The organism is Pseudomonas costantinii, assembly GCF_001870435.1.
In the GTDB taxonomy this organism is placed as follows: domain Bacteria; phylum Pseudomonadota; class Gammaproteobacteria; order Pseudomonadales; family Pseudomonadaceae; genus Aquipseudomonas; species Aquipseudomonas costantinii.
This window is the reverse complement of the sequence record NZ_MDDR01000065.1, coordinates 1-56,350: the sequence shown is the minus strand read 5'-3', so window position 1 is coordinate 56,350 and position 56,350 is coordinate 1. Positions and strand designations below refer to the sequence as shown.

The 56,350-nt window shown below is 59.6% G+C and carries 52 protein-coding genes (1 of these 52 cut by a window edge); 19 read left to right on the top strand and 33 right to left on the bottom strand.

What is annotated here, in order from left to right; genetic code table 11:
* The 7 genes from BFL40_RS30450 to BFL40_RS30420 all read right to left on the bottom strand — a co-directional run.
* Positions 1-492, bottom strand: the 5' portion of a protein-coding gene (locus BFL40_RS30450) for a transporter substrate-binding domain-containing protein (RefSeq protein ID WP_071487424.1). 288 nt of this gene lie to the left of the window's left edge; the window shows 492 of its 780 coding nt (coding positions 1-492); it begins with the start codon at positions 490-492; the stop codon falls past the left edge of the window.
* Between the two features lie 291 nt (positions 493-783).
* Positions 784-3,225, bottom strand: a complete 2,442-nt coding sequence (locus BFL40_RS30445) for a penicillin acylase family protein (RefSeq protein WP_071487423.1) — start codon at positions 3,223-3,225, stop codon at positions 784-786.
* 167 nt (positions 3,226-3,392) lie between these two features.
* Positions 3,393-4,037 carry a glutathione binding-like protein gene (locus tag BFL40_RS30440; protein WP_071487422.1) on the bottom strand — a complete coding sequence of 215 codons (645 nt, stop codon included), beginning with the start codon at positions 4,035-4,037 and terminating at the stop codon, positions 3,393-3,395.
* Positions 4,038-4,226: 189 nt separating this feature from the next.
* Positions 4,227-5,024, bottom strand: coding sequence for an ABC transporter ATP-binding protein (locus tag BFL40_RS30435; protein WP_071487421.1), 798 nt, complete (start codon positions 5,022-5,024; stop codon positions 4,227-4,229).
* Complete coding sequence (locus BFL40_RS30430) at positions 5,021-6,079, bottom strand: FecCD family ABC transporter permease (protein ID WP_071487420.1); 1,059 nt, start codon at positions 6,077-6,079, stop codon at positions 5,021-5,023. Before BFL40_RS30430 ends, BFL40_RS30435 begins: the two co-directional genes overlap by 4 nt.
* The gene (locus BFL40_RS30425; protein ID WP_071487419.1) at positions 6,076-7,188 is read right to left on the bottom strand and encodes an ABC transporter substrate-binding protein; all 1,113 of its coding nucleotides are present in this window, start codon (positions 7,186-7,188) and stop codon (positions 6,076-6,078) included. The genes BFL40_RS30430 and BFL40_RS30425 overlap by 4 nt, the downstream gene beginning before the upstream one ends.
* A 25-nt stretch (positions 7,189-7,213) precedes the next feature.
* Positions 7,214-9,595 carry a TonB-dependent receptor gene (locus BFL40_RS30420; protein ID WP_071487418.1) on the bottom strand — a complete coding sequence of 794 codons (2,382 nt, stop codon included), beginning with the start codon at positions 9,593-9,595 and terminating at the stop codon, positions 7,214-7,216.
* A gap of 197 nt (positions 9,596-9,792) precedes the next feature.
* Here BFL40_RS30420 and BFL40_RS30415 point away from each other — a divergent pair, with 197 nt between their 5' ends.
* Positions 9,793-10,503, top strand: a complete 711-nt coding sequence (locus BFL40_RS30415; RefSeq protein WP_071487601.1) for a response regulator — start codon at positions 9,793-9,795, stop codon at positions 10,501-10,503.
* Positions 10,500-11,885: an ATP-binding protein gene (locus BFL40_RS30410; RefSeq protein ID WP_071487417.1), complete on the top strand. Its 1,386-nt coding sequence runs from the start codon at positions 10,500-10,502 to the stop codon at positions 11,883-11,885. The genes BFL40_RS30415 and BFL40_RS30410 overlap by 4 nt, the downstream gene beginning before the upstream one ends.
* Before the next feature lie 64 nt (positions 11,886-11,949).
* On the opposite strand, the gene BFL40_RS33470 is transcribed toward BFL40_RS30410, so the two are convergent.
* From BFL40_RS33470 to BFL40_RS30395, 4 genes are read right to left on the bottom strand one after another with little or no spacing between them, the layout of a single operon-like run.
* Complete coding sequence (locus BFL40_RS33470) at positions 11,950-12,150, bottom strand: SEC-C metal-binding domain-containing protein (RefSeq protein WP_003189235.1); 201 nt, start codon at positions 12,148-12,150, stop codon at positions 11,950-11,952.
* Complete coding sequence (locus tag BFL40_RS30405; RefSeq protein ID WP_071487416.1) at positions 12,147-12,629, bottom strand: LEA/WHy family protein; 483 nt, start codon at positions 12,627-12,629, stop codon at positions 12,147-12,149. Before BFL40_RS30405 ends, BFL40_RS33470 begins: the two co-directional genes overlap by 4 nt.
* Before the next feature lie 24 nt (positions 12,630-12,653).
* A complete protein-coding gene (locus tag BFL40_RS30400; protein ID WP_071487415.1) occupies positions 12,654-13,124 on the bottom strand; it encodes a YchJ family protein in 471 nt (156 codons plus the stop codon).
* Positions 13,125-13,128: 4 nt separating this feature from the next.
* On the bottom strand, positions 13,129-13,626 hold the full coding sequence (locus BFL40_RS30395; protein ID WP_071487414.1) for a DUF6231 family protein: 498 nt from the start codon (positions 13,624-13,626) through the stop codon (positions 13,129-13,131).
* 190 nt (positions 13,627-13,816) lie between these two features.
* Between BFL40_RS30395 and BFL40_RS30390 the strand changes: the two genes are divergently transcribed.
* The 3 genes from BFL40_RS30390 to BFL40_RS30380 all read left to right on the top strand — a co-directional run bounded on the left by BFL40_RS30390 (position 13,817) and on the right by BFL40_RS30380 (position 15,718).
* The gene (locus tag BFL40_RS30390; RefSeq protein WP_071487413.1) at positions 13,817-14,512 is read left to right on the top strand and encodes a PA1041 family peptidoglycan-binding anchor lipoprotein; all 696 of its coding nucleotides are present in this window, start codon (positions 13,817-13,819) and stop codon (positions 14,510-14,512) included.
* Positions 14,513-14,673: 161 nt separating this feature from the next.
* The gene (locus BFL40_RS30385; protein ID WP_071487412.1) at positions 14,674-14,967 is read left to right on the top strand and encodes a DUF1145 domain-containing protein; all 294 of its coding nucleotides are present in this window, start codon (positions 14,674-14,676) and stop codon (positions 14,965-14,967) included.
* Positions 14,960-15,718, top strand: coding sequence for a collagen-like triple helix repeat-containing protein (locus BFL40_RS30380; RefSeq protein WP_071487411.1), 759 nt, complete (start codon positions 14,960-14,962; stop codon positions 15,716-15,718). The genes BFL40_RS30385 and BFL40_RS30380 overlap by 8 nt, the downstream gene beginning before the upstream one ends.
* A 61-nt stretch (positions 15,719-15,779) precedes the next feature.
* On the opposite strand, the gene BFL40_RS30375 is transcribed toward BFL40_RS30380, so the two are convergent.
* Positions 15,780-16,244 carry a CopD family protein gene (locus tag BFL40_RS30375; RefSeq protein WP_071487410.1) on the bottom strand — a complete coding sequence of 155 codons (465 nt, stop codon included), beginning with the start codon at positions 16,242-16,244 and terminating at the stop codon, positions 15,780-15,782.
* 99 nt (positions 16,245-16,343) lie between these two features.
* Here BFL40_RS30375 and dinG point away from each other — a divergent pair, with 99 nt between their 5' ends.
* The 6 genes from dinG to BFL40_RS30345 all read left to right on the top strand — a co-directional run bounded on the left by dinG (position 16,344) and on the right by BFL40_RS30345 (position 24,842).
* Positions 16,344-18,488, top strand: a complete 2,145-nt coding sequence (dinG, locus tag BFL40_RS30370; RefSeq protein ID WP_071487409.1) for an ATP-dependent DNA helicase DinG — start codon at positions 16,344-16,346, stop codon at positions 18,486-18,488.
* A 98-nt stretch (positions 18,489-18,586) separates the two neighbouring features.
* Positions 18,587-20,896, top strand: a complete 2,310-nt coding sequence (locus tag BFL40_RS30365) for a beta-galactosidase (protein WP_071487408.1) — start codon at positions 18,587-18,589, stop codon at positions 20,894-20,896.
* An 83-nt stretch (positions 20,897-20,979) separates the two neighbouring features.
* Complete coding sequence (locus BFL40_RS30360; RefSeq protein ID WP_071487407.1) at positions 20,980-22,125, top strand: serine hydrolase domain-containing protein; 1,146 nt, start codon at positions 20,980-20,982, stop codon at positions 22,123-22,125.
* A 142-nt stretch (positions 22,126-22,267) separates the two neighbouring features.
* A complete protein-coding gene (locus BFL40_RS30355; RefSeq protein WP_071487406.1) occupies positions 22,268-23,437 on the top strand; it encodes an OmpA family protein in 1,170 nt (389 codons plus the stop codon).
* A gap of 27 nt (positions 23,438-23,464) precedes the next feature.
* Complete coding sequence (gene pdxH, locus BFL40_RS30350) at positions 23,465-24,112, top strand: pyridoxamine 5'-phosphate oxidase (protein WP_071487405.1); 648 nt, start codon at positions 23,465-23,467, stop codon at positions 24,110-24,112.
* Between the two features lie 265 nt (positions 24,113-24,377).
* On the top strand, positions 24,378-24,842 hold the full coding sequence (locus BFL40_RS30345; protein ID WP_071487404.1) for an outer membrane lipoprotein: 465 nt from the start codon (positions 24,378-24,380) through the stop codon (positions 24,840-24,842).
* 72 nt (positions 24,843-24,914) lie between these two features.
* Here the strand turns inward: BFL40_RS30345 and BFL40_RS30340 are convergent, their stop codons facing one another.
* Both BFL40_RS30340 and nhaA read right to left on the bottom strand, forming a co-directional pair.
* A complete protein-coding gene (locus tag BFL40_RS30340) occupies positions 24,915-26,537 on the bottom strand; it encodes a methyl-accepting chemotaxis protein (RefSeq protein WP_071487403.1) in 1,623 nt (540 codons plus the stop codon).
* Positions 26,538-26,741: 204 nt separating this feature from the next.
* The gene (nhaA, locus tag BFL40_RS30335) at positions 26,742-27,917 is read right to left on the bottom strand and encodes a Na+/H+ antiporter NhaA (RefSeq protein WP_071487402.1); all 1,176 of its coding nucleotides are present in this window, start codon (positions 27,915-27,917) and stop codon (positions 26,742-26,744) included.
* Between the two features lie 216 nt (positions 27,918-28,133).
* Between nhaA and BFL40_RS30330 the strand changes: the two genes are divergently transcribed.
* A complete protein-coding gene (locus tag BFL40_RS30330; protein ID WP_071487401.1) occupies positions 28,134-29,228 on the top strand; it encodes a PLP-dependent cysteine synthase family protein in 1,095 nt (364 codons plus the stop codon).
* A gap of 74 nt (positions 29,229-29,302) precedes the next feature.
* Here the strand turns inward: BFL40_RS30330 and BFL40_RS30325 are convergent, their stop codons facing one another.
* From BFL40_RS30325 to BFL40_RS30315, 3 genes are all read right to left on the bottom strand, one after another.
* The gene (locus BFL40_RS30325) at positions 29,303-30,916 is read right to left on the bottom strand and encodes an NAD(P)/FAD-dependent oxidoreductase (RefSeq protein ID WP_071487400.1); all 1,614 of its coding nucleotides are present in this window, start codon (positions 30,914-30,916) and stop codon (positions 29,303-29,305) included.
* Between the two features lie 106 nt (positions 30,917-31,022).
* The gene (locus BFL40_RS30320) at positions 31,023-31,694 is read right to left on the bottom strand and encodes a COG3650 family protein (protein ID WP_071487600.1); all 672 of its coding nucleotides are present in this window, start codon (positions 31,692-31,694) and stop codon (positions 31,023-31,025) included.
* 96 nt (positions 31,695-31,790) lie between these two features.
* Entirely contained in the window at positions 31,791-32,390 is a 600-nt protein-coding gene (locus BFL40_RS30315) for a short chain dehydrogenase (RefSeq protein WP_071487399.1), read from the bottom strand.
* A 104-nt stretch (positions 32,391-32,494) separates the two neighbouring features.
* Here BFL40_RS30315 and BFL40_RS30310 point away from each other — a divergent pair, with 104 nt between their 5' ends.
* Positions 32,495-33,403, top strand: coding sequence for a LysR family transcriptional regulator (locus BFL40_RS30310; protein ID WP_071487398.1), 909 nt, complete (start codon positions 32,495-32,497; stop codon positions 33,401-33,403).
* Here BFL40_RS30310 and BFL40_RS30305 read toward each other — a convergent pair.
* The 9 genes from BFL40_RS30305 to BFL40_RS30265 form a co-directional block, all read right to left on the bottom strand.
* Positions 33,400-33,885 carry a DoxX family protein gene (locus BFL40_RS30305; RefSeq protein ID WP_071487397.1) on the bottom strand — a complete coding sequence of 162 codons (486 nt, stop codon included), beginning with the start codon at positions 33,883-33,885 and terminating at the stop codon, positions 33,400-33,402. The genes BFL40_RS30310 and BFL40_RS30305 overlap by 4 nt on opposite strands.
* Positions 33,882-34,658: an HvfC/BufC N-terminal domain-containing protein gene (locus tag BFL40_RS30300; RefSeq protein ID WP_071487396.1), complete on the bottom strand. Its 777-nt coding sequence runs from the start codon at positions 34,656-34,658 to the stop codon at positions 33,882-33,884. The genes BFL40_RS30305 and BFL40_RS30300 overlap by 4 nt, the downstream gene beginning before the upstream one ends.
* Positions 34,655-35,533, bottom strand: a complete 879-nt coding sequence (gene bufB / locus BFL40_RS30295; RefSeq protein ID WP_071487395.1) for an MNIO family bufferin maturase — start codon at positions 35,531-35,533, stop codon at positions 34,655-34,657. Before bufB ends, BFL40_RS30300 begins: the two co-directional genes overlap by 4 nt.
* A gap of 23 nt (positions 35,534-35,556) precedes the next feature.
* Positions 35,557-35,853 (bottom strand): BufA1 family periplasmic bufferin-type metallophore, encoded by a 297-nt coding sequence (locus tag BFL40_RS30290; protein ID WP_071487394.1) that lies wholly within the window; start codon positions 35,851-35,853, stop codon positions 35,557-35,559.
* Between the two features lie 287 nt (positions 35,854-36,140).
* Positions 36,141-36,842 (bottom strand): ABC transporter ATP-binding protein, encoded by a 702-nt coding sequence (locus BFL40_RS30285; RefSeq protein ID WP_017844798.1) that lies wholly within the window; start codon positions 36,840-36,842, stop codon positions 36,141-36,143.
* A 1-nt stretch (position 36,843) separates the two neighbouring features.
* Positions 36,844-37,611, bottom strand: coding sequence for a high-affinity branched-chain amino acid ABC transporter ATP-binding protein LivG (livG, locus tag BFL40_RS30280; protein ID WP_071487393.1), 768 nt, complete (start codon positions 37,609-37,611; stop codon positions 36,844-36,846).
* Positions 37,608-38,861 carry a high-affinity branched-chain amino acid ABC transporter permease LivM gene (locus tag BFL40_RS30275; RefSeq protein ID WP_071487392.1) on the bottom strand — a complete coding sequence of 418 codons (1,254 nt, stop codon included), beginning with the start codon at positions 38,859-38,861 and terminating at the stop codon, positions 37,608-37,610. The genes livG and BFL40_RS30275 overlap by 4 nt, the downstream gene beginning before the upstream one ends.
* Positions 38,858-39,781, bottom strand: a complete 924-nt coding sequence (gene livH / locus BFL40_RS30270; RefSeq protein ID WP_071487391.1) for a high-affinity branched-chain amino acid ABC transporter permease LivH — start codon at positions 39,779-39,781, stop codon at positions 38,858-38,860. Before livH ends, BFL40_RS30275 begins: the two co-directional genes overlap by 4 nt.
* Before the next feature lie 227 nt (positions 39,782-40,008).
* Positions 40,009-41,136: a branched-chain amino acid ABC transporter substrate-binding protein gene (locus BFL40_RS30265; RefSeq protein WP_071487390.1), complete on the bottom strand. Its 1,128-nt coding sequence runs from the start codon at positions 41,134-41,136 to the stop codon at positions 40,009-40,011.
* 340 nt (positions 41,137-41,476) lie between these two features.
* On the opposite strand from BFL40_RS30265, the gene BFL40_RS30260 reads away from it, so the two are divergent.
* Positions 41,477-41,779, top strand: coding sequence for a DUF2288 domain-containing protein (locus BFL40_RS30260; protein ID WP_017479356.1), 303 nt, complete (start codon positions 41,477-41,479; stop codon positions 41,777-41,779).
* Positions 41,780-42,071: 292 nt separating this feature from the next.
* On the opposite strand, the gene BFL40_RS30255 is transcribed toward BFL40_RS30260, so the two are convergent.
* The 3 genes from BFL40_RS30255 to BFL40_RS30245 all read right to left on the bottom strand — a co-directional run bounded on the left by BFL40_RS30255 (position 42,072) and on the right by BFL40_RS30245 (position 47,223).
* The gene (locus tag BFL40_RS30255; protein WP_071487389.1) at positions 42,072-44,249 is read right to left on the bottom strand and encodes a hypothetical protein; all 2,178 of its coding nucleotides are present in this window, start codon (positions 44,247-44,249) and stop codon (positions 42,072-42,074) included.
* 204 nt (positions 44,250-44,453) lie between these two features.
* The gene (locus BFL40_RS30250; RefSeq protein ID WP_071487388.1) at positions 44,454-46,718 is read right to left on the bottom strand and encodes a putative bifunctional diguanylate cyclase/phosphodiesterase; all 2,265 of its coding nucleotides are present in this window, start codon (positions 46,716-46,718) and stop codon (positions 44,454-44,456) included.
* A 139-nt stretch (positions 46,719-46,857) separates the two neighbouring features.
* Positions 46,858-47,223 (bottom strand): YkgJ family cysteine cluster protein, encoded by a 366-nt coding sequence (locus BFL40_RS30245; protein WP_071487387.1) that lies wholly within the window; start codon positions 47,221-47,223, stop codon positions 46,858-46,860.
* Positions 47,224-47,476: 253 nt separating this feature from the next.
* Between BFL40_RS30245 and BFL40_RS30240 the strand changes: the two genes are divergently transcribed.
* Entirely contained in the window at positions 47,477-48,823 is a 1,347-nt protein-coding gene (locus BFL40_RS30240) for a spinster family MFS transporter (RefSeq protein WP_071487386.1), read from the top strand.
* 101 nt (positions 48,824-48,924) lie between these two features.
* On the opposite strand, the gene rapA is transcribed toward BFL40_RS30240, so the two are convergent.
* Positions 48,925-51,771, bottom strand: a complete 2,847-nt coding sequence (gene rapA / locus BFL40_RS30235) for an RNA polymerase-associated protein RapA (protein WP_071487385.1) — start codon at positions 51,769-51,771, stop codon at positions 48,925-48,927.
* 219 nt (positions 51,772-51,990) lie between these two features.
* On the opposite strand from rapA, the gene BFL40_RS30230 reads away from it, so the two are divergent.
* Positions 51,991-52,332: an aspartate-semialdehyde dehydrogenase gene (locus BFL40_RS30230; RefSeq protein ID WP_071487384.1), complete on the top strand. Its 342-nt coding sequence runs from the start codon at positions 51,991-51,993 to the stop codon at positions 52,330-52,332.
* Here BFL40_RS30230 and BFL40_RS30225 read toward each other — a convergent pair.
* The 3 genes from BFL40_RS30225 to BFL40_RS30215 all read right to left on the bottom strand — a co-directional run bounded on the left by BFL40_RS30225 (position 52,329) and on the right by BFL40_RS30215 (position 54,941).
* Complete coding sequence (locus BFL40_RS30225; protein WP_071487383.1) at positions 52,329-53,510, bottom strand: aminotransferase class V-fold PLP-dependent enzyme; 1,182 nt, start codon at positions 53,508-53,510, stop codon at positions 52,329-52,331. The two genes, BFL40_RS30230 and BFL40_RS30225, sit on opposite strands and share 4 nt — an antisense overlap.
* Positions 53,507-53,977, bottom strand: coding sequence for a RidA family protein (locus BFL40_RS30220; RefSeq protein WP_071487382.1), 471 nt, complete (start codon positions 53,975-53,977; stop codon positions 53,507-53,509). Before BFL40_RS30220 ends, BFL40_RS30225 begins: the two co-directional genes overlap by 4 nt.
* Positions 53,978-54,068: 91 nt before the next feature.
* Complete coding sequence (locus BFL40_RS30215; RefSeq protein WP_071487381.1) at positions 54,069-54,941, bottom strand: LysR substrate-binding domain-containing protein; 873 nt, start codon at positions 54,939-54,941, stop codon at positions 54,069-54,071.
* A 166-nt stretch (positions 54,942-55,107) separates the two neighbouring features.
* Here BFL40_RS30215 and BFL40_RS30210 point away from each other — a divergent pair, with 166 nt between their 5' ends.
* From BFL40_RS30210 to ccoM, 3 genes are all read left to right on the top strand, one after another.
* Positions 55,108-55,593, top strand: coding sequence for a lipocalin-like domain-containing protein (locus BFL40_RS30210; protein WP_083374590.1), 486 nt, complete (start codon positions 55,108-55,110; stop codon positions 55,591-55,593).
* 100 nt (positions 55,594-55,693) lie between these two features.
* Positions 55,694-55,855, top strand: a complete 162-nt coding sequence (locus BFL40_RS34170; protein WP_162843038.1) for a hypothetical protein — start codon at positions 55,694-55,696, stop codon at positions 55,853-55,855.
* Between the two features lie 143 nt (positions 55,856-55,998).
* Entirely contained in the window at positions 55,999-56,115 is a 117-nt protein-coding gene (gene ccoM / locus BFL40_RS34440; RefSeq protein WP_017137226.1) for a cytochrome c oxidase subunit CcoM, read from the top strand.
* Positions 56,116-56,350: the final 235 nt, after the last annotated feature.

Here is a 56,350-nt window from a genome sequence, read left to right as displayed (position 1 = left end):
CTGGTTGGCGTAGGCCTTGGTGGTCACACCGGCTTTGTCCAGCACAGCCTTGGCGTAGGCTTCCTGGATGGTGCCTTGCTCGTAGCCCACGGATTTGCCCTTGAGGGACTCAGGCGTGGAGTAGTTCGCGCCTTTTTTGAACACCAGGGATGTAGGGCCGGAGAACAGCTCGCTGGAGAAGTCGATCGCCTTTTCACGGGCTTCGGTCACGGTCATCGAGGAAATTACGCCATCAAATTTGTTGGCGTTGAGGCCTGGAATCATGCCGTCAAAGTCACTTTCAACCCACTTGCACTTGACCTTAAGCTCGGCGCAGATCGCATTGCCCAGGTCGATGTCGAAGCCTACCAGGCTGCCGTCGGCGGCCTTGGATTCGAACGGCGCGTAGGAAGGATCAACACCAAAACGCAACTCCTTGTATTCCTTGGCTGTAGCAACACCAGCAGCCATGCACAGAGCCAGTGCAGAAAGGGTCAGCAATGCTTTTTTCATTATGTAATCCCTGGAAACCAAGATAAGCGCTTGTGGCGCGTTTAGGACTGTTACTGAACGGTGTCAGACGGATCACAAGTAGCAATTTCTGCACCATAGTTCCGAATGATTGTTTTAAAAGGTAGGGAGAGGGAGTTCTGAGTGTAGGAGATGCCCGAAAATGGGCGTCGAAATTTCCGAGCACTATTTTGGGTCAAATGGAGATCAACCGTGGGAGAGGCGTTGCGACGATTCGACTTGCTCGCACCGCCCCTCCCACATTTTGATCCGGTTTCTTCAGGGGAAACCGGGTTACTTGCCAGGCGTCAGGGTCAGCCTGGTTTTCCCATACGCCTTGTCAAAGTTCTGCGGTTGCATCGGGAAGCTCAGGTATTGCGCCTTGAGCGACGGGTCGATGCCATTCGCATAGTTCGGGCTGGCCGGGTTGCCGGACTGGCCGATGCCTCCCTGGCCCATCATCGGTTCTGCCTGGCCGAAGTCGACGATCATGCGCAGCGCCGGCATTTGGGTGGTGTTGAAGCTCTGGCCCCAGCTATACGGCGCCGGGTTCAGGGTGTTGTGGTCGCCGCCACTCGCAAACGGACCACGAATCACCTGGCCATTGGTGTTCTTCCACGTGGTTGTGTGCAGTTTGCCCCACTGCCAGGCCTTGTGATCGCCACCCAACTGACTGTCGCCCGCGGTGATCGCGGCGGCGAGGCTGCGGGCAAGGATCGCTGGTTTGTCTTCTTTCTGCGGCGTGCGGGTGTCATCCCAGAACGGGCTGTCTTCGCGGCCCAGCAAGTGGTCAGCGGTGGCCGAGTAGGACAGGCCTGCGTTGCTGACAAAGGCTTTCCAACTGGCGCTGTTTTCCGGGCCCAGTTTGTCGAGAAAGATCTGCTTGGCGCTTTCCTGCAGGAACAGCTCGTAGATCGCCGCGTCGGCGGAGGTGGGTGCCAGGCGGCCGTCAAAGGCCATCAGGCGATCCAGCGCTTCGCGTGCCTTGGCCCGATCAGCCGTTGGCAGCGCGTCAATCGCCTGTTTCAGCGGCTGAGCCATGCCCGGTGCCTGGAACATGGTCTTGAGCTTGGCGGCAAACGTGGTGGTCTGGTCGTACTGCATGGCGATCATGCTACGGCTGTCATGCTTGCCGGCATTGGCCAGTTGCGCCAGGCGCTCACTGCGCTCCGGCGCATCCCAGGAGTTGGATAACTGCATGCCATAGCCACGCGGCGCGGTGCGCTGGTTGGCAGTGCCGATCCAGCCTTGGACCGGGTCCTGATCGTATGGATGCAGCATCGCGTCGGCGTAGCCGTCCCAGTCAAAGCGCGCATCCCAGCCCGGCGAGGGCAGCAAGCCTTCACCTTCGCGGCGGTTGGGGAAACGGCCGGTGACTTGCCAGCCGATGTTGCTGGCGTCGGCGAAGATCATGTTCAGTGCAATGGCACGGATTTCCCGGGTTGCGTCTGAGGCCTTGCCGGCGTTTTGCGCTCGCGACAGGTCGAAGAACGCATCCAGGCTCTTGTCGTCTTTGAAGTCGGCGGTTTGCAACGCCAAGCCGAAGCCGGTAGTCAGGGCCTGGCTGCTGTTGAGCAGGGCTCCATGGCGAGTTTCGTACACCACTTCGCGAAGTGGCCGCTGACCTTTGGCAAAGTAGGTTTCGTTACGCACAGTGGCCGGTAGCCATTTGCCGTTGTTCTCGTAGTACAACGCACTGCCCTGGCGTTTGACCTTTTCGAGGAACAGGTCCTGGGTATCGCCCTTGACCGAACTCATGCTCCACGCCACTTTGCCGTTGAAACCGGACAACAGCGTCGGCAGGCCGGCAATCGAGGCACCGACGGCCTGATATTTCGGCGCGCGGATTTGCACGTAGTTCCAAGGCGACGGCGCTTGCGGCTGGGCGGAGATGTCATTGGCCAGCAGGCTTTTGCCGCTGCGGCTGCGTTGTGGGCCGATGGCCCAGTTGCTGGAGGTGGTCACCGCCAGTGCGTTAAGGCTGCTCAGTTGCTGGCTGACCGTGTCCAGCCCGGCGAGGCCGGTGATCTGGCTCAGGTTCACGCCTTTGAGCTTTTCGGCTTCGGCCACGGGAATTGGCTCGTCAGGCGCGCTCGGAGTGAGCCAGGCGAGTTTGTCGACACCGACCTTTTGCGCCAGCACCAGAGACGACAGCTCCTCCTGCAGGTTGCTCGACTCGCTGAAATTCAGCAGGCAGAACAGCAGTGCCGAGTCTTCCGGCTTCCAGTACTCGGGTTTGTAGCCGGTCTGGGCCAAGTCCGGCGGCAGCTTGTCGCGGTAGCGGTACAAGTAGGCGTTGACGCCACGGGCATACACTTCAAAGAAGCGCTTGAGGCGCGGCGACGAAGCGTTATACAGCTCGCCGGCGCTTTTCTTAAGGTTGACCGCACGCATGAAGCGGTCGACGTCCAGCACCTCAGCCCCGGACATTTCGGCCAGACGGCCCTGGGCCAGCAGGCGCAAGGTGACCATCTGAGTGATGCGGTCGCTGGCGTGTACATAACCCAGGCTGAACAGCGCGTCATGGAAGGTGTTGCTTTCGATCAGCGGCATGCCTTGGGCATTGCGGCGTACCGAAACATTCTGTGCCAGGCCTTTGATCGGCTGTACGCCGGAAACGGGAGGCAGGGTGTCCTGGGTGCTCTGGAGCTGACAACCGGCCAGGCTTAATGCACTGGCCACTGCCGCGGCAACGCCGAACCGGGGAAGAAAATGTGAGAGGGCTGGCGAGGCCATGGCAAAGCTCCTGCGGGGGTAGCGTCAGTAAAGGCGCTACGTTAGTGAGCGCGGTGAAACGACGCAAGCAGGAGTTTTAGCAATTGCTTGAGATCTTTAAGTCAGGTGGAGATCAATGTGGGGGCGAGCAAGCCCGCTCCCATATTTTGACCGCGTACGACTTCAGATCAGGATTTTGGCGGATTCACTTTTTGTACCCATTCATAAGCCCGAACCGTCGCCGGCCGCTGCTTGATGCTGTTGAACCAGCGATGAACGTGTGGGAAATCTTCCAGCCGTTGGCTCTGCTTTTCGTGGGAAGCAATCCACGGGTAGATGGCCATGTCGGCAATGCTGTATGCCTCGCCGGCCACGAACGGACGATCCACCAGGCGGCGGTCCAGCACACCGTATAGACGGGCGGTTTCGTCGACGTAACGCTTGATCGCGTAGGGGATTTTCTCTTGGGCAAACTGACTGAAGTGATGATTCTGACCCGCCATCGGCCCCAGCCCGCCCATTTGCCAAAACAACCATTGCAGCGTTTCCTGACGCTCGCGTAGGTCTTGTGGAATGAACTTGCCAGTTTTTTCTGCGAGGTACAGCAGGATTGCGCCCGATTCAAACAGCGAAATCGGCGCGCCGCCGTCGGTCGGGTTCTGATCGACGATGGCCGGAATGCGGTTGTTGGGAGCGATCTTCAGGAAGTCCGGCTTGAACTGGTCGCCCTGGCCGATGTTGATCGGGTGCACCTCGTAGGGTAGACCGGCTTCTTCCAGGAACAGCGATACTTTGTGACCGTTAGGGGTAGTCCAGTAGTACAGGTCGATCATGAAGCTCTCCAAAAGTGGTGATGCTTGAGCGAATGCCTGTAGGTATAGGTGATGTTCCAATGACGAAAATTCAATGAAATATTTGCGTCTATCGATATGCCCGTAGCAGTTGTCGAGCCCCGGCGAGGCTGCGTTGGATTCACCGCCGCTTTCAAGATCCAAAACCGCGGCGCCCCCGACGCAGTCTCGCTAGGGCTCGACAGCTGCTACGCCGTCTACCAGCACTTGCAGGCTGTGTTTAGAGCAGCGCTCGATCCGCACCTGCACGCCATACACCTTGGCAAACAGCGCCGGGTCGAGCACATCATCTGCGGCACCGCTGGCGTATAACCGGCCCTGGCGCAGTACGGCGATGTGGTCGGCGAAGCGCGCGGCGAGGTTGATGTCGTGCAGCACCACCACGGCGATCAGATTGTGTTCACGTACAAGCCCACGCACACAGTCCATGACTTTCAACTGGTAATTGAGGTCGAGGGCGCTGGTGGGTTCGTCCAGCAACATCACTTGGGGGCGGCGCGCGATCAGTTGGGCGAGGCTGACCAATTGACGTTGCCCACCTGACAGCGTGCTTAACAATTGATCGGCCAAGTGAGCAATGCCGATGCGTTGCAATGCTTGGAACGCTTCACGCAGGCAAGCGTCGCTGGATAAGGGAATGCCATCGACATTCGCCACGCGCAAGGCGGCGATCACGCTTTCCATCACGCTGAGGCTCAGGCCCGGCGGCAGATTTTGCGGCATATAGGTGACGCGGCGCGCACGCTCGGCGACGGACATGGCCGACAGGTCCAGGTCACCCAATCGCACAACACCTTGCATCTTTTCCAGCCCGGCCACGGCGCGCAGCAAGGTCGACTTGCCCGCACCGTTGGGGCCGATCAAGGCGGTCAGGCTGCCGTGGGGCAGGGTGGGTAAGGTCAGGTCATGCACAATTTGCCGACGGCCATAACTCACCTGAGCGTTCTGTACGGTTAAACCTTCACTCATAACTGCCTCCCACGTTTGAACACCAGCACCACGAAAATCGGCACGCCCACCAGCGCAGTGACGATGCCCACCGGAACTATCACGCCGGGCATGATCAGCTTGCTGGCGATCGACGACAGCGAGAGCAGCAACGCGCCGGTCAAGGCGCTGGCGGGTAGCAGGAAGCGTTGGTCTTCGCCCACCAGAATCCGTGCGATATGCGGACCGACCAGACCGATAAATCCGATCGTGCCTACAAACGCCACGGCGGTGGCCGACAGCAGGCTGATGCGCAGCAACGAGAAAAATCGCAGGCGCTTCACGTCCACGCCAAAGCTTTGTGCGCGGTCTTCACCCATGCGCAACAGGGTCAGGCGCGGTGCAGCGGTGAAGGAAAACGGCATCACCACCGCGACCACCAATGCCAGGATGCCGAGCTTGTCCCAATTGGCCCGGGTCACGCTGCCCAGGGTCCAGAACACCAGTTGTTGCAACACATCTTCGGTAGCGACCAGTTGCAATAAGGCCACCACTGCGTTGCAACTGAACACCAACGCGATGCCGAACAAGACCAGACTTTCCACCCCTGCGCCTCGTAGACGCGACATGGCTTGCAGCAAAAATACCGAGGCCGCCGCGAAGATGAAGGCCGAGATCGAAATCGCGGTGTTGGCCGATACCCACAGCGTTGTTACCGGAAACACGATCACCAAGGACGCGCCCAGCGCCGCCGCTGACGACACGCCCAAGGTAAACGGGCTGGCCAATGGGTTATTCAGGATCGCCTGCATCTCGGCCCCGGCCAGTGACAGTGCACAGCCCACCAGCACCGCCATCAACGTGTAGGGCAGGCGCACGTTCCAGATGATCACCTGATCGGTGGCGCTCAGGTGGGACGGGTGCAATATCCCGTCGAGCAAGGCCAGCAAGCCCATGCCTGACGGGCCGCTGGCCAGGTCTACCAAAATGGCGCAGACCAGTGCCGTGCCGAGTAAGGCGAGCAGCCAGGCACGCCGCGCCAGCAGGCGACGGTAGCCTTGAGTGGCGCTGGCGAGGTCGAGGGTTTGAGTGGTCATTTCTTGCTATCGATCCAATAAGCACCCTGCAACGGCATCCCCAGGAACTGCTGGTTGATCTGCTCCATGGTCGCCTTTGGGTCAAGCTTGGCAAACAGCTCCGGATGTACCCACTTGGCCAGCGCTTCAATCGCCAGCAGGTTGTACGGCGAGTTGTAGAAGTCATGCCACAGGCCGTGGGCATTGCCTTCGCGGATTGCACGAAGGTTGGCGAATTCCGGGCGCGCCAACACCCGATCAAACGCTTCGCGGGCTTCATCGGTGCTGACGCCAGCGCCCAGGATCAGGCCTGGTTTGTGGTTACCGGTGGCCACGTACACATCCGGATCAGCCTTCAGTGCGTATTCGACACTGATATCCCCCAGCGCCCCCGGCACCACATCGGCGGCGATATTGCGCCCGCCGACCAGCTTGATCACTTCACCCAGGCCGCTTTTACCGGTGGTGTGGCCCGGCGCCTGCCAGGCCCCGGCCAGTAGCTCAAGGAACACGCTCGGGCGTGGGCCCGCGGGCAACGTGGCAACGGCGTCGGTGATGACCTTGATGTGCTGGTCATAGAAATCCAGGAACGCCTTGGCCTGGGTTTCACGACCCAATGCCTCACCCAGCGCCTGCATGCTGGTGTGGGTGCCGTGCACGGGGTTGATGCGCAAGTCGACGAACAACACCGGGATGCCGGCCTTGGCCAGCACGTCAGCGACCGGGCTGTGTTCGGTCGGGCCATGGCCGGAAATACTGAACACAGCCAGGTCAGGTTTCAGTGAGAGAATCTCCTCGGCGCTGACGCTTTGTTCCGACGCTTGCCCGATCAAGGGGATGTCTTTCACCGTCGGAAATTTCGCCACATAGGCGTTGTAGGTGTGCTGATCCAGCAGCTTTAAATCGTTCTGCCAGCCAACGATGCGCTGGAATGGCGCGTCTTTGTCGAGCAAGGCAAACGCCGAAATCAACCGGCCTTCGCCGAGCACCACACGCTTGACGTGGTCGGTGATCTCGACCTTGCGGCCCAGCACGTCGGTGACTTCGTGGGCGGCGGCGGTTTCCGCGTGGCCGAGTACCAGCGCGGCGAACAGCACGCCGAGCTTGAGCAGGTGACGGGATTTGCGCATGGCAAAGGCTCCTAATGAGGGGGATTCAGAATTCGTAATCGACACTGGCCGTCAGGGTGCGCCCGGCGCCAGGGATGCCGTAAAGCTGGAAGCCGTCGAGGGACGCGCCGACCTGGCTGTAATAGAACGTGTTGAACACATTGTTGAGGTTGAGGTTGACCGTGGTGTCCTTGTTCACCTTGTATTGCGCCGCGACGTTGCTCAGCCAGTAACCTGGGGCCTTTTCGTTGTCGCGCACGTAAATCGCGTTCACCCCGGACGGGCCGTTGGCGTAGCTGCTGTTGTTGTTCAAGCCACCGACGTATTTGTTGTCGCTGTAGCGGCGGCGGCCGACGTATTGCTCGCCGTAGCTCAGGCTCAGGGCGTCGGTAACGGCGTAAGTGGTCCACAGGTTGGCGGTCAGGTCGGGGACGTTCTTGGCTTCGGCGCCTTTATTGATGCCCTTGGTCTGGGTGCTTTTGAGTGCCGAGAAACCGGCGTAGGCGGTCCAGCGCGGAGTGATGTTGCCTTGCAGGCCGAGTTCGATGCCGTCCACACGCTTGGCGGGCAGGGCGCGCACCGGTGCCGATTCGCCGTCCTGGTATTCCCAGGCGTTGTCCAGTTCGGTGCGGAAGATCGCCGCCGTGACGTTGAGCATGTCGTGGGCAATGTCCCACTTGGTGCCTATTTCATAGGTTTTCGATTTGGCCGGGCTGTAGTTGCTGGTGCTCGCTGCGCCGTAGATTTGGTTGTTGGTGGACGCGCCGAGGGCTGACGGTTGCGCCGCTTCGCTGTAGGACACGTAGATACTGCCGTTCGGCAACGGCTTGAACACCGCGCCGACCCGACCGCTGACCGCGCCGTCGGTGCTGCTGATGGTGGATTGGCCACGCTGGCTGGTCTGGGCACGCCAGTGGTCGTAACGCAGCGAGCCCAGGACTTGCCATTGTTCGTTGAGGGTGACGGTGTCGCCCGCATAGACGCCTGCGTTGTCGATCACCGAGCGCGGGTCGCCTTCGCCTTTGGTGACGTAGGTGCTGGCGAAGCTGTGGCTTGGGTCGCTCATGTCGAAGAACATGTCACCGGCCGGCACTTCGGCATTGCGTTTCAGGCCGCCGTAGGTCTCGTGGTAGAACTCAAGGCCCGAGACGACGGCATGTTGCAGGCTGCCGGTGTTGAACTGAAAACTGAAGTCGGTTTGGTTATCCAGAATGGTGTAGCGCTTGGACAAGCCGAAGTCGCTGCCACGCAAGATGCCGTAACCGGTGTTGCTGTTGTTCACGTAATCGGCGTAGGCATTTACCGTGCTGCCCGGCACTTTGCTGATCGGGCCTGCACCGGTGTAGCCAAGGGTCGCACAGCGGGTGCCGGTGCAGGTTTTCTGGCCATTGGCGTTGGCGGCGAAGAAGCGCGCGGGGGAGAGCACGGCAAAGTTGTCGCTGCGTTCCCAGCGGGTCTGGTTGCGCAGAGTGGCTTGGTTCCAATCGAAGTCATGTTCGACGCGCGCAGTCAGCGAGGTGGTTTCGTTCTGTTGGGTGTAGAGGCTGGAGTCGCCGTACCAGTTCGAACGCTTTACGCCGGGCATGCGGTCGCCGTGGGTGCCGCGCTGAATCGGCACGCCGCCGTCCGGGGTGTTGGTGTCTTTCTGGTAGAAGGTGTCGACGAAAAACCGTGTGTCGGTGCCCAGGCCGAACCCGAAAGAGGTGGCAATGCCCCAGCGGTCGTAGTCCACGTCGTCGCGGTCGGCCACCTGGTTGTAGTGCTTCATCAGGTTGATGCGTACGGCGGTGGTGTCGTTGATTTGTTTGTTCAGGTCGGCGGTGAGGCGGCGGTAGCTGTCGGTGCCGATCCCGGCGGAGACTTTGTTGGCATCACCCAGGTGTGCTTCCTTGCTGACCAGGTTGACGCTGCCGCCCACGGCGGAAACCCCTGACTCGATGGAGCCGGTGCCCTTGAACACTTCGGCCTGTTGCAGGTTGAAGGTGTCGGTGCGGGTGGACATGCCGGCATCGCGCACGCCGTCGACGGTCAGGCTTTGTTCGGAAGAAAACCCGCGGATCGAAAACAGATCGCCCCAGCCCAAATTGCCTTCACCGGACATAAACGTGATGCCCGGCACGTTGCGCAACACTTCCTGCAGGGTTTGCGCGTTTTGCTCCTTGAGCACCTGTTGCGGCACGATGGTCACACTTTGCGGCGCATCCAGCAGCGGCTGGCTGATTTTGGCGGAGGTCACCCGGTCGACCTTGAAGGTTGAAGTAGCTTCGCCGTCGACCTTGATTTCCGGCAGGCTCAGCACCGAATCATTGGACGTGGCCGCAGGCGTATCGGCCCAGGCATTCGGCGCAACGCTGCCGGCGGCCAGCAAACCGAACATCGGCGCCAGGGTACTGTTCAGCGTGTGGCGGTGAGGTGTGGGCAATGACATGGGCAGTGATCCGAGTCTAAATTACAATTACTCTCATTTAGGTTCGGTAGTCTAAAGAGCGATTTCCCAGGCCATACCTCGGCTTTGTATCGCTGATGCGTGATTATCGTTTCCTACAACATTCCATTACATTTGCGCGCACTGCTGGCTGAACTTTCGGCTATCTCCTGCGTTTTGAGTTTTAGGTTCGAATGCCCATGGCCAAGCAAGACCACCTGCTGATCGTCGATGACGACCCGCAAATTCGCCAACTGCTCTGTGACTACCTTAGCGACGCCGGCTTTCAGGTATCCACCGCCGCCGATGGCAAGGAAATGCGTCGCCGCCTGGCGCTGAATGTCATCGATTTGATCGTCCTCGACCTGATGCTGCCCGGCGAAGACGGCCTGAGCCTTTGCCGCGAACTGCGCGTGAGTTCCAACACGCCGGTGGTGATGCTCACTGCCAAAGGCTCGTTGATCGACCGCATCGTCGGCCTGGAAATCGGCGCGGATGATTACCTGCCCAAGCCCTTCGACCCGCGGGAGTTGTTGGTACGGATCAAGGTGGTGTTGCGTCGGGTACAGAGCTTCCCCGACCGCGCGAGGTTGGACGAGGCGCCGAGTATTCGCTTCGCCGGTTGGCAACTCGACACGCGGGCGCGGCAATTACTGACCCCGGAAGGCGTTGTGGTCAGCCTGGGCAACTCGGATTACCGCGTGTTGCGCCTGTTGTTGCAGCACCCCAATCGCCCTCTGAGCCGCGATTTTCTGCTCAACCATGTCTTCGACAAGGACAGCACGCCATTCGACCGCTCCATCGATGTGTGCGTCAGTCGCCTGCGTTCGCAATTGCCACCGGGGTTGATCAAGACCGTGCGCAACGAGGGCTACATGCTCACCGCCGATGACGTGGTGCTGGGGTCGTGAGACTGCTGCCGCGTTCGTTGTTCGGGCGGCTGGTGCTGATTTTGGTCAGCGGCATGCTTGCGGCCCAGGCCCTGACTAGCAGCATCTGGTACGACCGGCGCCATGGCCAGGTGCTGGAAATCCCCGCGCGGTTGATCGCCACACGGCTGGCGGACGTGGTGCGTCTGGTGCACAGCGACCCGCAGCAGGCTGACCAGTTGATCAAACTGCTCAATACGCCGCACTTTCAGCTGACCTTGAGCGACCAGGCCAGCAGCACGCCCAGCACCCTCACCGACAGCGACCGGCCCACCGAAGGACTGATCAAGAAGGTGTTGTCGGAGAAAACCGGCTACGCGCAAACCTTGATCCTGCTGCGCCTGTCGCTGGTGGATGGCGAAGGGCAAACCGCCGGGCTGTCGACCTTGCTCGGTTCCAAGCCGGTGGTGGGGCAGTTCCTGATCGACCTGCGCTTGCCCGATGGGCGTTGGTTGCAGGTGGATGCGAGTGAAGAGCAGGGCTGGACCAGCACCTCGCCGCTGGATTTGCTGTTCGACTACGTGATGCGCATTTATTTACTACGGGTGTTGGTGCTGGTGGTGATCGCCCTGGTGGCGGTACGCCTGGCAATTCGCCCGCTGAATGCCCTGGCCAAGGCCGCCGAAGCCCTGGGGCGCGACATCCAGCGCCCGCCGTTATCGGAAGATGGTCCCACGGAAGTGCGCCGCGCCGCCCAGGCGTTCAACGCGATGCAGCAACGGCTGATCGCCAACATTGCCGAGCGCACACGCTTTCTCGCAGCCATTTCCCACGACCTGCGCTCTCCAATCACACGGCTGCGCCTGCGTACCGAGATGCTTGAAGACAACCGCACCAAAGAGCGGTTTCGCAGTGATCTTGAAGAAATGGAACACATGGTGTCCAGCACCCTGGATTTTGTGAGCAGTGGCGAAATCAACGAGACGCGGCAGAACATTGACATCAATGCCTTGCTGCAAAGCTTGCAGGCGGATCTGGAGGATGTGGGTCAAACCGTGACCATCGTTGGCCGGGCCAGGCAGCCGTTGCCGGGGTACGCCCGCAGCCTCAAGCGCTGTGTGCAGAACCTGCTGGAAAACGCGGTGCGTTATGGCTGTGAGGTGGTAGTGCGGGTCGAGGATCAGGCGGATTTTTTGAAAATCGTCATCAGCGACCGTGGCCCGGGGATTCCCCAGGAACAACTGGAGCAGGTGATGGAGCCGTTCTACCGGGTAGAAGGTTCACGCAATACGCAGACGGGCGGGTATGGGTTGGGGTTGAGCATTGCGCATACCATCGCCAGGGCGCATGAAGGGCGGTTGAGTTTGAGTAATCGGGAGGGCGGGGGCCTGGAAGTGGAGTTGTTATTTCAACGCAAGCTCTGATTTGAAATGCGATCCAATGTGGGAGCGGGCTTGCTCGCTCCCACATTTAGATATTCAGCGTGGCTTACGCCCCGTGGCACTTCTTGAATTTCTTCTCACTGCCGCACGGGCATGGATCGTTGCGACCAACGTCCTTCAGGGCATTGCGCACTGGCTCCTGGTGAGCGTGGCCGCAGTTCGGGCCGTGGACATGGCCGTGGTCGTGATCATGGTGATCGTGATCGTGGTTGCAGTCAGGACCATGGACATGGGGTTGCTGAGTCATCGATGTCGCTCCGGAATAAAATCGCCGGGGATTATCTCGCCATTGTGGTTCACCTGCACGTCATTACCGATGAATAATCCGGTTTTCAACTCGCCTTCAAGGCGGTACGGCACGGGCTTGTCGGGTTTTTTCAGCATCTGCACCACATCGCGTATCTGCGGCCAGAGGTTGGTGCGCACCGTTACCCTGAAAAAAGCATGGCTGCGCGGTGGTACGGTGAGCCATTCGTTGGACTCGCCCTCAGTCAGTACAAAATTGCCCAGGGTGACTTTGTAGATCAGGCCGCGCACGGTCAGGTCGGCGGCGTCGCGGTTGTCCACGCGAAAGTACAGTTTGAATTTTTGCTCCAGCAACTTGGCCCGTACTACTTCGACTTTCACCAGGGAGACGTGGGGCGGGGGAGAATCGTCCTCGAACCAGGAGGCGCAACCGGTCAGCCCCAGAGTCAACGCCAGCATCAAGCTGTAAATCCGAAGCATGGCGTTATCCCTGTCAGGTGATTACTAGAGGTAGCTGGAGCAGCACTTCTTGAACTTCTGCCCGCTGCCGCACAAACATACATCATTGCGCCCGGCCTTCACCTCCACGGTCGGGTCGATGAAGTACCAGCGTCCCTCGTTTTGTACGAAAGAAGACTGCTCACGGTGGCTGTGTTCTCCGGTGCTGTCGTGCCAGCGCGCGGTAAACGTCACGAACGCATGTTCCGGTTGGCCGCCGAACACCTCAGAGCTTTCCACCTCAAGGCCGAGCCAAGTGCTCTGGGCGCTCCAGGCGCCGATGGCGTCGCGGTCCAGGCCCGCTTGCTGCGCCGGCAACGTGGTAGCCACCAGATAGTCCACCAGGCCCAACACGTAGGCGCTGTAGCGCGAACGCATCAGCGCGCTGGCACAGGGCGCGGGGTGACCGGCGTGATAATGACCGCAGCAGGCATCCAGCAGGTTGCCACTGCCGCAGGGGCAAATGGATGTACTCATTGGGTTACCACCAATACTTTCCGAAGTTTTCCGGGTTGGCCCAGAAGCGGGCGTTGAGCCAGTCCGGCACCTGTTTATAGTCAAGCAGATCATAGGTAAACAGCGTCAGAACCTGCTCATCGCGCTGGAAGCGCTCGCCGGCTTGCAGGGCCAGGGAGAAGAAATCGGTGTCCTTCCAGCCGCACGCGCTCAGGTCCACCAATACCGCAATGCGGCTGGCGTTGAGGTTGCGGATGCCGCCGAGCAGGGTCAGGCCTTGCGGTTTTGACAGGTGCTCCAGGCAATCGACCACCAGCGCCAGATCAAAGCGCTGTGCCGCCAACTCCGCCGACAACGGCCCGGGCGGGGCAATGGCGACCTGGGTGTCAGGGTGTTCGGCTTGAAAGGCTTCCAGCGCCGGAAACTGACTGGCACCCAACAGCAGCAGGCGTTTTGGCTGGTGCAGATCAAGCAAGGCGGCCAGGGCTTGCTGCGGTGTACGGGAAGAAATACCGGCGGTCATCAGAGATCCTCACATCAAGACCGTAGAGACTAGCGCGGCTGAGCGTGCGGGCCTAGAGCGGGCAACTGCGAAATGTCCGACTCGTACGGCCATCCTCAATGAATACGGGGGTGTGGCGTAGTGGCGCAGATGAAAGGAGCCGTCTTTACTCCACCCATCGGCCCCCGCCGATACCCTCAGGAGAAATCAGATGAGCATTATGCGGACAGCTCTACCCTTGGTTCTGCTAACCGGAGTATTGACAGGTTGCGCAGGCTTGCAAAAAACCGATTGGCCCACCTGTGCTGCGGTTGGCGGTGTGACCGGTGCGGCAATTGGCGCGACCAAAAGCTCGGCCTACGCGGGCTATGGCGCGCTATTGGTTGGCGGTATGGCGGGTGCCTATTGCTGGGTGCACGGCGATGGCGACGAAGACGGCGACGGCGTGCCGGACAGCCGCGACAAGTGCCCGGGCACACCTAAAGGCGTGCAGGTCGATGCTAATGGTTGCCCACCTGCACCACCAGCGGTTGTTGTTGAAGAGGTCGTTGTGGTCAAGGAAGAAACCATCGTGATTCGTGATGTGCACTTCCAGTTCGATTCGGCCAAGCTCACGGCGGCGGACAAAACCAAACTCGACACCATCGCCACTCGCCTGAAAAAAGAAGCCCCGAATGCGCAACTGCGAGTCAGTGGGCATACCGACAGCGTCGGTAAAGAAGCCTACAACCAGAAGCTCTCGGAAAAACGCGCCCACTCGGTCACTGACTACTTGATCAGTTCCGGTGTGCCCCGCAGCAATTTTGTGTCGGTGACTGGCGCGGGTCAAAGCCATCCGGTAGCAGACAATAAAACCGCTGAAGGGCGTGCGTTGAACCGCCGCGTGGAGATACAGATCAACCGCTGACAGCCCTTGCCCCTGTGGGAACCACAGGGGCATTGCTGGCGATCCTCGCCGAAACCGCAGGCAAACCATCCCTTCATCAAGTTTTTTCATCCTTCACTGGCAAATCGCCTGTAGAAGTCGTTACTGTGCGCCCAAAGAATAATAGGTAAGGGGCATGCGGGATGAAGGTGTTTTGGGGGCTGGGGAAGTTGCTGACGTTGTTGTTCTGGGGCGTGGTGGTGCTCAATCTGTTCCGGCCGCTCACCAATCCATTCCACCTGTTGGTGAGTCTGGCTGGCAGCCTGTTGTTCCTTACCCACTTGTTGGTGTTGCTGTTGTTCAACAGTAGCGTGAAGCACCGTGTCCATCCTTGGCGTGACCGCTTGCAGATCCTGCTGGTGGGAATGTTCCATGTGCAGGGCCTTTCGGCGCCTGCTGCTATTGATGAAGCAAACAAGGAGGCCAATCATGCGTAAGGTTTTTCTGTTGGCCCTGTTGGTCAGCCCCGTTGCTCTGGCCCAGAGCGTCAGCGTTGAAAGCAACTCATTGATGCGTCTGCCCAGCAGCACCAGCGTTTTGCAATTGGAGCGCCTGGATGTAGCGGACTACGGCACCCTGTTGATTCCGGCGACCATTAGCCAAGTTACGGTGGACCAGTTGCACCTGGGGCGTGAGGCGCGTATCGCCATCGCCCCCGGCAGTACCGGGCTGCAATTGCAGGTGCGCACTGCGCAATTGGAGCATGGCAGCCAGATCACTTCACGCGGCGCCCCTGGCACCCATGAACGGCCGGCTAAGGCCGGGCGTGACCTCACGTTGCGCATTAATGCGCTGACGGCCGAAGAGTTGTCGGTGGATGCCCGTGGTGGCGCCGGTGCCCAAGGTTATGCCGGGTTGGATGGTGCCAACGGTGTGGACCCAGGTTGCACCTGGGGTTCGGCCGGACGCGGCGCCAATGGCGATAACGGCGGCGATGGCCTGCCAGGCGCGGCGGGTGCGCAGGTGCGCGTCGAGCTGCCGCAGAGTTTCCCGGCGCAGCAGATCAAGGTCTGGGTGGATGGCGGGGCAGGTGGTTTGGCCGGCACGGCAGGCAAACCGGGCAAAGGTGGGCAATCCAAAGGCTGCCTGGTGTACCGCGCCGATGGTGGTGAGAAAGGCCGGGCTGGGTTGGAAGGGCAGCCGGGACCGGCTGGGCCAGCAGGCGCCGTGACCGTCCAACGGCTGTAACCCCCCTCTTGTGGCGAGCGGGCTTGCCACAACAGTCGGTTCGCCATAAAAATCGACAGTCTTAGAACATCGGCCGAGCCGAAGCAATTGCCACCACCACCAGCCCTACAATCAAGTTAATTCCTACCAGCTTACGAATCTGCCCCAACGCAGCCGCCCCGGCCGGCCAATCCTCAGCCGCCACCGCTGCGCGCAAATCCGGGAACTTCAACGCCTGGATGCGGATAAACAGCGCTGTCATCACCACATACAACCCCATCATCACCTGCACATAACGCGGCGCAGTTTCAAAACCGTTGAAGCGCAGTTGCAGCAGGCCGACGCCACTGATCGGCAAAATCAGCACCGCCACCCAGACCCACACGAAAAAACGTTGAAACACATTCGCCCACAATTTGAGCCGGGCAGGGCCTTCAAGTGCCGCCATAGCGGCGGGGCGCAGGATCATCCAGGCGAAAAACATGCCGCCGACCCAGATCAGGGCGGCCAGTACATGCAGGGTATAAGCAATGCTAAACACGGTCATTGAGGTACTCCGTTCTGCGCGGGATTCATTAGCGGGGTATGATAGCCGCCGATCCGAACCACTGAAAATTTATCCAGCGTTTTTTGCGCGCGACTATCCATGATTAGCACTGAACTCAAAACCACGATCCAGGGCGCCTATTCGCGTTTTCTCGAAGCCAAGAGCTTGAAACCGCGCTACGGCCAACGCCTGATGATCGCCGAAGTGGCCAAGGTCCTCGGGGATATCGACACCGACGACGAGGGTCGGCGCAGTGGCGAGCCCGCGATTGTGGCCGTCGAAGCCGGCACCGGTACCGGTAAGACCGTGGCCTACAGCCTGGCCGCGATCCCGACCGCCAAGGCCGCCGGCAAGCGCTTGGTGATCGCTACCGCCACCGTCGCGCTGCAAGAGCAGATTGTCTACAAAGACTTGCCCGACCTGATGCGCAACAGTGGGCTGCACTTCACCTTCGCCCTGGCCAAGGGCCGTGGCCGCTACATGTGTCTGTCCAAGCTCGATGTGTTGCTGCAGGAAGGTCACGCGCAAACGGCTACTGCTTCGCTGTTCGAAGAAGAAGGCTTCAAGATCGAAGTCGATGAAGTCAGTCAGAAGCTATTTACCAGCATGATCGAGAAACTGGCCGGGAATAAATGGGACGGTGACCGCGACAGCTGGCCCACCGCCCTGGAAGATTCCGATTGGGCGCGCCTGACCACCGATCATAGCCAGTGCACCAACCGCCATTGCCCTAACTTCGGCCAGTGCGCCTTCTACAAGGCCCGCGAAGGCATGGGCAAGGTCGACGTCATCGTCACCAACCATGACATGGTCCTGGCCGACCTGGCTCTGGGCGGCGGCGCCGTACTGCCGGACCCGCGCGACACCCTCTACGTATTCGACGAAGGCCATCACCTGCCGGATAAAGCCATCGGCCACTTCGCCCATTACACCCGCTTGCGCTCCACCGCCGATTGGCTGGAAACCACCGCCAAGAACCTCACCAAGTTGCTGGCCCAGCACCCGCTGCCCGGCGACCTGGGCAAGCTGATCGAACAGGTTCCGGAGCTGGCGCGGGAGATCAAGACCCAGCAGCAGTTCATGTTCAGCGCCTGCGAGCAGGTGGCCGACTTCAAGCCTGGCGAAGACGTGGAAGGCCGTGAACGGCCACGCCATCGTTTCGTGGGTGGGTTGATCCCCGAACATATGCGTGAAATGGGCATCGAGTTGAAGAAGGGCTTCTCGCGCCTGACCGACTTGTTCACCCGCCTGACCGACCTGCTCAAGGAAGGCATGGATGGCGAGGTCAACATCGGCATCGCCAGCAACCAGGCTGAAGAATGGTACCCACTGTTCGGCAGCCTGTTGTCGCGTTCCCAAGGCAACTGGGAGCTTTGGACTGCCTTCACTGTTGAAGACCCGGAAGACAACCCGCCCATGGCCCGTTGGCTGACCCTGTCGGAAAGTGGCGCGCTGTTTGATATCGAGGTCAATGCCAGCCCGATCCTCGCGGCGGAAATGTTGCGCCGCAACCTGTGGAACGTGGCCTATGGCTGCCTGCTGACCTCGGCCACGCTGACTGCCCTAGGTACTTTCGACCGCTTTCGTATGCGTGCCGGCCTGCCGAAAACAGCCGTCACTGCCGTGGTGCCGAGCCCGTTCCATCACGCCGACGCAGGCGTGCTGCGGGTGCCGGATCTCAAGGCTGACCCACGGGACGCAGCGGCGCACACAGCGGCGATCATCCGTGACCTGCCGGAGTTGGTGGAAGGCTCGCGCGGCACGTTGGTGCTGTTCTCCTCACGCAAACAAATGCAGGACGTGTTCGACGGCCTCGACCGTGACTGGCGCAAACAGGTGTTTATCCAGGGCAACCTGTCCAAACAGGAAACCTTGAACAAGCACAAGGCGCGGGTCGATGGTGGGGACTCCAGCGTGTTGTTCGGCCTGGCCAGTTTCGCAGAGGGTGTGGACTTGCCCGGTGCCTACTGTGAACACGTGGTGATCGCCAAGATCCCGTTCTCGGTGCCGGATGATCCGGTCGAGGCCGCCCTGGCCGAATGGATCGAAGCGCGGGGCGGTAACCCATTCATGGAAATCTCGGTGCCGGACGCTTCCTTGAAGCTGGTCCAGGCCTGCGGTCGCTTGCTGCGTACCGAAGAAGACCGGGGCACCATCACCTTGCTCGACCGCCGTTTGGTCACCCAGCGCTATGGCAAAGCTATCCTGAATGCCTTGCCGCCGTTCAGGCGCGAAATTTCTTAAGCCACCGTGGGCGAATTCGCCCACTTCGTGGTCTATCTCACTGCTATCGATTTATGTCATCAGGCCAGTCATCGGCCGTTTGGGAGAACCTTGTTCGTATGATTCGCACGCTGCCCGCCCTTTTTGCCTTGCTGTTTGCTGCGCCCTTGATGGCCGCACCCGCCGGGCAACAAACGTTGTTCAACTTCGTCCGGCCTGCCGATGTGGTCAAGGTGGCGACCCAGGACGCCAGCCTGCCGCAATACAACGCCGAACAGACCCCTGAAGGCGAGGTGCTGCGCCGCATCACTTTCAACCCGGCCGCAGAACCGAGCCTAGTGCTCAGCCCGCAGACCGGTGCCTGGGACTGGTCGCAGTCCAGCGCCATGAGCCTGCGTATTCAGAGTGCCATGGACTGGGCGTTGACCCTGTACGTCAAGGTGCAGAGTACGGACGGCAAGACCCTGGTCAGCCGCATCGACCTGCCGGCTGGCCCGGCCCAGACCCTGCTCATCCCGCTGCAAGCCAATTCACCGCTGAGCCAGGGGATGAAGGCTGGCCCGCCGATGCCGATCACTGTGGATGGCCAGCGTGTATTGCTGGCTGGCAGCGCCGGGGAAATCGACCGCAGCCAGGTGGCTTCGGTGACCCTGTCGATGATCCAGCCCAACGCTGCCCAAAGCATCCTGCTGGAACGCTTCGGTGTGCAGGACAGCGAGCCGGTGCTGAAGGCGGCCTACAGCGAACTGGTGGATGCCTATGGCCAGTCCACCCGCGCGCGCTGGCCGGAAAAAGTCAGCAACGACGAGCAACTCAAGGCCGCCGCCGCCAAGGAGCAACAACAGCTCAAGGGTTGGCTGGCCGAACGTGATAAATCTTCCCTGGACCAATATGGCGGCTGGAACAAAGGCCCGGCGTTCGACGCCAGTGGCTTTTTCCGCACCGAGAAGCGCGACGGACGCTGGTACCTGGTGACGCCGCAGGGGCATCCATTCTACTCCCTGGGCGTCAACACCGTGGCCCCGGACAACAACCAGACCTATGTGGCCGGCCGCGAGTGGATGTTCGCTGCGTTGCCAAAGGCCGGCGAGCCGTTCGACAAGTACTACGGCAACGGTGATAACCGTGGCGGCAATGGTGCCGATCAGGGCCGGGGCTTCAATGTGGGCCGTTGGTACGATTTCTATGGGGCCAACCTGCAGCGCACCTATGGTTCTGAAGGGGGCACCGACGGTTTCGACCAGAAACGCTGGGTCACCCACACCCTCGACCGCCTGAAGGCTTGGGGCTTCAACACCGTGGGCAACTGGAGCGACGAGGGTTTGACCACTGCCGAGCGCGTGCCGTACACCTTGCCGCTGTCGATCGTCGGCGATTACGCCAGCATCAGCACCGGCACCGACTGGTGGGGTGGCATGCCCGATCCGTTTGATCCACGCTTTGCCATGGCCACCGAACGTGCGGTGGCCATTGCTGCCCGCGATCATCGTGATGACCCGTGGCTGATCGGTTTCTTTGCCGACAATGAGCTGGCCTGGTCCGGTCCTGGCGACGATCCAAAGTCCCGTTACGCCCTGGCCTACGGCACCCTGCGCATGACCACCGACGTACCGGCCAAGCGCGCGTTCCTCAAGCAACTGCGCGACAAGTACCGCAACGAAGAGGGCCTGTCGAAAGCCTGGGGTATCCACTTGGCGGGCTGGGAGCTGATGGAAGACCCAGGGTTCGAGCCGCCGATGCCCAGCCCTGAGCACCCGGAAATCGAAGCCGACTTCAAATACTTCCAGAAGACCTTCGCCGATGCCTATTTCAAGACCATCTCCGATTCGCTGAAATGGCACGCGCCCAACCAACTGCTGCTGGGCGGTCGTTTTGCCGTGAGCACCCCGGAAGCCGTGGCGTCCTGCGCACAGTATTGCGATGTGCTGAGCTTCAACATGTACACCCTTAAGCCTCAGGACGGTTATGACTTCGCGGCCTTGCGCGCTTTGGACAAGCCGGTGTTGATCACTGAGTTCAACTTCGGTTCGGCGGACCGTGGCCCGTTCTGGGGCGGCGTAACGCAGTTGGCCCGCGAAGAAGATCGTGGCGTGGCCTATGGTAACTTCCTCAAGCAGGCCATGGCCGAGCCGTCGATCGTTGGCGTGCACTGGTTCCAGTACCTTGACCAGCCGGTGACCGGTCGTTTGCTGGACGGCGAGAATGGCCACTTCGGTCTTGTCGGCATCACCGATGTGCCGTTCCAGGGCTTTGTCGAGAGCGTGCGTAAAAGCAACCTGGCGGCGGTCGACCAACTGGGCAAGGAAGCGCAAAAGGCCAAGGCGGCCAGCGCGGTTCGTGAAAGTGAAGGTGGCAAGTCCGGGCAAGACGGCAAAGGCGCGGGGCAGGGCGCCGGGCATGCCGGTGGGCACTCTGGAAATGGACATTGATTCATCGTTGACGGGTTCACAAAACCTACAATGGCTGGAACAATGTCGGCCACTTTTTTACGGTGTTTTTCGAGGGCGCTTAGGTGCAGATTCAGGGTCATTACGAGCTCCAGTTCGAAGCGGTACGTGAAGCGTTTGCCGCGTTGTTCGATGACCCGCAGGAACGTGGCGCCGGGCTCTGCATCCAAATCGGCGGCGAAACCGTGGTCGACCTGTGGGCCGGCACCGCCGACAAGGACGGGGCCGAGGCCTGGCACAGCGACACCATCGTCAACCTGTTTTCCTGCACCAAGACCTTTACCGCCGTTGCAGCTCTGCAACTGGTGGCCGAGGGCAAGTTGCAACTGGATGCCCCCGTTGCCAACTACTGGCCGGAATTTGCGGCGGCGGGTAAAGACGCCATCACCCTGCGCCAGTTGCTCTGCCATCAGGCCGGGTTGCCGGCGATCCGCGAGATGCTCCCCACCGAAGCGCTGTATGACTGGCAACTGATGGTCGATACCCTGGCGGCTGAGGCCCCGTGGTGGACGCCGGGCCAAGGCCATGGCTACGAAGCCATCACCTACGGTTGGCTGGTGGGTGAATTGCTGCGTCGTGCCGATGGGCGTGGGCCGGGTGAGTCCATCGTGGCGCGGGTTGCGCGGCCATTGGGCCTGGACTTTCATGTCGGTCTGGCGGATGAAGAGTTTTATCGTGTTGCCCATATAGCGCGCAGCAAAGGCAATATGGGTGATGAAGCCGCACAACGGTTATTGCAAGTAATGATGCGTGAACCGACGGCGATGACTACGCGGGCGTTTGCCAATCCACCGTCTATTCTGACCAGCACTAATAAACCCGAGTGGCGGCGCATGCAGCAGCCAGCGGCAAATGGTCACGGTAATGCACGCAGCCTGGCGGGTTTTTATAGCGGGTTGTTGGACGGTAGTTTGCTGGAAAGCGACATGCTTGAACAATTGACCCGTGAGCACAGTATTGGGCTGGATAAAACCTTATTGACCCAAACGCGTTTCGGCCTGGGCTGCATGTTGGATCAACCACAGTTACCCAATGCGACCTTCGGCCTTGGCCCGCGTGCGTTTGGGCACCCTGGGGCAGGCGGTTCGGTAGGGTTTGCCGACCCGGAACATGATGTTGCGTTCGGGTTTGTGACTAATACCTTGGGGCCATACGTACTTATGGACCCGCGTGCACAGAAGTTGGTCGGAATATTGGCCGGTTGTCTGTAAACCGCTTGCTGTTTCACATTTTTTTGTTACAAAGGCAACTATAAGAAGACGCTGAGCGAAATGTTGTAACTTTAATGTTCTGTAAGCGTCTGTTTAACGGGTCATCCAGACCCCCTGATTTTTCTCATTTTGTGGATATCTCATGTTATCGAACAAGTCCTTGGCTCTGGCGCTATGCCTCACTATTACTGGCTGCGCACAAACCCCACAAAATGATGCCGAAGGTGGGCATTGGTGGTCATTGGGATCTGATAAGGCCGCTACCAAGGACGCAGTGACTCAAACCGGCACCAAGCCGGATGCCAAACCAGCAGTGGGTGCCAAGCCTGCCGCACCGGTTGCAGCCGCAGCCGTTGCTCCAGCCGCCGCAGCTGCGCCTGCCCCGGTAGCCAAGGCCGACGCCGGCTCCAGTTGGTGGCCGTTCTCCTCCAAGAGCGCTGACGAAAAGGCTGCCGATGCCAAGGCTGACTTGAAAGCTGACCTGAAGGCCGCGACCCCGGCATCGACTCCGGACGCCGCGCCAGTTGTTGCCAAGACCGACACCGAGACCCACTGGTGGTGGCCGTTCGAAAGCAAGCCAAAACCATTGGCCAAGGTCGACGTGACCAATATTCCGATGCCTGATCCGAAAATCACTCAGGCCTGGCTGGACGATTATGAGCCGCGCTTGCGCGCCGCCATCAAGGACAGCAACCTGCAACTGGAGCGTCGCGAAAACGTACTGGTTGTGATCGCCCCTGTAGACGGTTCCTACAACCCGAAACGCCCGGCGATGCTGCTGCCGGTGACCCTGGGCCCGTTCACCCGTGTTGCCAAGGCCGTTGAAGGCGATCCGAAGACCGCCGTGCTGGTACTCGGCCACGTCGACACCACGGGTGCCGAGGCTGTGAGCCAAGCCCTGACCAAGGACCGTGCGCAGTCGATCGCTTCGATTTTCAGCCTCAGCGGCTTGAAGCAGGATCGCCTGATGCTGCGCGGCATGGGTGACCTGATGCCACGTGCCGCCAATGACAGCAATCAGGGCCGCGCCCTGAACCGTCGCATGGAAATCTTGTTCACCCAGCGCACCACGATGCTGGCGCTGCTGAGCAAATACAACTCGGGCAACCCGCCGAAGGCTGAAATGGTCGCTGTGCAAACTGCACCAGCACCTGTAGCGACTCCGGCGGCGAAGAAAGCGGCCCCTGCGAAAAAGGCTCCGGCCAAGAAAGCCGCCAAGCCAGCTGCTAAAAAAGCCGCTGCTAAGCCAGCCGCGAAGAAGCCGGCACCGAAGGCTGACGCGCCCGCTGCAAACGACCAGGCGAAAAACTGATCTGTTGAACCAGAAGGATAAAGCCGCATGACCCAGGCACTGGCCGATATGCGCCGTGACTACACACGGGATGGTTTGAGCGAGGCCCAGGCCCCGAGCGAGCCGTTTGTGTTGTTCCACCAGTGGTTTGGTGATGCGGTGAAAACCGAACAGCCACCGGTGGAAGCCAATGCTATGACCCTGGCAACGGTCGACCAGGACGGTCGTCCGCACTGTCGCATCCTGCTGCTCAAGGGCCTGGATGCACAGGGCTTTACCTTCTTTACCAATTATCAGAGTGCCAAGGGTGAGCAACTCGCGGCACGGCCTTTCGCGGCCATGACCTTCTTCTGGCCAACCCTGGAGCGCCAGGTGCGCATCGAAGGGCGAGTGGTCAAGGTCACGCCTGAAGAGTCGGATGCTTATTATCAGGTCCGGCCTTTGGGCAGTCGGCTTGGGGCTTGGGCCTCGCCGCAGAGCAAAGTCATTCGTGACCGCGAAGAACTGCAAGACCTGCTCAAGGCAACTGAGCAGCGTTTCAGCGACACCCAGCCCGATTGCCCTGAGCATTGGGGTGGCTATCGCTTGCTGCCTGAGCGTATCGAGTTCTGGCAAGGCCGCGCCAGCCGCCTGCATGACCGCCTGAACTATCGCCTGCAAGCGGGCGAATGGACGCGCGAGCGCCTGGCGCCCTGAGCCCCACCTTTCGTCACGTCACCTGGATATTGCCCGCCACACCGAAGCCTCTATTCAAGAGACTTCGGGCGTGTGCTGCTGCGCGGCTACAATGCTCAACGTGTCCATGACATCTTTTGGAACAGTGCGAGCGCTACCGTTCGTCGAGTTTTCTGGTGCTGGCAGTCTGTACTAGGGCTGAATGAAAGCAATTTTCTGCCGGGCTTGCCGTGACAGGCGTCGAGCCGCAGCGTCTAATGTTTACCTGTCCCTTGGAGTTGATGCTATGCGTAAGTCCGTTTTACTAGTTGCCTGCTTTACCACCCTGTCGTTGCTGCTGGGTGGCTGCGCCTCGAGTCTGACCGGCGACTCGTACTCCCGTGACGAGGCGCGTCGTGTGCAGACCGTTCGCATGGGCACCATTGAATCCCTGCGTCCGGTGAAAATCGAAGGCACCAAGTCTCCAATCGGCAGCGTTGCCGGTGCAGTGGTTGGCGGTGTTGGCGGCGCCTCTATTGGCGGCGGGCGTGGCAGTATCGTTACTGGCGTTATCGGTGCTGTTGCCGGTGGCCTGTTGGGCTCCGCTGCTGAAGAAGGCCTGACCCGCACCCAGGGCGTCGAAATCACCGTTCGCGAAGACGATGGCAGCATGCGCGCCTACGTCCAGGCTGTTGATGCTAACGAAGTCTTCCGCATCGGCGACCGTGTACGCATCATGACTGTTAACGGCACCAGCCGCGTTACCCGTTAAGCGTCGGTCGTAGAAACACAAAACCCCAACCGGGTGACCGGTTGGGGTTTTTTGGTTTTTTGAGCTGTCCCTTCAAACTTGAAAGTGCTTCACCATCGTATTCAGCTCATGGGCCAGGCTAGCCAGTGATTGCGAGGCAGCAGTCGTTTGGGTCGAGCCTTCAGCAGACTGAATCGACAGCTGCTGAATGTTCAGCAAGTTACGATCGACCGCCCGAGCAACGTCGGCCTGCTCAGCCGCGGCGGTGGTAATCACCAGGTTGCGGTCATTGATCTCATCGTTGGCCGCCAGAATATCCGCCAGTGCTTGTTGTGCCAGCTCGGCCAATCCCAGGGTTTGCTGGGTCATGGTGCTGCTGTCGAGCATGGTGTTGACGGTGCTGGCAGTGTTGGTTTGAATGCTGCCGATCATCTGCTCGATTTCTTGAGTTGATTGGGCCGTGCGATGGGCCAGGGCGCGCACTTCATCGGCGACCACGGCAAAACCACGGCCGGCCTCACCGGCACGGGCGGCTTCGATGGCGGCGTTCAGCGCCAACAGGTTGGTTTGCTCGGCAATAGTGCGGATCACGTCGAGTACCTTGCCGATCCCTTTAGCTTGTTCGGCGAGGCCGCCGACTTGCCCGGAACTGACTTCAACCCCGCGGGTCAGTGCCTGGATCGAATTCAACGCCTCTACCATGCGCTGCTGGCCTTTTAAGGCGATGCTTCGCGACTCTTGGGAAAGGTCCGAAGTCGATGCCGCATTGCGCGCGACCTCTTCAATCGCGGTGGTCATCTCGGTGACGGCGGTGGCGGCCTGCTCGATTTCTCCATGTTGCTGTTGCAAGTCCCGGCTACCCTCGGCGGTCACGGCATTCAGTTCTTCCGCAGCAGCGGCGAGTTGGCTGGATGAACCGGTGATTTGCCGCAGAGTCTGCACCAGGTTGTTACGCATGGTTTCTTGTGCCCGGAGCAGGCGGGTGGCCTCGTCGTTGCCCGTCGGGTTGATAGGCTGGGTGAGATCGCCTTTGGCAATGGTTTCGGCCACTTGCACCGCTTCATTGATCGGCCCGGTAATGCTTCGGGTCAGCAGCCAGGCCACCAGCACAGTGCCAGCACTCACCAACAGGATGACGATTGCGATGCCGTTCACTGCATGTTGGTAAGCGTCTTCGGATGTCCGTCCGGCCTGTTCTGCACCTTTGTTGGCGAGGTCTATCAATTGGTCGAAGTTCTTAGTCATCTGCTCATAACTTTCTCGAATGCTATTGAGAAAGTCGCGGGCACTGGCCTTATCGCCTGAACGCGAGCGTTTGAGCATCTCGGTATGGTTCTTCGCGTAAGCATCCAGGCTTTGGTTGAAGACATCGAGCCGTGACTTTTCCTCTGGGGTGCGTAGCAGTGCTGCATATTGAGAGAGCTGTTCCTTGACGGCTTTCAGGCGGCCTGCGGATTTGTCCTCGTAAGTCTGCATGTCAGCGTCGCTTGACGACAGGATGTGCGCCATCTCTCCCAATCGAAAACGGTCGAGCGAAGCATTGGCCAGGGCCAGCAGCCTGACGCGCTGCATCCAGTTGTTCTGAATGTCTGCCGCCTGGGACTGGACTTCGCCAATCTGCTTCAGTGCGAACAGGCCGAGAAACACACTCAGTGATGCAATAGCGGCGAAGCCGATGAAGGCTCTGGCTGCGATTCTTATATTTCTCAGGAACATGGGTTTGTCGCTCGGGCTGGAAATGCGTTGGGGAGCAAGGTCGGGCGGGTATCCCAGGCCGGGATAATTGGATCACCACAACAAATAGTCGGCGGGAGGGTGAAAGTCTTTAGGTGTGGCTGGCGGATTATTGGTTAAACGTCGGCGGCAAAAAACAAAACCCCAACCGGTCACCCGGTTGGGGTTTGGGGGGCTTCAGGTGGCTCAGGCTTTCTTGCGACTCGCCATTGCCGTTACCGCATAACCAATACACGCCGCCAGGATCGACCCGGTCAGAATCCCCATTCGATCCTCACCCGCGAATTCGCTGACGCCCGGCACAAATGCCAGGGAGCCGACGAACAGGCTCATGGTGAAGCCGATACCGCACAGGATCGCCACGCCGAACACCTGGCCCCAGTTGGCGCCGCTCGGCAGCGCAGAGAGGCCGGTCTTGACGGCAAGCCAGGTGAGACCGAACACGCCGACGGTCTTACCGATCAACAGGCCGGCGGCGATGCCCATGGGCACGTGGTGGGTGAAGCTGTCCAGGCTGACACCGGTCAGAGACACGCCGGCGTTGGCAAAGGCGAACAGTGGCAGGATGCCGTAGGCCACCCACGGATGAAGGGCGTGCTCCAGGGTGAGCAGTGGCGAAGGTTCGGCATTCTTGGTGCGCATCGGGATGCAGAACGCCAGGGTCACGCCAGCCAGTGTGGCGTGCACACCACTTTTGAGCACGCACACCCACAGGATCAGGCCGATGATCAGATACGGCCCGAGCTTGACCACGCCCAGGCGGTTCATCGCAATCAAGGCAATCAAGCAAGCGCCCGCGCCAGCCAGGGAGGCGCCGGACAGGTCGGCGGAATAGAACAACGCAATGACGATGATTGCACCCAAGTCATCGATGATGGCCAGGGTCATCAGGAACAGTTTGAGCGATACCGGCACGCGTTTGCCCAGCAAGGCCAATACGCCCAGTGCAAAGGCAATGTCAGTGGCCATGGGGATCGCCCAGCCAGCGAGGGCGGCAGAGTTGCCCTTGTTCAGTGCCCAGTAGATCAATGCCGGCACGACCATGCCGCCAATGGCCGCTGCGCCGGGCAATACCACTTGCGACGGTTTGGATAGGTGGCCGTCGAGCAGTTCGCGCTTCACCTCCAGGCCGATCAGCAGGAAGAACAGGGCCATCAGGCCGTCGTTGATCCACAGCAGGGCAGGCTTGGCGATTTTCAGCGCGCCAACCTGAGCCACCACCGGTACGTCGAGAAAGGCGTTGTACAGGTGCGACAACGGTGAGTTGTTGATGATCAGCGCCAAGGCGGCAGCGGCGATCAACAACAGACCGCTGGCGGCTTCCAGCTGGAAGAAACGAGTGAAAGTGCTACGCAGAGGCAAGGGATGCTCTCCAATCCAGGTTCAATAGGTGGGTACCCTAACCCGTACCGTTAGTTGTTAAAACAAAAGTTATATTCTTATTTGTTATAAGCGATGAGCAGAGAGGGCGTTACGCCAAAGCCTAGCAATTGTGTGTCTAATTGAGTCGTCACTGTATCTGTGTGCAGTGTAGGAAACCCCCTAAAATCGGGGCTGAAATCTTTAGAGACTCACCTTATGAGCGATCACCGTACCTGGGCCCGCGAAGCCATTCGCATCATTGAAGCGGATTTTCAGCGTAGTGCCGACACGCACCTGATCCCTTTGCCATTGCCGGGGTTACCGGGTATCGAGTTGTACTTCAAGGATGAGTCCAGCCACCCCACCGGCAGCCTGAAACATCGGCTGGCCCGTTCGCTGTTTCTGTATGCGCTATGTAATGGCTGGCTCAAACCGGGTGCGCCGGTGATCGAGGCGTCCAGTGGTTCGACGGCGATCTCGGAAGCGTACTTTGCGCGTTTGCTCGGCCTGCCGTTCATTGCGGTAATGCCGGCCACCACGTCCCAGGAGAAGATCGCCCAGATCGCCTTTTACGGTGGCAAGAGCCACCTGGTACAGAACCCGACGCAGATCTACGCCGAGTCCGAGCGTCTGGCGAAAGAAAGTGGCGGTCACTTCATGGACCAATTCACCTACGCTGAGCGCGCCACCGATTGGCGGGCGAACAACAATATCGCCGAGTCGATCTTCCAGCAGATGCGCTTTGAGCATTACCCCGAGCCAAGCTGGTTGATTTCCAGCCCTGGCACTGGCGGTACCACTGCGACCCTGGGGCGTTACGTGCGCTATCGCCAGCACTGCACACGCGTGTTGTGCGCCGACGCCGAGCGCTCGGTGTTCTTCGACTTCTACCTGAGCGGCGACGCGAGTCTGCGCCTGGACTGCGGCTCACGCATCGAAGGCATTGGCCGGCCACGGGTCGAGGCGTCGTTTTTGCCCAAAGTGATTGATGCGATGGTCAAGGTGCCGGATGCGTTGTCGCTGGCGGCCATGCATTACCTGGCTGAGCGCTTGGGGCGGCGAGTTGGGGGGTCCAGCGGGACTAACTTGATGGGTGCCTTAATGGCGGCGCAGCAGATGAAAGCGGCGGGGGAGTCGGGGTCGATCGTGGCGATCTTGTGTGATGGGGGCGAGCGGTATGCCACTACCTATTACGATCAGGCTTGGCTTAAAGCGCAGGGATACGAATTGAACGGTTTGATTGCGGCCGTTGCGGCCAGTGTCGAGCGGGGCGAGCCGTTGCCGGAAACGATCTTGCGCGCAAATATCTGACACAGCGCTGAAACCAATGTGAGAGCTGGCAAGCCAGCTCTCACATTTGATTGATGTTGGCTGCAGTAGAGCGCTTAGGCCTCAATACCCAACATATCCCGCGCCAATGCCTCGGCAATTCGAATCCCGTCAACGCCCGCCGACAAAATCCCACCGGCATAGCCTGCGCCTTCACCGGCCGGGAACAGGCCTTTCACGTTCAAGCTCTGCATCGATTCGTTACGGGTAATCCGCAGTGGCGACGAGGTGCGCGTCTCGATCCCGGTCAACACTGCATCGTGCAGCGAGTAACCCTTGATCTGCTTCTCGAACGCCGGCAGCGCTTCACGAATCGCTTCGATGGCAAAGTCCGGTAAGGCCAGGGCCAAGTCACCCAGGGCCACACCTGGCTTGTAGGACGGTTCCACACTGCCGATGGCAGTCGACGGCTTACCGGCGATGAAATCACCCACCAGTTGCGCCGGAGCTTCGTAGTTGCTGCCGCCGAGGATGTAGGCGTGGGACTCCAGGCGTTCCTGCAACTCGATACCGGCCAGCGGGCCACCTGGGTAATCCACTTCCGGTGTGATGCCGACCACGATGCCGGAGTTGGCATTGCGCTCGTTGCGTGAGTATTGGCTCATGCCGTTAGTCACCACGCGGTTCGGCTCGGAGGTGGCCGCAACCACCGTGCCGCCCGGGCACATGCAGAAGCTGTAGACCGACCGGCCGTTTTTGGCGTGGTGCACCAGTTTGTAGTCGGCAGCGCCGAGTTTCGGGTGCCCGGCGTATTTGCCCAGGCGCGCGGCGTCGATCAGCGACTGCGGGTGTTCGATACGGAAGCCCACCGAGAACGGCTTGGCTTCCATGTACACACCGCGGCCATGCAGCATGCGGAAGGTGTCGCGGGCACTGTGGCCCAAGGCAAGGATCACGTGCTTGGAGAGGATCTGCTCGCCGCCACCCACCACTACGCCGTTCAACTGGCCGTCTTCGATCAGCACGTCGGTGACCCGCTGTTCGAAGCGCACTTCACCGCCCAAGGCGATGATTTGCTGGCGCATGTTTTCCACTACGCCCGTCAGGCGGAAGGTACCGATGTGTGGCTTGCTGACGTAAAGAATTTCTTCCGGTGCACCGGCCTTGACGAACTCGTGCAGCACTTTGCGACCGTGGAATTTCGGGTCCTTGATCTGGCTGTAGAGCTTGCCGTCGGAAAAGGTCCCGGCGCCGCCTTCACCGAACTGCACGTTGGACTCGGGGTTGAGCACATTTTTGCGCCACAGGCCCCAAGTGTCCTTGGTGCGCTGGCGCACTTCGCGACCGCGCTCAAGGATGATCGGCTTGAAGCCCATCTGCGCGAGTAGCAGCCCGGCGAAAATCCCGCACGGGCCAAAGCCCACCACGATCGGCCGTTCGACCAAGCCTTCCGGTGCTTGGCCCACCACCTTGTAGCTGACATCCGGCGCCGGGTTGATGTTGCGGTCATCGGCGAACTTGAGCAGCAGGGCGGCTTCGCCCTTGACGTTCAGGTCGACAGTGTAGATGAAGCACAGCTCCGACGATTTCTTGCGGGCGTCGTAGCTGCGCTTGAACAAGGTGAAATCGAGCAGGTCATCACTGGCGATGCCCAGGCGCTGCACGATGGCAGGCCGCAGGTCTTCTTCGGGATGGTCGATGGGCAGCTTGAGTTCGGTGATTCGTAACATGACAGGATCCGGTAGGCGGCGGGCAAGGAGGCCGGCTGTTTTGCAAACCGGCGATTATAAGCCCCAATGGCGGTTTTCCGTCATGTTAAAACAGCGCAGGGCTGAATCAGTCGTCGCGGGAGCCGCCAAACGCCGCGCAACCGCGCTGTACCTGGCCGTTGACGCGCAGCTCGGCGGTCATGTGTTGCAGGCTGCCGCTGACCGGGTCGACGCAACGCTGCGGGGCCACCCACAGTTCGATGTGTTGGTTATTGGCTTCGGTCATCAGGTTAAAACGACCGTCACCCAGTTGTTCTTCCACGTAAGGCACCGCGAGTGGTGGCTGGCCTTCGCGTTCCAGCACCATGCCCTTGGCGGTGACGTTCATCGCCCAGGCCGGCTTATGGCCGTTGGCCCGCAGAATCATGCGCTTGAAGTCCGGGTCGTTGCAGGCCGAAGTCGAACGCTCCACGCGATAGAGCTGTTGCAGGTCGACCGAACCTTCGGTGCCGCTGGCGACTCCGGAGAACTTGCCGCGCAAGTCGGCAAACAGCAGGCCTTGCTGGCCGGCCAGGGAGGCGGCTTCCTGCAGGACGCTGGTGCCGCCGGTGTCGTTGACCACGTAGTTGCGTTTATCACCACAGGGTTGGAACAACAGTTTGCTGCCCACCGCCGTCAATTCACCCTGCATACGGGTCAGCCCAGCGGTAGACGGTTTGGCCGGCTCGCTCTCGAGTAACTGGCAAGCGGTGAACAGGGGCAGCAGGGCAAACAGAGCAAGGGTACGGACGGCACGCATCATCGGGTCTCCAAACAAGTGCCGCCACGTTACGCAGGCTGACGCCGCACCACAACCCCGCCGCCCGGCTTCAGGCAATTCTTACAGACACAGGATTCAACCGACGATAAAGGTCTGGCCAGTCTGCAAGCCCTCGACACTTTTCGCGTAGGCCAGCGCGACATCGGCACCGGGAGCCGGTTTGTAGCCTCGGAAGTACGGGGCGTAGCTGCCCATGGCCTCCAGCAGGACGGTCGGGCTCACAGAGTTGACGCGCAGGCCGCGTGGCAATTCGATCGCCGCCGCTTTGACGAATGCATCCAGTGCGCCGTTGACCAGTGCGGCCGAGGCGCCGGTACGAATCGGGTCACGGTTGAGAATGCCGCTGGTGAAGGTAAACGAGGCGCCGTCGTTGGCGTACTCGCGGCCGATTAGCAGCAGGTTGACCTGGCCCATCAGCTTGTCACGCAGGCCCAGTTCAAAATCGGTTTCGCTCATGTCGCCCAGGGGGACGAAGTTAACGCTGCCAGCCGCGCAGACCAGTGCATCGAATTTGCCGGTCTGTTCGAACAGTGTGCGGATTGAGGCGCTGTCGCTGATATCCACCTGGAAGTCGCCGCTGCTGCGACCGATGCTGATCACTTCGTGGCGCTGTGCAAGCTCCGCCTTGACTGCCGAACCAACAGTACCGCTGGCACCAATCAATAGGATTTTCATCGTGCTGTTCCTCCAGGGAGTTAGTGAGGGTTCAGTCTAGAGTGGCTTTTTAGAAGGATAAACGTGCTAATAGGCAACCTTTGGTTTTCAAATGGAAACAATCCATGAGCGAGATGGATGACCTGGCGGCCTTTGCCGTGCTGATCGAAGCCGGCAGCTTCACGGTGGCGGCCGAGCAACTGGGGTGCAGCAAAGGCCAGTTGTCCAAGCGCATCAGTCAGTTGGAGGCACAGTTTTCAGTGGTGTTACTGCACCGCACCACCCGCAAGCTTAGCCTTACCGCAGCCGGTGCGGCGTTGTTGCCCCAGGCCCAGGCGCTCGTAGTACAAGTGGACCGGGCTCGTCAGGCATTGGCACGGCTTAAGGACGATTTGGCCGGGCCGGTGCGTATGACGGTCCCGGTCTCGTTGGGAGAAACTTTCTTCGATGGCTTGCTGCTGGAATTTTCCAAGCAGTACCCGCAGGTGCAGATCGAGTTGGAGTTGAACAACAGCTACCGAGACCTGGCGCGGGATGGCTTTGACTTGGGGGTACGTTCGGGAGCTATCGAAAATGAGCGGCTGGTGGCCAAGCCGCTGTTGGCCTGGCACGAGATGACCTGCGCCAGCCCGGCGTATCTGGAGCAACACGGCGAACCGTTGACCCCGTCGGACTTGGCATCCCACATCTGCCTGCTCAACAGCCACTACAGCGGGCGAGAAGAATGGCTGTACCACCAGCAACACGAACTGTTGCGGGTGCGGGTCAGCGGCACGTTTGCCTCCAACCACTACAACCTTTTGAAAAAAGCCGCACTGGTGGGCGCCGGTATCGCCCGTCTGCCGTCCTACGTACTGCCAGCGGAACTGGCTGACGGCCGATTACGTTGGCTCCTGCGCGATTATCAGACGCGGAGCATGCCGATGTACTTGGTCCATCCCTATCAGGGCGGCTTGCCGCGACGTACCCAGGTGCTGGCCGACTACCTGGTGGATTGGTTCAAACGCAGCGGCGAAGCCCTGGATCGTCTTTAACGGTAGCGGCGCGCGATCAGGTGATCGATGGAAAGGGCGCCTGGCCCCTTGGCGACCAACAGTAGCAACAAGGCGATCCAGGTGCCGTGGGTCGGGTAGGCGTCCGGGTAGACGAATAATTGGATGGTCAGGGTCATGCCGATCAAGGCCAGCGCCGAGAAACGTGTGGCAAAGCCCATGAGGATCAGTATCGGGAAAAAGTGTTCGGCAAATGCCGCCATATGCGCGGCGACTTCCGGCGACAGCAAGGGCACGTGGTATTCGCTGCGAAACAGCGGCAATGTCGACGCGGCAAGGCGTGGTTCGCCCAATTGGAAGGTGCCGCTGATCAGGTCGATGGCAAAGCCTTCGACCTTGGTTTGCCCGGACTTCCAGAACACCGCCGCAATCGAGAAGCGTGCGAGAAAGGCGATCAGGCTGTAGGGGATTTTCTCGAAGAGTGCGATGGTCCGTTTAACCAGGCACGAAGGGGATGCGTTCATGGCGATTCCTTTTGTTCTAGGTACAGATGGGTAATGGCGTCGTGATTGACCAGCAGTGTCAGGCATTGGTGCAGATCAAATTCGGCTGACGTTTCGAGGGCATGCGCGACTGCCATCTCCAGCTCCGTGCCGTGGTTCAGGCTGTCGATAAATGCAACCGAGCCACTGTCGATGGCGAACACCTTGACCGCCAGGCCTTGGCGCACTACCAGCGCGCCTTGGGCATGCCAAGGATTCAAGGTGGCCATGGCCCCCTCGGTCTGGTGCGCGGCCCACACAGCCACCATCGCAAAGGCGGAATTCAAGGTGGCGAGGGATGGATGCAGTTGCACGCGCAGTTTCCCCAAGTCCGTTTGGCTTTGCAGGGCTTGAAGAACGGCCTGTTGGCCCAGCGGTTGGGTATCCGCCGCGTGATAGGCGCGCACCCGCAGGCGCTCAAGCCGTGCGACATCGGCCAGATAGGGCACGCTGGCGGCCGGTTCGAAAGACTGGATGAAGTCGGCAAAAGTGCTGCCGTATTCGCTGATCATTGGGCTGGTGGGCGGGGATGCTTGTACATAGAGGCCGGCCATTGCGCGAAAAAAATCTTCCCCCACCAATTGCAACGTGACCGGGTAAGCCGTCACCAGCGCGTTGATCAATGAGCTGTGGACATTGTTGCGATACACCGCAAAACGGCTGGCCGGGTCGGCGCCGTTGCTGCTGAACAGCCCATCGGGACAGGCCTGATCGGGTGCGAGCAACGCACTGGTAAATGCCGCTTGATGGCTCATGGGGTGACCTGCGACAGATGCCATTCGGCGTGTTGGGCTTCGGCTTGCAGCACGCCGAAGGCGGGCACCTGGTTATCACGTTCGATCAACGTCGGCACCGGGCCGGTGCGCGCCAATGCCTGTTCATACAACTGCCACACGGCGTTATCGATAGGCGCGCCATGGTCATCGATCAACAGGCGATCGCCCAGGCTGTCGGTGTCTTCGGCAAAACCGGCCAGATGAATCTCACCCACGGCGTGCAACGGCAGTGCATCGATGTAGGACAGTGGATCGCGCTGGTGATTGATGCACGACACGTAGACATTGTTGACGTCCAGCAGCAGGCCGCAACCGGTGCGGCGGATGATCTCGCTGATGAAGTCCGTCTCGTCGAGGGTGGAGCGTTGGAACTGCAGGTAAGTCGACGGGGTCTCCAGCAGCATTGGCCGCTTGAGGGTGCTTTGCACTTGGTCGATGTGGTCGCACACCCGGTTCAGGGTGGCGGCATCGTAGGCCAGGGGCAGCAAGTCATTGAGAAACACCGGCCCGTGGCTGGACCAGGCCAGGTGTTCGGAAAAAGAGTGGGGTTGATAGCGTTCGATCAGCGTGGCCAACCGTGCCAGATGCTCACGGTTCAGTGGGCCTTCGCCGCCAATGGACAGGCCCACGCCGTGCAGCGACAGTGGGTACTGCTCGCGTATCAAACCCAGGTAGTGATGAAACGGGCCGCCGGCCACCATGTAGTTTTCGGCGTGTACTTCAAAAAAACCGATGTCGGGCGAGGTCTCGAGCACTTCTATGAAATGCTCGTTCTTCAGCCCCAGCCCGGCCCTGTAGGGGAGGCCGGGCACCTGAGCCGGTGCGACCGTGTGCAGGGGTGAAAGCGTCATCATCAGTACTCAGGTTGCGGGCTGTTTCAGGACTTGGCGGTGAACGCAGCTTCCTGGCCGAAGCCGGTCGGCGAGGTGGCGCTTGGGGTGGTTTTGCAGGTACCGGCCGGGACCAGTTTCCAAGCGTTGGCCTGGTCTTTGATTTTCGAGGTGCCGGCGCAGGAGGTGCCGGCGCCTGCGGCGCAATCGTTCTTGCCGGCTTCAGCGACGCCGAAGCATTTCTGCATGTCGTCGGCGGCGTGAGCGGTGGTGGTCAGGGCGGACAGGCTCAGGGCCGAACCCAGGGCCAGGACGAGGGTAGCGGCGGACAGTTTAGTAGTCATGGTGTAACTCCAGCAGTAGGTTGAGGTATCAGGCGTGTTTGCCTGCTTACTCCACTAGAGGCAGCAGGGCGAATTTCGTTACAAACCAGACGAAAATAATTTCAAACAACGCAAAATTTAAGGGTCACACAAAGCAAATGTGGGAGCGGGCTTGTGTGGGAGCCGGGCTTGCCCGCGATGCAGGCACCTTGGTGTGTTAGTCACACCGCGGTGATGCTATCGCAGGCAAGCCAGCTCCCACACAAGCCCGCTCCCACATTTAGGTTCGGCTCCTACAACAACCGTTTTTAACCGCCCAGGTAAGCCTCACGCACCTTGGGGTCAGTCAGCAATTGCTCGCCAGTACCCTGCATTACCACCCGGCCGTTTTCCAGCACGTAGGCACGGTCAGCGATTTTCAGTGCCTGGTTGGCGTTCTGCTCCACCAGGAACACCGTCACACCGTCCTTGCGCAGCTGTTCGATGATGTCGAAGATCTGCTGGATGATGATCGGCGCCAGTCCCAGGGACGGTTCGTCCAACAGCAACAGCTTGGGTTTGCTCATCAATGCCCGGCCGATGGCGAGCATTTGCTGCTCGCCGCCGGACATGGTGCCGCCGCGCTGGCTGAAGCGTTCCTTGAGGCGAGGGAACAGGTGCAGCACCTTGTCCATCTGCTCCTGGTAGTCGCCCTTGTCGGTGAAGAACCCGCCCATGGCCAGGTTCTCCTCCACCGTCAGGCGCGAGAACACGCGGCGGCCTTCCGGCACCACCGCAATGCTCTTGCGCATGATGTGCGACGACTGCTGGCCCACCAGCTCTTCACCCATGTAACGGATGCTGCCGCTGTGGGCCTGCGGCGAACCGCACAAGGTCATCAGCAGGGTCGATTTACCGGCACCGTTGGCGCCGATCAGCGTGACGATTTCACCTTGGCGCACTTCCACGTTGACGCTGTGCAGGGCCTGGATCTTGCCGTAAAAAGTGGAAACGTTTTCGAATTGCAGCATTTTACGCTTCCCCCAAATAGGCTTTGATCACTTCAGGATTATCGCGGATCTGTTCCGGTGTCCCGTTGGCCAGCGGTGTGCCTTGGTTGATCACGACGATGTGGTCGGAAATGCTCATGACCAGCTTCATGTCGTGTTCGATCAACAGCACCGTGGCGTTGTTTTCCTCACGCAACACGCTGATCAGCGCCTTGAGGTCTTCGGTTTCCTTGGGGTTCAGACCGGCGGCCGGTTCGTCGAGCATGAGGATCCGCGGGCGGGTCATCATGCAGCGAGCGATTTCCAGGCGACGTTGCTGACCATAGGCCAGGGTGCCGGCAGGGCGGTTGGCGAATTCGGTCAAGTTGACCTTGTCCAGCCAGTACGCCGCGTATTCCATGGCCTCGCGCTCGCTCTTGCGAAACGACGGGGTCTGGAACAGGCCTGCCAGGAAGTTGGTGTTCAGGTGACGGTGCTGGGCAATCAGCAGGTTCTCGACCGCCGTCATGTCCTTGAACAACCGCACGTTCTGGAAGGTCCGCACCACGCCCTTACGGGCGATCTCGTGACCGGCCAAACCCTGGATCGGCTGGCCGTCCAGCAAGATGCTGCCACCGCTCGGCTTGTAGAAACCGGTGAGGCAGTTGAACACCGTGGTCTTGCCGGCGCCGTTCGGGCCGATCAATGCCACCACCTGTTTCTCTTTCACGGTCAGGGCCACGCCGTTGACCGCCAGCAAGCCGCCGAAGCGCATGCTCAAGTTTTCGACTTTCAGGATCTCGCGGCTCATTTGCGCAACTCCATGTGTGGACGTTGCATGGGCAGCAAGCCTTGAGGACGCCAGATCATCATCAGCACCATCATGGCGCCGAACATCAACATGCGGTATTCGCTGAACTCGCGCATCATTTCCGGCAGCAGGATCATCACGATCGCCGCCAGGATCACACCCAGTTGCGAGCCCATGCCACCCAGTACCACGATGGCGAGGATGATTGCCGACTCGATAAAGGTGAACGACTCCGGGGTCACCAGGCCTTGGCGAGCCGCGAAGAAGCTGCCGGCAAAACCGGCGAACGCAGCGCCCAGGGTGAACGCGGAAAGCTTGATGATGGTCGGGTTCAGGCCCAGGGCCCGACAGGCGATTTCATCTTCGCGTAGCGCTTCCCATGCGCGGCCGATCGGCATGCGCAACAGGCGGTTGATCACGAACAATGCCGCGAGTGCCAGCAACAGTGCCACCAGGTACAGGAACACCACTTTGCTCACCGGGTTGTAATCGATCCCGAAGTACTCGTGGAAAGTCTGCATGCCTTCGGCAGCGGTGCGGTCGAACGACAGCCCGAAGAAGGTTGGCTTGGGGATGTTGCTGATGCCGTTGGGGCCACCGGTAATGTCGGTAAGGTTACGCAGGAACAGCCGGATGATTTCGCCGAAACCCAGGGTCACGATTGCCAGATAGTCACCGCGCAAACGCAGTACCGGGAAGCCCAGCAGGAAGCCGAACGTGGCAGACATCAAGCCGGCCAGCGGCAGGCAGATCCAGAAGCTCCAGCCCAGGTAGTGCGAGAGCAGCGCGTAGGTGTAGGCACCCACAGCGTAGAAGCCCACATAACCGAGGTCGAGCAGGCCGGCGAGGCCCACCACGATGTTCAGGCCCAGGCCCAGCAACACGTAGATCAGGATCAGGGTGGCGATGTCGACTGCGCCGCGCGAGCCGAAGAACGGCCAGATCAATGCGGCGATGATCAGGGCAACGATGATGTAGCGCTGGGTGCGCGGCAGGGTCAGGAATTGGCTGACCTTGGGCGACACCAACGGGCCACGGTTGCCCCTGAACAAGGCAGTGAACTGCTCGCTGAACAGCACGCGCAGGAACATCAGCACCGAGCACAGGGCGATGATGGTCAGGGTCACGGGACCGGTGCCATGCACTTCCAGGTTGATGCCGACAATGCTCAGCTTGAGGCCGAGTACCGGGAAGGCCACGGCCCAAACCAGCAGGGCGCTGAAAAACGCCGATTTAAGATATCTGCTCATACTTTCTCAACCTCCGGACGGCCCAGAATGCCGGTCGGACGGAATAACAGCACCAGAACCAACAGGCCGAACGCCACGACGTCCTTGTATTGGTCGCCGAAAATATCGGCACCAAAGGCTTCAGCCACACCCAGCACCAGGCCGCCGAGCATCGCGCCCGGAATACTGCCGATGCCGCCCAATACCGCCGCGGTAAAGGCCTTGAGGCCTACCAGGAAACCAGCGTTGGGGTTGATCACGCCATACTGCATGCTCAGCAGCACCGCCGCGACGGCCGCCAGTGCGGCACCGATCACGAAGGTCAGGGCGATGATGTTGTTGGTGTTGATGCCCAGCAGGTTGGCCATCTTGATGTCTTCGGCGCAGGCCCGGCAGGCGCGCCCCAGACGGGAGCGGGAGATGAACAGAGTCAAGCCGAGCATCGCCACCAGGGTGACGACGAAAACCAGGATCTGCATGTACGAAATCAGCACTTCTTGTGCGCCACCTGGGCCGAAGGAGATGCTCCCCGGGATCAGGTTGGGAATGGACTTATCCTTGGAGTCCTGGGACAGCAAAACGGTGTTCTGCAGGAAAATCGACATGCCGATAGCGGAAATCAGCGGGATCAAACGGTTGCTGCCACGCAAGGGACGGTAGGCAACCCGCTCGATACTGTAGCCGTAGGCACTGGTTACGACGATCGACGCAAGGAACGCAGCGGTCATCAACAGCGGCAGGGAATGGATACCCAGCATGGCCAGCCCGGCAAGGGCGATGAAGGCCACATAGGAGCCAATCATGTACACCTCGCCATGGGCGAAGTTAATCATTCCAATGATGCCGTAAACCATTGTGTAGCCAATGGCTATCAAGGCATAGGTGCTGCCAACGGTCATGCCGTTAACCAGCGTTTGGAAAAAATGATAGATCTCAGGCATTACAGCGCTCCTAAAAACCCGATACGCATTTCACTGGTGGAGTCATTTCCGGCTCGGTGCCCTGCTCTGTGATCAGGTTGCACGAAGCGTTTGCCAGCGAACCGCTGGTGACGGTTTTAAGATTTTCAGGTGAGCCAGCGCCCGGATCGCGGGTGACAGGCCCATAAACCTCGTAAAACAAAGCCCACTGCTTTCACAGTGGGCTTGTTGGACCAGTAACGCCTGGCTTACTGAGGGGAAACTTCGGTTTTTGGTTTGCCGAAGTGCCATTCGTAGACCACGAACTTGAAGTCCTTCAGGTCGCCCTTGGCGTCGAAGCTCAGGTCGCCGGTTGGGGTCTTGAAGGTGCCTGCGTGGATGGCAGCAGCCACTTTGGCGGTGTCTTCAGACTTCGCGGCAGCGATACCGCCAGCGATGACTTCAACAGCCGAGTAGGCCGGGAATACGAACGGACCGGTTGGGTCCTGCTTGTTCTTGGCGAACTCTTCAACGATTGCCTTGTTGGCAGGGTCGGTGTCGAAAGACTTAGGCAGGGTGACCAGCAGGCCTTCGGAAGCGCCCTGGGCGATTTGCGAGATGGAATCGTTGCCGACACCCTCTGGGCCCATGAACTTGGCGTTCACGCCTTTTTCCTTGGCTTGGCGCAGGATCAGGCCCAGCTCAGGGTGGTAGCCGCCGTAGTAGACGAAGTCGACGTTGGCTTGCTTGAGTTTCTGAATCAGCGAACCGAAGTCTTTGTCGCCAGCGTTGATGCCTTCGAAGAGGGCAACTTTCACGCCTTTCTTCTCGAGGGTCTGTTTAACGGCGGTGGCGATACCTTCACCGTACTGCTGTTTGTCGTGAATAACGGCCACGACTTTCGGCTTCACGTGGTCAGCGATGTAGTTGCCGGCCGCTGGGCCTTGGGCGCTGTCCAGACCGATGGTGCGGAAGACCAGCTTGTAGCCACGGGCGGTGATTTCCGGGCTGGTGGCAGCCGGGGTGATCATGATCACGCCTTCGTCTTCATAGATATCGGACGCTGGCTGAGTGGAGCTGGAGCAGAGGTGACCGACTACGAACTTGACGCCGTCGTTGACCACTTTGTTGGCTACGGCCACGGCTTGTTTCGGATCGCAAGCGTCGTCGTATTCTTTCGCTTCAAGCATTTTACCGTCGACGCCGCCCTTGGCGTTGATGTCGGCGATCGCCTGCTTGGCACCCATGAATTGCATGTCGCCGTACTGGGTCACAGGGCCGGTTTTAGGGCCGGCAATACCAATCTTTATGGTGTCAGCTGCGAACGAATGGCCGGCAACCCCAGCCAGGACCATAGCGGCAAACAGTTTGGAAATCTGCTTAGTAGCCTTATTCATAGTGCTCCACTCTTACTGTTGTATTTTTTATAGTTCTAGCGGCCTTGTGAGCTGCAGAACCGGATCAGATATCTCGGATATCCCCCCGGCAGTGCCCTGGCAACTGTACCGGTACAGTGTAGAGCGCCGGTTGATCGCTTGAAAAGCTAGCTGCTGGGGGCAAAACCCGGGCGTGTCGCTTAAATGAAAGAAAAAGACAGAATTGCGGCGGGCAATGCCAGAGTTTCGGGCAATCCTTGGCTTTCCTGACATTTTCGATCGATGCCTCATTTGCAACTGGGTTTTTCTGCCTGGGGCTCGACGGTATGATGGCGCCGATTTTTTCCATAGGTGAATTCCCATGACGCAAGAACCTAGCACCCTCTATGCCAAGCTGCTTGGTGAAACCGCCGAAATTTCCTGGAAGGAGCTTGAGCCGTTCTTTGCCAAGGGTGCCCTATTGTGGGTCGACGCCGGCTTGGATTTGATCGAAGCGGCCGAGGGGATGGCGGAGGATAACCGTGAGAAAGTCGCTGCGTGGCTGGCTGCGGGGAGTCTTGGCGAGGTGTCTGCGACGCGGGCATTGGACTTGGTGGAGCGCGACCCGAGTTTGTGGGCGGTGGTGGTTTCGCCTTGGATTTTGATCCAGGAAAGGGCGGCGTAAGAAAAGTCTGCACGAAAAAGGTGCGCCTTTTTTGCCACTGTAAGTGTGTAGTGGAGTAACCGCTGAGGCGGTGATGGCATCTTGCCGTAGAGAAAGGTCACAGCCGAGGGTGACGTGCGCGTCATGGGAACAGTTTGGCGGGCGGCAAAATGCCTGTGGAATTGTTTCGTGGTGTGGCAAGGCTATACATTTTTGTTGCAACGCAGACCGTCATCGCAGGCAAGCCAGCTCCCACATTTGAAATGCATTCCAAGTGTGGGAGCTGGCTTGCCTGCGATGGGGGCGCCTCAGTCTAGGCGGTCTTGCCAGTATGGTTATTCAACGAAATGACCTTGGTCTTGCCAATCCGGTGACGGTAAATCTCCCGCAAATACTTGATCGCCTTCTTCACACAATCCCGCGACAAGCGAATATCGTTGATCGACACAAACTTCTCTTTGTCATTGATCAACTCACGGTACTTCTTCTCATACATCGGCTTGATCGCATACCAATTGGTATCCAGAATCTTCGCCGGGTTCTCAAACTCATTGAGCAGCTCATCAATCCGATCTTCATCAAAATCCTCATGGATGATGAAATCCAGAATCGAATTATCCAACGTGTCATCAAACCGATACGGATTACGCGCAAAGCAGCGCTTGATAAACGCCACGATCAACGTCAGGAAATCATCCGACAAGCACGGGCTCTTGGCGATCAACGTCGTCAGCGACAAGTTGGCCGACGCCCCAATCACCAACGCATAGCGCTTGAGCGTTGTGTTGGGAAACAGACTATTCAGGTGGGTTTTGAGTCGGTTCAAGTCCATGTAGGACAGCTTGTAATCCTTGGGTAACGAAACAATCGACACCACCGACGAGCAGTTCTTGAAGAAGTGCAGATCGTGCAACGCCGCCGCGTCATACCCGGAGTTTTTGTACTGTTCCAGGGACGCCTTATAGCGCTTGGACTCAATCGGCAACAGGCTGATCCCTTCGATCGCCTGGGTCACTTTGTTGAAGTGCGGCAGATCTATGGATCGGAAGAACAGGTCATCAATATTCAACCGCTGGGGCTCTTTATCGAACACCTTGAACTTGTCATTCGACGGCGCCGGAGTTTCCGGTACCACTGACTCGGCATAGGCAATCGCCACCGGGCCGGCCAGACTCATGAACAGGTCGTTGGCATCCAGGCGGATGGTCTCGCCGATGTCGATACCGGCGCGACGGAAGTAGTTCTGGTCGTAATCGGTGGTCACTGCCTGGGCGGTGAGGATGTTGAAGATTTGCTGGGAGATGTACTGGTTGGCGTGTTTTTCCATGGCATTGACATCAATGTTCTGGATATTGCCGTCATCACTTTCTTCTGCGTAACGCATGATGTCGTTGGAGATCAGCATCATTGCGTTCCATGGCCGGATGCGCCCCTTCACGCTGGCTTCGCTGCTGTCTTCATTGTCGAAGTTGTATGAGAAATCCCATTCTTCCGACAGGTATTTGCACAGCAGCCGCCCGGCGTTGATATGCAACGCCTCGGACATTTCGCTGCGGTGGTCGGAAATATTCGGCAGCACACAGATGCCGCTGGTGAAGATCGGCTCGAACACAAAGGCGTGGCCGCTTTTGCTGTCGTGCTCGTCGGCGGGCTTGGTGTCGAACGTCTTGTTCATGTACGAGTGCTGCTGGGCCAGGCCGAATTCCGAGGCCATGCCCGAGCCGGTGCCGCCGCCGGCGCTGAAAATCGAGAAGTACAGACGCGACTGGTTGGCCTTGATGCCGCAGGAGTCGATCAGGTACGAGTGGATCATCTTCCAGTCGGGGCTGGAAAAACGCTGGGTGTCTTTGTTGAGGATGATCTTGGCCAAATACTGGCCTAGGATCGGCGCGTTACCTGCGCCACCGGCATGGACTTCCGACAAGTCCATGATTTTCATTTTGCTGTAGTCGCGCAGGAAGCCGCTTTTTTCGCCTTTGCGCGAGAAGCGGATGCGCCCGGCGATGTCTTTGTCCAGATCGCCCAGCATCACCAATGGCTCTACCAGAAACACCGGCTTGCTGGCCTTGCCGCCGCCCAGGCGCAGGTTGTTGCGAATCCATTGGGCTGGGCTGTAGCCCTTGTCCTGGTTTTTATCCTCGGTGCTGAATTCGTTCAGGTAGAACTTGCGTGCGTTGTACACCAGCTCCGCCACGTCCAGCGCAATGTTGGAGCCGCAGCGGCCCAGGCCGATCAGGCACACCGAGGGAAATTCCTGCTCGTTGCGTGGGTCGCCGTCGCCTTCCTGTTGTGGCAGACGCGGGAACACCATATCGCGCAGGCCATCGAGGTTGTCGAGGATGCGGTCGGTATTGGTTTCGGTGAAGTACAGGTACTGCTGGGTGGCCAGCGGGCGGGCGCTGCTCAATGACCTTGAACCTGAGGGTTTTTCCGCAGGAACTGTCGGCAACACGTCGCAGATCTCGGTGGCAGAGTTGTTTTTGGAAGTCATTGTGCGCCATGTACCTGGACGGATGGCTGGAAAATATCAAGGAGCCATCACTGAATGAGAGTTCGCGACTTTACAGTGCGTCTTAGTCCGGGACGGTCGGGTTTAACCTTGGTTTTTTAAGGGGAATACCGGCCGGACTCTGATGAATCGGCCGTTCGTCGGCGTTCTTTAACCAAATGATGGCGAAATGCCAAATATTCGGCGTCAGCGAATTGGCCTGACGACAGAGGTGGGGCCAATACGGCCCGGACCAGGGTCTTTCGGCGATGGGGCGTCTTTGTTGCCCTCCACGCTGACGGAGGGGAGCGGGTTGCGCATGTGGATGCTCTGGATCACGCCAATGATGTCACTGGCAGGTACCGCAGGGCTCAGCAGGTAGCCTTGAATGAAATCACACCCATGTTTGAGCAGCAGCTCGAACTGTGCCTGGGTTTCCACGCCTTCAGTGACCACCTGCAGGTGCAGGGTGTGGGCCATGCCGATGATCGCTTGAACGATCTCGACATCGGCGGTGGACTTGGGAATGTCCTGGATAAACGATCGGTCGATTTTCAACGTGTTGAGCGGCAGGCACTTGAGGTAGGCAAGTGATGAATAGCCAGTGCCGAAGTCATCAATCGCCAGCGATACGCCCAACGCACGAATTTGCCGCAGCAGCGCCATGGTACTGCTGATATTGCCCATCAACGCATTTTCGGTGACTTCCAGTTCCAGGCGGTTGGCGGCAATTCCGGCAAAGCGCAGGGCGTCTTCGATTTCATCCGCCAGCTCGTTACGGGCCAGGTTCAAGGCCGAGCAGTTCACAGCCATGGTCAGTTCCGTGTAGCCCCGATCGGACAGTAGGCTCAAATCGTGGCAGGCCTGGCGCAACACCCAGTGGTCCAGTTCGGCAATCAGCCCGTTACTTTCGGCGATGCCGATAAACCGGTCCGGGGCCAGTAGTCCATGTTGCGGGTGCTGCCAGCGTACCAGTGCTTCCAGCCGAGTGACCTTGCCGAGCTTCATATCAAAGATCGGTTGGTAGAACAGCACCAATTCGTTACGTGCACGCAGAGCCGCGCGCAGTTCCTCTTCCAGTTGCAACTCGAGGAATGCGCGGGTTTTCAGGTTGGAGCTGAAGAAGTTCAGGCTGTTGCGTCCTGTATCCTTGGACTGGTACAGGGCCAGGTCGGCGGTTTTCAGCAGCTCCTCGCAGGTCAGGCCGTCCTCGGGAAACAGGCTGATGCCGATGCTGGTGGTCATCACCATCCGCCGACCAGCCAGTTCGATCGGCTCTTTCATCTTCTGCATGATGCGCTGCGCCATGTGCCGCGCTTCATCGCGATTATGGATGTTGATCAGGATGCAGAATTCATCCCCGCCAAAGCGTGCGACCACATCTTCGTGGCTGCGTACCGAACTCTTGATATGCCCGGCCAGTACCGTGAGCAACCGGTCGCCGGAATCATGCCCAAGGCTGTCATTGATGCGCTTGAAGTGGTCGATATCGAGGAAGATCACCGCCATCATGCCATTACTTGCGGTTTTTTCTGCGACTTTCTCCGCGAAAATCTGGTTGAAGCCTCGGCGGTTGAGCAGGCTGGTGAGTGCATCGTAATGGGCCACTTGTTGCAGTGAGGCGCGGGCTTGGTCGAGCTCGCTGAGCAAGGCGTTAACCCTACGCAGGTCGCGCTCCTTGTGTTGCAGCTTTTTATCCGCCAGGGCCGCGCTGACGGCGCTGCCGATCACCAGCAAGGTAATCACCGCCACGGAGAGGCCGAGTTGAGTGGGGTTGTTGTCCAGAGGCAACGAAAGGTCAGCCCCGGTGGGTACCAGCATTTGCATGGAGGCCATGCCGGTGAAGTGCATGCTCAGAATTCCGCCGCCCAGCACCAGGCTGGCGGCGTATTTGAGCAGTTGATGGAACACGCCCGCGCCATTGCGTAGGTAGCTCGACAGTAATAACGCAGCCAGGCTGGCGCCAATGGCAATGCCCACTGAGGCGATGAACAGCCACGGCTCAAAGTAAACTTGGGCTTGGGAGCGCATGGCCGCCATGCCGACATAGTGCATCAAGGCGATACCAAGCCCCATCCACAGTGACGCCAGCAGGTATTGATGGAACCGAAGGTGGGTATGACTAAGGGTTTGCATGGCAAACAACGAGGCAATCAGAGCGATCAATAGCGAGGCGAACGTCAGGAACAATTCGTAATGAATGGCGATAGGTGCCTGGAAGGCCAGCATGCTGATGAAGTGGGTAGACCAGATCCCGCCGGCCAGGCAACCGGCCCCAACCCAGCGCCAGTTGCGACGGGCGGTAGGGGCTTCTACATGGCCGACGCGCTCAGCCATGTCCAACGTTCCGAACCCTGCCGCGCAAGCGACCAGGTAGGCCAACAGCACCAGAAAGGGGTTATGACTGCAATTGAGTAATAAATGCCCGTTCTCTGGAAGGTCGGTAAAAAAATGCAAACCAAGCCATTCCATAGCATGTCCCGTCAAAGTCATGACGCCATTGCCTACCGCAATGACCTACGACAACGAGTATAGAAGGCTCGCAGGAAACGTCATGAATAATGGCACTTTGCTCTCAAATATTTTGGCATGTCCGCCATAACGTTTGATGCTAAGCGCTGATGGGTAGTTCCAGTTCGAAAGGAGCCTCCAGTGGGGCCAGGCCGAAGGCCGCCCGTGCGGCATCACAATCGACATTTTGCACGCCTTGGCTCCACGATGAGTCGAACTCGCGGCAAACACTGGAGCGTTGTTCATAGATGGTGCAACGGGTGCCCTGGCCGACTTCACCCTCAAGGCTGCAGCAGCGCGCAGGTTTCTGGTCGGTACCGATCATCGCCACGCGTGTGGGGTTGATCTGCACCACCAAATCATCGGGCACGGTGCCCCCCGATGAGGCGCACTCACCCCAGAAGAAAGACACACGAAAGTATGAACAGCAGGCACCGCAATTCAGACACGGACTGGCTTCGGACATGGGCGTCATCAATAAGAAAAGTAAGAGGGGGGTGTTACGGGAAGGCTCGCCATTCTAATCGTGCCGTAGCCATTGGGAAGGGGGGCACGTACTTATATTTTTGTAAGGCTAATCCCGTAGTTGTGGGTGAAATTACGCCCTATCAGCTTTACGAATCATTACAGACAACCGGGGCCTGCCTGACTATGTTGCAGGTACCTGAGCAGGATGCATCGGGCATCGCAGCTCTCATAACAATAAAAGAGACGGACCCATGCAGAACTCGACCCAAGCGGCGAATGCCTGGCGCATTCTGTTCCTGCTGTTCCTCGCCAACCTGTTCAATTTCTTCGATCGCACCATTCCCGCGATCATCATCGAGCCAATCCGCATGGAATGGCACTTGAGTGACTTCCAGCTCGGTATCATCGGCACCGCCTTCACCATCGTCTACGCCATCGCCGGCCTGCCGCTCGGGCGTATGGCCGATACCGGTTCGCGCAGCAAACTGATGGGCTGGGGCCTGTTCGCCTGGAGTGGGCTGACGGCGCTCAACGGTATGGTCGGCAGTTTCTGGACCTTCCTGCTGGTACGCATGGGTATTGGCATTGGCGAGGCCAGCTATGCACCGGCGGCCAACTCGCTGATTGGCGACCTGTTTCCCGCACACCGCCGCGCGCGGGCGATGGGGATTTTCATGCTGGGCCTGCCGTTGGGCCTGTTGCTGGCGTTCTTCACCATTGGCGCGATGGTCAAGGCGTTCGACAGCTGGCGCGCGCCGTTCTTTATCGCCGCGGTGCCAGGGCTGATCCTTGCGGTGTTCATGTTCTATATCAAGGAACCCAAGCGCGGCGCGGCGGAAACGGTGCAAGTCTCCCAGGAACGCGTCGACCGTCCGATTCGGCGCGTGCTGGCGGTACCGACCTTCCTCTGGCTGGTGCTGGCCGGGCTGTGCTTCAACTTCGCCACCTATGCGTGCAACTCGTTCCTGGTGCCGATGCTGCAGCGCTACTTCCTGATGCCCTTGCAGGACGCGGCGGTTGCCACCGGGGTGATTGTCGGCCTGACTGGCTTGGTGGGTTTGACACTGGGTGGCTGGATTGCCGACAAGATTCACCAGCGGGTCGCCAATGGTCGGCTGCTGTTTGCGGCATTCAGCTTGATCATCTCCACCGTTACCACCGCCTGGGCGTTGCATGCCGGGCGTATTGAGATTGGTGTGTTTGTGGCGTTGTTCAGTGTGGGCTGGTTGTTCGCTTATAACTTCTACACCTGTGTGTACACGGCGATCCAGGACGTGGTGGAGCCGCGTCTGCGGGCTACGGCGATGGCGCTGTTTTTTGCTGGGTTGTATTTGTTGGGCGGTGGCATGGGCCCAGTGGTGGTGGGAGGCTTGTCCGACCATTTTGCCCATTCGGCGATGTATGCCGCTGGGGCGCAGCAGATGACTGAAGCGTATAAGGCGGTGGGGCTGCACGACGCCATGTACCTGATTCCGGTGGCGCTGTTCCTGACCATGTTGTTTCTATTCCAGGCGTCGCGGTGTTTTGTGAGGGATGCCAAGAAGATGAAGGATGGGTTGGGGGCGGTGGAGGTTCCGGCTGGGGCAGCCACAGCTTGAAGCCGAGGTGAGGCTATCGGGAGCAAGGCTAAAGCCATTCTCAAATGAATAAAAAAGGCCCGCATTGAGCGGGCCTTCTTTTTAGCAGGGCAGGGCGGTAATCAACCCGCCACCAGCACCCGAATCGCTTCCAGTCTCAACGCCGCCTTGTCGAGCATCGCCAGGCCTTGCTCGCGTTGGTTACGCAGGGCTACCAGTTCGCTGTCGCGCACGGTCGGGTTGACCGCTTGCAACGCGGTCAGGCGTGCCAGTTCTTCGTCGGTGTCCGCTGCCAGGCGACGCTTCGCCTCGGCCACACGCTCGGCGTGGCGCGGGGTGATTTTCTCTTCACCCGCGTTGATCCGTGGTGTCAGTTGGTCGCGCTGGGCCTGGATAAACTTGTTGGCGCTGGCCCGTGGCACGCTTTCCAACTGGTCGTTCAAGGTTTCAAACGACACGCGGCCCGACAGGTCATTGCCATTGGCGTCCAACAGGCAGCGCAGTGCGGCCGGCGGCAGGTAGCGGCCCAATTGCAGCGAGCGTGGGGCAACCACTTCGCTGACGTAGAGCAGTTCCAGCAACACGGTGCCCGGCTTGAGCGCCTTGTTCTTGATCAGCGCCACGGCGGTGTTACCCATGGAGCCGGACAACACCAAATCCATGCCGCCCTGCACCATCGGGTGTTCCCAGGTGATGAACTGCATGTCTTCGCGCGACAGCGCCTGGTTACGGTCGTAGGTGATGGTCACACCTTCGTCGTCACCCAGGGGGAAGCTGGCATCGAGCATTTTTTCGCTCGGTTTGAGGATCAGTGCGTTTTCCGAATGGTCTTCGCTGTCGATGCCGAACGCGTCGAACAGGGTTTCCATGTAGATCGGCAGGGCGAACTGATCGTCTTGTTCAAGGATGTCTTCGACCAGCGCATCGCCTTCACCCGCGCCGCCGGAGTTAAGCTCCAGCAGGCGGTCACGACCGGTGTGCAGCTCTTGTTCCAGGCGCTCGCGCTCGGCACGGGCTTCGTCGATCAGGGCTTGCCACTCGCCGTCATCGGCATTTTCCAGCAGCGGCAGCAGGCGCGGGCCGAACTGATGCTGCAAGGCATTGCCGGTCGGGCAGGTATTAAGGAAAGCGTTCAGCGCTTCGTGGTACCACTGGAACAGGCGCTCTTGCGGGCTGGTTTCCAGGTACGGCACGTGCAGTTCGATCACATGCTTCTGGCCGATCCGGTCCAGACGGCCGATCCGCTGTTCCAGCAGGTCGGGGTGTGACGGCAGGTCGAACAGCACCAGGTGGTGGGAGAACTGGAAGTTGCGGCCTTCACTGCCGATTTCGGAGCAGATCAGCACTTGGGCGCCGAACTCTTCATCGGCAAAGTAGGCGGCGGCGCGGTCACGCTCGAGGATGTTCATGCCCTCGTGGAACACCGTGGCCGGGATACCGGAGCGCACGCGCAAGGCATCTTCCAGGTCCATGGCGGTTTCGGCGTGGGCGCAGATCACCAGCACCTTGGTGCGCTTGAGCATTTTCAGTTGGTCGATCAGCCACTCGACCCGTGGGTCGAAGCGCCACCAGCGGTTTTCTTCTTCTACGTCCGGCTGCGATTGGAAACTGACTTCCGGGTACAGCTCGGCGTGCTCGCCCAGCGGCAACTCGAGGTATTCGTCCGGGTTCGGCAGCGGGTAGGCATGCAGCTTGCGCTCCGGGAAGCCTTGCACCGCGGCGCGGGTGTTACGGAACAGCACGCGGCCGGTGCCGTGGCGGTCGAGCAGCTCACGCACCAGGCGCGCGCTGGCTTCGGTGTCGCCATCGTTGACGGCGGTGAGCAAGGCTTCGCCTTCGTCGCCCAGGAAACCCTGGATGGTTTTGTGCGCTTTTGGCGACAGGCGGCCCTTGTCCAGCAGCTCCTGCACGGCTTCGGCCACTGGGCGATAGTTCTCGCTCTCGGCGCGGAAGGCTTGTAGGTCGTGGAAGCGGTTCGGGTCCAGCAAGCGCAGGCGCGCGAAGTGGCTGTCCTGGCCCAGTTGTTCCGGGGTCGCGGTGAGCAGCAGCACGCCGGGGATTACTTCGGCGAGTTGCTCGACCAGCGAATACTCAGGGCTGGCTTTCTCTTCGTGCCACACCAAGTGGTGGGCTTCGTCGACGACGAGCAAGTCCCAGCCGGCTGCGAACAGCGCATCCTGGGCTTTCTCGTCGTCCACCAGCCATTCCAGTGCCACCAGCGCAAGCTGGGTGTCTTCGAACGGGTTGGCGGCATCGCTCTCGATAAAGCGTTCTTCGTCGAACAGCGCCACTTGCAGGTTGAAGCGGCGACGCATTTCCACCAGCCACTGGTGTTGCAGGTTTTCCGGCACCAGGATCAACACGCGGTTGGCGCGACCCGACAGCAGTTGGCGATGAATCACCAGGCCCGCTTCGATGGTTTTGCCCAGGCCCACTTCGTCGGCCAGCAGAACCCGTGGCGCGATGCGGTCAGCGACTTCACGAGCGATGTGCAATTGGTGAGCAATGGGTTGCGCACGCACGCCACCCAAGCCCCACAGCGAGGACTGCAACTGGCGGCTGGTGTGTTCCAGGGTGTGGTAGCGCAACGAGAACCAGGCCAGCGGGTCGATTTGCCCGGCGAACAGACGGTCGCTGGACAGACGGAACTGGATGAAGTTGGACAGTTGGGTTTCCGGCAGGGTGACCTGCTCGTTCTGCCCATTGAGGCCGTGGTAGACCAGCAGACCGTCGACGTCGTCGACTTCTTGCACGGTCATTTTCCAGCCTTCGAAATGGGTGATGGTGTCACCCGGCGAAAACCTCACGCGAGTGAGGGGCGCATTCCGTAGCGCATACTGGCGAGTGTCGCCAGTGGCCGGATAGAGCACGGTCAACAAGCGGCCGTCCTGTGCCAGAACGGTGCCTAACCCCAACTCTGCTTCGCTGTCACTAATCCAGCGTTGCCCCGGTTGATACTGCTGCGCCATGCTGCCTGACTCCCGCCGTGAAAAAGCCGACTATCTTAACGGAACAAGGCCCTCAGCCAAAGGACTCTGACAAAAACTACTCCGTTTGAGTGGAGGGTCGGAAGCTGAGTCGACGGGTGGCGGGCGCTTGCGAGTGTCGATTGGGTCACAGCTTGGTGAGGCCGGGCTCAAGTCGCCCTGCAACCGGCCGACAGCTTATTGATCAGGAGAGTATTCATTATGCTGCCACCCATGCTGCCCGTCAGTGTTGTGCCGGTCACCTCGCAACTCGATCCGGTACGCCAGAAGCCGGATATCCCGCCCGTGGTGCCAGTACAACCTGGCTCCAACGAAAGCACCATCGACCTGAAAAAGGGTGATGCCGAGCAGTCGACTTTTTTATTGCGCGAAGAACAGCGCCGCCAGCAAGAGCAGCAGAAACGCCGGCGCGAAGCTGATGAAGATCCAGAGCAGCACCTGGCGATCCCCGGCGATGAGCTTAACGCCGATAACACCGTGCCGGTGGTGCCGCTGATTGAAGATGCGCCGCGCCAGGGCCTGTGGGTGGACGTCGAGGTTTAATCGCGTAATTCGCGTAGCGCCGCGATCAGCAACTCGATGTCGTGCTCGGTATTGAGAGGGCTGACGGAAATCCGCGCAATGCTGGTCAGGCCGCGTGCCTGCATATCCAGCGGTGTGTAGGCCACGCCATTGGCGCCGATATTGATTCGCTTCAATCCCAAGCGCCGCTTGAGTTCGAAAGCGTCCCAGCCTTTAAGGTTGAAGGCGATCAGCCCTGAGTGAGTAGCGCCCAAGTCGTGCAGGGAAATACCTGGAATCTGCCGCAACGCTTCGCGGATGTGCTCGCTGATCTGCAAGACCCTTTCCCAGGTTCGTTCGACCCCCAGTTGATTCACCTCCTGCAATGCATTGCCCAACCCTGCCAGCAACGCGAAAGACACTTCGCTGGTCTCAAAGCGGCGGGCATCGTTACGCAGATCAAAACCATCAGCGTTCCAGGGCGCTGAAAGCACATCGCGCTGGCCAGGGTTCAGGTGCTGGAGAAAGTCCGGCCGCACATATAACAGCGCCGTGCCGCGCGGCCCGCGCAGGTGTTTGCGACCGGCTGATTTGAGTACGTCGCAGTGCAACGCCTGAACATCCACCGGCACTTGCCCGACCGCTTGACCCGCATCGATGAAGTAAGCGATGCCGTGACGCTTGGCGACTTCGCCGATGGCTTGGGCGGGGTTGATCAGGCCGCCATTGGCCGGGAGCCAAGTCAGGTCGATCAGCTTCACGTTTGCATCAATCATCGATTCCAATGCTGCCGGGCAGACCGCGCCGGTTTCATCGCAGGGGATCACTTCTATCCGAGCACCCGCTTGCACTGCCAATTCCATGCTCGCCAGGTTGCCGCCCCATTCATGGCGGCCCACCAGAATCCGGTCACCCGGCTGCCACGGGCCCAAGGCTTGAAACGCCATGCTCCAGGCGCTCGAGCCGCTGCTGGTAAAGGCAATCGACGAGGCGGGGGCGTTGAGCAATTGCCCTGCCACACGCCGGGCTTTTTCCACCAGGGTGGCGCCGTGCTCGCCTGCTTCCATGGGGCCGTCGCGGGCTTCGCGTTGTAATTGGTCGATGATCGCGTCGAGGGTTGCTTGGCTTGGCAGCGAGGCACCGGCGTGGTTGAAGTGCACAATGCCCGACTGGCAGCCGGGCGTGACGTCACGCAGGCGTTGGACGTCGAGCGAGCTCATGGCCGCAGCTCGAAAATCGCATCAACCTCCACTGCCACACCGGCCGGCAGGCTGGAAACCCCTACGGCCGTGCGCACATGTCGGCCCTTGTCGCCGAGGACGTTGACCAGCAGGTTTGACGCACCGTTGGCGACCACGCTCTGGCGCTGGAAGTCGCCGCTACTGGCGATGAATACACCCAGGCGCACAATGCGCACCAGACGCGACAGGTCATCACCCAACGCATCGCTTAATTGCCCCAACAGGCCCAGCGCCGCCAGTTCCGCCGCCTGTGCACCTTCTTCATCGCTGAGGGATTCGCCCAGTCGGCCTACATAAGCGGGCTTGCCGTCGACCAAAGGAATTTGCCCGGAGACAAACAGCTGGTTCCCGCTGATGACATGGTTGATGTAGTTGGCCGCTGGCTGGCTGGGCGTCGGCAGGGTCAGGCCGAGGGCTTGTACGCGTTGGCGCAGGGAGTCGCTCATGTTCAATCCTCCTAGGGTAAGAGGTTTGAGCATGTGGGCGAGGAGGGTGTGGCGACAAACGGATAGATCTCACGGGACGTATCGAAAAAACTCACGCGTCGGCACAGGCTTCCTTCAGCCATTCGCTGAAACAGGTGGCGGCTTCGCTGGCGGGGCCTTGCGGGGCGATCAGCCAATAGCCGATGTCGCTGCGGTAGGGCGGCCAGTCGAAGGCTTCCACCAGGCTGCCGTCTTGAAGCTTGCGCTGGATCAGACGGTGGCGACCCATGGCGATACCCTGCCCGGCGACTGCAGCTTCGACCACGATGTTGTAGTCGTGCAGCATCACGCGCGGGTGGCTGGCGAGTTCGACCTGATAGTGGGCAGACCAGTCCGTCCATTCGAATGGCCGGTGCGAGGTGGCCATCAGCAGCGGGCCGTTATGCAGTTGGCTGGCCTTGAAGGCCGGACTGCACACAGGGGAGATGGCTTCATCCATCAGGCGCGTGGCTTGGACGTCGGGCCAGTCGCCCTTGCCGTAACGAATTGCCAGGTCAACTTCGGCGGCGGCGACGTTGGCCAGTTGGATGGCCGGCAGCAATTCCACCTGGATATGCGGGTAACGGTTGAGAAACCCGGCCAGCCGTGGGGCCAGCCATAACGTGGCGAAGGAGGCGAGCAGCCCGACGCGTAGCACCATCGTGCCGGGCTCCGCTTTTTGGGCGCGTGTGGCAGCAGCGATGACGTCGAGGGCGGGGCGGATTTCGTCGTAGTAATGTTGGCCGTCGGCGGTCAGATCAATCGCACGGGTGCGTCGGATGAACAGCGGCTTGCCCAGGTGTTGTTCAAGTTTGTGCACCTGGTGGCTTAAGGCGCTCTGGGTTACCGACAACTCATTCGCCGCCTTGATAAAGCTCAAGTGCCGCGCCACGGCTTCAAAGGCGCGCAGGGCCAGCAGCGGGGGAAGGTCGTTGTGCAGTGCCAAAGGGGCGCCTTTTTGCGAGTGGAGGACATCACGATTTTGGGCGATGACCTGGATTTTGTCGCCCAGTGATTTACCTATGGTGTTTAAGCTTTGTTTAAGGACATGTCTTACATACGCCTTCGTCCGTTTGAGGAAAGCTTCCGGTTTTTCTGAGAGCGGTAAAACCATGAAACAATATGTGACGGCGGGTGTGCTCGGGTTGTGCTTTGCCGCGGTGTTTTACGGGGGCGTGCAGGCGAGCGAGTCACCGTTGGTGGGCGCCTGGCGGCTGGTTGGCTACCAGGTTGAATCTCAGGACACTCATCAGAAGATTCCGGCCATGGGCGATCGGCCCACCGGGCGCGTCATATTCACTGCCGATCACCGCGTGGCTTTCGTGTTGACCGGCGAGGGTCGGCAGGTGGGTACATCGGATGCTGAGAAATCAGCACTGTTGAGCACGCTGGTCGCCTATACCGGCATCGAGCGGGTCGAGGGCAACCAGTGGTGTACGCAAGTCGACAGTGCCTGGAACCCGGCGTGGGTCGGCACAGAGCAATGCCGCGACTTTCGCGTCCATGGCGACACTTTGCAAGTGCTGACGCCTTGGCGGCAAATGCCGAATTGGCCGGGTACTACACGCTCCATCATTACGTTTGAGCGTGATAAATAACCGGGTGGGTATGCAGGCCTGGAATTTTCACCCAGGTAATTGCTGTCGGGCGAGGGAGGCCGCATTATTGAGGCATTCCCGCCACAACGTAAGCCAAGCCATGAGTGATGACGACAAGCTGATCGACCTGAATGCCGAGCGTGCTAAACGGGTCCATGACCTGAACGACAAACGCCTGAATGAAGTACGCCAGGCGTTTGAACAAGCGATGCCGCTGGGCAAAGTTAAGAAAAAGCCCAAGAGCAAACCGAAAAAGCGTTGAAACAACCTGCATCTGTTGATGCAGGTCAGTTATTGCCCTTCTTTACGCCCCGTTGCGGGCGACATTGATCCCCGTCAATTTTCCAATCCGTCTTCTCCATTAACTTAGCCCTATCGCAACAGGGCACGAGCGGGAGGCCGGTCATGTTTTTCGATAATGTGGTGTTTGCTGGAGTGCTGACTGTCAGCCTCATGGTGCTGTTTTTTGTAGGGTTTGGGATTTTTATCTGGAAGGACGCTAATAAGCGTAAAGAACCGTAAGTCTTTCTTGGTTATATGAGCACGCAAGGCATTTTGGGCGACTTCGGTCGCCCTTTTTTTGGGCTGCTGTTTTGTTTTTATATTGAGTGCATATCCGTTTTTGGGGTGACGGCCGCGTAGGGTTCCGCTCTTACAGCGGGTCACTTTTGAAAGGAGCCCAAAAGTAACCAAAAGGCTCTTGCCCCACCACTCGGCACCTCGCTGTGGCTCGGTGTGCCCGCACGCAGTCTTGAAT

Excerpts from the sequence above, each read along its gene's own strand:
- BFL40_RS30375 (WP_071487410.1), bottom strand. The coding sequence starts at position 16,244 with ATGACCGTGTTTAGCATTGCTTATACCCTGCATGTACTGGCCGCCCTG.
- BFL40_RS30400 (WP_071487415.1), bottom strand. The coding sequence starts at position 13,124 with ATGAGTACATCCATTTGCCCCTGCGGCAGTGGCAACCTGCTGGATGCC.
- BFL40_RS30385 (WP_071487412.1), top strand. The coding sequence starts at position 14,674 with ATGAAGGTGTTTTGGGGGCTGGGGAAGTTGCTGACGTTGTTGTTCTGG.
- BFL40_RS30445 (WP_071487423.1), bottom strand. The coding sequence starts at position 3,225 with ATGGCCTCGCCAGCCCTCTCACATTTTCTTCCCCGGTTCGGCGTTGCC.
- BFL40_RS30340 (WP_071487403.1), bottom strand. The coding sequence starts at position 26,537 with ATGTTCCTGAGAAATATAAGAATCGCAGCCAGAGCCTTCATCGGCTTC.
- BFL40_RS30225 (WP_071487383.1), bottom strand. The coding sequence starts at position 53,510 with ATGAGCTCGCTCGACGTCCAACGCCTGCGTGACGTCACGCCCGGCTGC.
- livH (WP_071487391.1), bottom strand. The coding sequence starts at position 39,781 with ATGCCTGAGATCTATCATTTTTTCCAAACGCTGGTTAACGGCATGACC.
- BFL40_RS30420 (WP_071487418.1), bottom strand. The coding sequence starts at position 9,595 with ATGTCATTGCCCACACCTCACCGCCACACGCTGAACAGTACCCTGGCG.
- BFL40_RS30230 (WP_071487384.1), top strand. The coding sequence starts at position 51,991 with ATGCTGCCACCCATGCTGCCCGTCAGTGTTGTGCCGGTCACCTCGCAA.
- bufB (WP_071487395.1), bottom strand. The coding sequence starts at position 35,533 with ATGATGACGCTTTCACCCCTGCACACGGTCGCACCGGCTCAGGTGCCC.
- BFL40_RS30435 (WP_071487421.1), bottom strand. The coding sequence starts at position 5,024 with ATGAGTGAAGGTTTAACCGTACAGAACGCTCAGGTGAGTTATGGCCGT.
- BFL40_RS34170 (WP_162843038.1), top strand. The coding sequence starts at position 55,694 with ATGAGTGATGACGACAAGCTGATCGACCTGAATGCCGAGCGTGCTAAA.
- BFL40_RS30290 (WP_071487394.1), bottom strand. The coding sequence starts at position 35,853 with ATGACTACTAAACTGTCCGCCGCTACCCTCGTCCTGGCCCTGGGTTCG.
- livG (WP_071487393.1), bottom strand. The coding sequence starts at position 37,611 with ATGAGCCGCGAGATCCTGAAAGTCGAAAACTTGAGCATGCGCTTCGGC.
- BFL40_RS30300 (WP_071487396.1), bottom strand. The coding sequence starts at position 34,658 with ATGAGCCATCAAGCGGCATTTACCAGTGCGTTGCTCGCACCCGATCAG.
- BFL40_RS30405 (WP_071487416.1), bottom strand. The coding sequence starts at position 12,629 with ATGCTTCGGATTTACAGCTTGATGCTGGCGTTGACTCTGGGGCTGACC.
- pdxH (WP_071487405.1), top strand. The coding sequence starts at position 23,465 with ATGACCCAGGCACTGGCCGATATGCGCCGTGACTACACACGGGATGGT.
- BFL40_RS30345 (WP_071487404.1), top strand. The coding sequence starts at position 24,378 with ATGCGTAAGTCCGTTTTACTAGTTGCCTGCTTTACCACCCTGTCGTTG.
- BFL40_RS30255 (WP_071487389.1), bottom strand. The coding sequence starts at position 44,249 with ATGACTTCCAAAAACAACTCTGCCACCGAGATCTGCGACGTGTTGCCG.
- BFL40_RS30245 (WP_071487387.1), bottom strand. The coding sequence starts at position 47,223 with ATGTCCGAAGCCAGTCCGTGTCTGAATTGCGGTGCCTGCTGTTCATAC.
- BFL40_RS30355 (WP_071487406.1), top strand. The coding sequence starts at position 22,268 with ATGTTATCGAACAAGTCCTTGGCTCTGGCGCTATGCCTCACTATTACT.
- ccoM (WP_017137226.1), top strand. The coding sequence starts at position 55,999 with ATGTTTTTCGATAATGTGGTGTTTGCTGGAGTGCTGACTGTCAGCCTC.
- BFL40_RS30390 (WP_071487413.1), top strand. The coding sequence starts at position 13,817 with ATGAGCATTATGCGGACAGCTCTACCCTTGGTTCTGCTAACCGGAGTA.
- BFL40_RS30320 (WP_071487600.1), bottom strand. The coding sequence starts at position 31,694 with ATGCGTGCCGTCCGTACCCTTGCTCTGTTTGCCCTGCTGCCCCTGTTC.
- rapA (WP_071487385.1), bottom strand. The coding sequence starts at position 51,771 with ATGGCGCAGCAGTATCAACCGGGGCAACGCTGGATTAGTGACAGCGAA.
- BFL40_RS30415 (WP_071487601.1), top strand. The coding sequence starts at position 9,793 with ATGGCCAAGCAAGACCACCTGCTGATCGTCGATGACGACCCGCAAATT.
- BFL40_RS30240 (WP_071487386.1), top strand. The coding sequence starts at position 47,477 with ATGCAGAACTCGACCCAAGCGGCGAATGCCTGGCGCATTCTGTTCCTG.
- BFL40_RS30210 (WP_083374590.1), top strand. The coding sequence starts at position 55,108 with ATGAAACAATATGTGACGGCGGGTGTGCTCGGGTTGTGCTTTGCCGCG.
- BFL40_RS30430 (WP_071487420.1), bottom strand. The coding sequence starts at position 6,079 with ATGACCACTCAAACCCTCGACCTCGCCAGCGCCACTCAAGGCTACCGT.
- BFL40_RS30325 (WP_071487400.1), bottom strand. The coding sequence starts at position 30,916 with ATGTTACGAATCACCGAACTCAAGCTGCCCATCGACCATCCCGAAGAA.
- BFL40_RS30425 (WP_071487419.1), bottom strand. The coding sequence starts at position 7,188 with ATGCGCAAATCCCGTCACCTGCTCAAGCTCGGCGTGCTGTTCGCCGCG.
- BFL40_RS30380 (WP_071487411.1), top strand. The coding sequence starts at position 14,960 with ATGCGTAAGGTTTTTCTGTTGGCCCTGTTGGTCAGCCCCGTTGCTCTG.
- dinG (WP_071487409.1), top strand. The coding sequence starts at position 16,344 with ATGATTAGCACTGAACTCAAAACCACGATCCAGGGCGCCTATTCGCGT.
- BFL40_RS30250 (WP_071487388.1), bottom strand. The coding sequence starts at position 46,718 with ATGGAATGGCTTGGTTTGCATTTTTTTACCGACCTTCCAGAGAACGGG.
- BFL40_RS30310 (WP_071487398.1), top strand. The coding sequence starts at position 32,495 with ATGAGCGAGATGGATGACCTGGCGGCCTTTGCCGTGCTGATCGAAGCC.
- BFL40_RS30365 (WP_071487408.1), top strand. The coding sequence starts at position 18,587 with ATGATTCGCACGCTGCCCGCCCTTTTTGCCTTGCTGTTTGCTGCGCCC.
- BFL40_RS30265 (WP_071487390.1), bottom strand. The coding sequence starts at position 41,136 with ATGAATAAGGCTACTAAGCAGATTTCCAAACTGTTTGCCGCTATGGTC.
- BFL40_RS30220 (WP_071487382.1), bottom strand. The coding sequence starts at position 53,977 with ATGAGCGACTCCCTGCGCCAACGCGTACAAGCCCTCGGCCTGACCCTG.
- BFL40_RS30305 (WP_071487397.1), bottom strand. The coding sequence starts at position 33,885 with ATGAACGCATCCCCTTCGTGCCTGGTTAAACGGACCATCGCACTCTTC.
- BFL40_RS30395 (WP_071487414.1), bottom strand. The coding sequence starts at position 13,626 with ATGACCGCCGGTATTTCTTCCCGTACACCGCAGCAAGCCCTGGCCGCC.
- BFL40_RS30315 (WP_071487399.1), bottom strand. The coding sequence starts at position 32,390 with ATGAAAATCCTATTGATTGGTGCCAGCGGTACTGTTGGTTCGGCAGTC.
- BFL40_RS30440 (WP_071487422.1), bottom strand. The coding sequence starts at position 4,037 with ATGATCGACCTGTACTACTGGACTACCCCTAACGGTCACAAAGTATCG.
- BFL40_RS30275 (WP_071487392.1), bottom strand. The coding sequence starts at position 38,861 with ATGAGCAGATATCTTAAATCGGCGTTTTTCAGCGCCCTGCTGGTTTGG.
- BFL40_RS30330 (WP_071487401.1), top strand. The coding sequence starts at position 28,134 with ATGAGCGATCACCGTACCTGGGCCCGCGAAGCCATTCGCATCATTGAA.
- BFL40_RS30285 (WP_017844798.1), bottom strand. The coding sequence starts at position 36,842 with ATGCTGCAATTCGAAAACGTTTCCACTTTTTACGGCAAGATCCAGGCC.
- BFL40_RS33470 (WP_003189235.1), bottom strand. The coding sequence starts at position 12,150 with ATGACTCAGCAACCCCATGTCCATGGTCCTGACTGCAACCACGATCAC.
- BFL40_RS30260 (WP_017479356.1), top strand. The coding sequence starts at position 41,477 with ATGACGCAAGAACCTAGCACCCTCTATGCCAAGCTGCTTGGTGAAACC.